Source organism: Acidovorax sp. GBBC 1281 (assembly GCF_028473645.1).
GTDB lineage: Bacteria > Pseudomonadota > Gammaproteobacteria > Burkholderiales > Burkholderiaceae_C > Paracidovorax.
In genome coordinates this window covers 1,119,716-1,175,808 of record NZ_CP097269.1, presented here as the reverse complement: position 1 = coordinate 1,175,808, position 56,093 = coordinate 1,119,716, and the positions used below count along the sequence as shown (strand labels likewise).

Annotated in this window: 53 protein-coding genes (2 of these 53 running past the window's edge); 26 read left to right on the top strand and 27 right to left on the bottom strand. The window is 68.6% G+C overall.

Annotated features, from left to right (window positions below; genetic code table 11):
- Positions 1-881, top strand: partial view of a sensor histidine kinase gene (locus M5C96_RS05315; protein WP_272567678.1) — the 3' portion only. Its footprint begins 1,678 nt before the window's first position; only the last 881 of its 2,559 coding nucleotides appear in the window; its start codon lies off the left edge, out of view; it ends in the stop codon at positions 879-881.
- A gap of 65 nt (positions 882-946) precedes the next feature.
- Here M5C96_RS05315 and M5C96_RS05310 read toward each other — a convergent pair whose 3' ends face one another.
- Entirely contained in the window at positions 947-1,885 is a 939-nt protein-coding gene (locus M5C96_RS05310) for an isopenicillin N synthase family dioxygenase (RefSeq protein WP_272569615.1), read from the bottom strand.
- Positions 1,886-2,563: 678 nt separating this feature from the next.
- On the opposite strand from M5C96_RS05310, the gene M5C96_RS05305 reads away from it, so the two are divergent.
- The 5 genes from M5C96_RS05305 (at position 2,564) to M5C96_RS05285 (ending at position 6,114) form a co-directional block, all read left to right on the top strand.
- Positions 2,564-3,592, top strand: coding sequence for an ABC transporter substrate-binding protein (locus M5C96_RS05305; protein WP_272567676.1), 1,029 nt, complete (start codon positions 2,564-2,566; stop codon positions 3,590-3,592).
- 16 nt (positions 3,593-3,608) lie between these two features.
- A complete protein-coding gene (locus tag M5C96_RS05300; protein ID WP_272567675.1) occupies positions 3,609-4,133 on the top strand; it encodes a nucleoside deaminase in 525 nt (174 codons plus the stop codon).
- Between the two features lie 88 nt (positions 4,134-4,221).
- Positions 4,222-5,052 carry an urease accessory protein UreD gene (locus M5C96_RS05295; RefSeq protein ID WP_272567674.1) on the top strand — a complete coding sequence of 277 codons (831 nt, stop codon included), beginning with the start codon at positions 4,222-4,224 and terminating at the stop codon, positions 5,050-5,052.
- Positions 5,053-5,227: 175 nt separating this feature from the next.
- Positions 5,228-5,731: a tlde1 domain-containing protein gene (locus M5C96_RS05290; protein ID WP_272567673.1), complete on the top strand. Its 504-nt coding sequence runs from the start codon at positions 5,228-5,230 to the stop codon at positions 5,729-5,731.
- On the top strand, positions 5,728-6,114 hold the full coding sequence (locus M5C96_RS05285) for a hypothetical protein (RefSeq protein WP_272567670.1): 387 nt from the start codon (positions 5,728-5,730) through the stop codon (positions 6,112-6,114). The genes M5C96_RS05290 and M5C96_RS05285 overlap by 4 nt, the downstream gene beginning before the upstream one ends.
- 34 nt (positions 6,115-6,148) lie before the next feature.
- Here M5C96_RS05285 and M5C96_RS05280 read toward each other — a convergent pair whose 3' ends face one another.
- Positions 6,149-6,979 carry an SDR family oxidoreductase gene (locus tag M5C96_RS05280; protein WP_272567669.1) on the bottom strand — a complete coding sequence of 277 codons (831 nt, stop codon included), beginning with the start codon at positions 6,977-6,979 and terminating at the stop codon, positions 6,149-6,151.
- A 168-nt stretch (positions 6,980-7,147) separates the two neighbouring features.
- Positions 7,148-8,023: a DMT family transporter gene (locus tag M5C96_RS05275; protein WP_272569612.1), complete on the bottom strand. Its 876-nt coding sequence runs from the start codon at positions 8,021-8,023 to the stop codon at positions 7,148-7,150.
- 441 nt (positions 8,024-8,464) lie between these two features.
- On the opposite strand from M5C96_RS05275, the gene M5C96_RS05270 reads away from it, so the two are divergent.
- Both M5C96_RS05270 and M5C96_RS05265 read left to right on the top strand, forming a co-directional pair.
- Complete coding sequence (locus tag M5C96_RS05270) at positions 8,465-9,358, top strand: DUF6402 family protein (RefSeq protein ID WP_272569610.1); 894 nt, start codon at positions 8,465-8,467, stop codon at positions 9,356-9,358.
- Between the two features lie 15 nt (positions 9,359-9,373).
- Entirely contained in the window at positions 9,374-9,760 is a 387-nt protein-coding gene (locus M5C96_RS05265; RefSeq protein ID WP_272567666.1) for a hypothetical protein, read from the top strand.
- Between the two features lie 93 nt (positions 9,761-9,853).
- On the opposite strand, the gene M5C96_RS05260 is transcribed toward M5C96_RS05265, so the two are convergent.
- The 6 genes from M5C96_RS05260 to M5C96_RS05235 all read right to left on the bottom strand — a co-directional run bounded on the left by M5C96_RS05260 (position 9,854) and on the right by M5C96_RS05235 (position 16,356).
- Complete coding sequence (locus M5C96_RS05260; RefSeq protein ID WP_272567665.1) at positions 9,854-11,365, bottom strand: tripartite tricarboxylate transporter permease; 1,512 nt, start codon at positions 11,363-11,365, stop codon at positions 9,854-9,856.
- Between the two features lie 18 nt (positions 11,366-11,383).
- Positions 11,384-11,872, bottom strand: coding sequence for a tripartite tricarboxylate transporter TctB family protein (locus M5C96_RS05255; protein ID WP_272567663.1), 489 nt, complete (start codon positions 11,870-11,872; stop codon positions 11,384-11,386).
- Positions 11,873-12,102: 230 nt separating this feature from the next.
- On the bottom strand, positions 12,103-13,896 hold the full coding sequence (locus tag M5C96_RS05250) for a GspE/PulE family protein (RefSeq protein ID WP_272567661.1): 1,794 nt from the start codon (positions 13,894-13,896) through the stop codon (positions 12,103-12,105).
- 93 nt (positions 13,897-13,989) lie between these two features.
- The gene (locus M5C96_RS05245) at positions 13,990-14,772 is read right to left on the bottom strand and encodes a spermidine synthase (protein WP_372588158.1); all 783 of its coding nucleotides are present in this window, start codon (positions 14,770-14,772) and stop codon (positions 13,990-13,992) included.
- Entirely contained in the window at positions 14,759-15,355 is a 597-nt protein-coding gene (locus M5C96_RS05240; protein ID WP_272567657.1) for a DNA-deoxyinosine glycosylase, read from the bottom strand. Before M5C96_RS05240 ends, M5C96_RS05245 begins: the two co-directional genes overlap by 14 nt.
- A gap of 164 nt (positions 15,356-15,519) precedes the next feature.
- Positions 15,520-16,356, bottom strand: a complete 837-nt coding sequence (locus M5C96_RS05235) for a TatD family hydrolase (protein WP_272567655.1) — start codon at positions 16,354-16,356, stop codon at positions 15,520-15,522.
- Positions 16,357-16,503: 147 nt separating this feature from the next.
- Between M5C96_RS05235 and M5C96_RS05230 the strand changes: the two genes are divergently transcribed.
- The 5 genes from M5C96_RS05230 to M5C96_RS05210 all read left to right on the top strand — a co-directional run bounded on the left by M5C96_RS05230 (position 16,504) and on the right by M5C96_RS05210 (position 21,798).
- Positions 16,504-17,487, top strand: a complete 984-nt coding sequence (locus tag M5C96_RS05230; protein WP_272567653.1) for a S1C family serine protease — start codon at positions 16,504-16,506, stop codon at positions 17,485-17,487.
- Between the two features lie 213 nt (positions 17,488-17,700).
- Positions 17,701-18,723, top strand: a complete 1,023-nt coding sequence (locus M5C96_RS05225; RefSeq protein ID WP_272567651.1) for an AAA family ATPase — start codon at positions 17,701-17,703, stop codon at positions 18,721-18,723.
- On the top strand, positions 18,704-19,759 hold the full coding sequence (locus M5C96_RS05220) for a DUF58 domain-containing protein (RefSeq protein WP_272567650.1): 1,056 nt from the start codon (positions 18,704-18,706) through the stop codon (positions 19,757-19,759). Before M5C96_RS05225 ends, M5C96_RS05220 begins: the two co-directional genes overlap by 20 nt.
- Positions 19,760-19,785: 26 nt before the next feature.
- On the top strand, positions 19,786-20,829 hold the full coding sequence (locus tag M5C96_RS05215; RefSeq protein ID WP_272567648.1) for a VWA domain-containing protein: 1,044 nt from the start codon (positions 19,786-19,788) through the stop codon (positions 20,827-20,829).
- Between the two features lie 222 nt (positions 20,830-21,051).
- Positions 21,052-21,798: a hypothetical protein gene (locus M5C96_RS05210; protein WP_272567647.1), complete on the top strand. Its 747-nt coding sequence runs from the start codon at positions 21,052-21,054 to the stop codon at positions 21,796-21,798.
- A gap of 172 nt (positions 21,799-21,970) precedes the next feature.
- On the opposite strand, the gene M5C96_RS05205 is transcribed toward M5C96_RS05210, so the two are convergent.
- Positions 21,971-22,762 carry a Nif3-like dinuclear metal center hexameric protein gene (locus M5C96_RS05205; RefSeq protein WP_272567645.1) on the bottom strand — a complete coding sequence of 264 codons (792 nt, stop codon included), beginning with the start codon at positions 22,760-22,762 and terminating at the stop codon, positions 21,971-21,973.
- A gap of 255 nt (positions 22,763-23,017) precedes the next feature.
- On the opposite strand from M5C96_RS05205, the gene M5C96_RS05200 reads away from it, so the two are divergent.
- Entirely contained in the window at positions 23,018-24,274 is a 1,257-nt protein-coding gene (locus M5C96_RS05200; RefSeq protein ID WP_272567643.1) for a cysteine dioxygenase, read from the top strand.
- Between the two features lie 259 nt (positions 24,275-24,533).
- Entirely contained in the window at positions 24,534-24,776 is a 243-nt protein-coding gene (locus M5C96_RS05195; protein WP_272567642.1) for a hypothetical protein, read from the top strand.
- Here the strand turns inward: M5C96_RS05195 and M5C96_RS05190 are convergent.
- Both M5C96_RS05190 and M5C96_RS05185 read right to left on the bottom strand, forming a co-directional pair.
- Complete coding sequence (locus M5C96_RS05190; protein ID WP_272567640.1) at positions 24,773-25,816, bottom strand: M28 family peptidase; 1,044 nt, start codon at positions 25,814-25,816, stop codon at positions 24,773-24,775. The two genes, M5C96_RS05195 and M5C96_RS05190, sit on opposite strands and share 4 nt — an antisense overlap.
- A 130-nt stretch (positions 25,817-25,946) precedes the next feature.
- Complete coding sequence (locus tag M5C96_RS05185; RefSeq protein ID WP_272567639.1) at positions 25,947-27,269, bottom strand: MFS transporter; 1,323 nt, start codon at positions 27,267-27,269, stop codon at positions 25,947-25,949.
- Between the two features lie 300 nt (positions 27,270-27,569).
- On the opposite strand from M5C96_RS05185, the gene M5C96_RS05180 reads away from it, so the two are divergent.
- Positions 27,570-28,727, top strand: a complete 1,158-nt coding sequence (locus M5C96_RS05180) for a S1C family serine protease (protein ID WP_272567637.1) — start codon at positions 27,570-27,572, stop codon at positions 28,725-28,727.
- 305 nt (positions 28,728-29,032) lie between these two features.
- Here M5C96_RS05180 and tatC read toward each other — a convergent pair whose 3' ends face one another.
- The 11 genes from tatC to M5C96_RS05125 form a co-directional block, all read right to left on the bottom strand.
- Positions 29,033-29,824, bottom strand: coding sequence for a twin-arginine translocase subunit TatC (gene tatC, locus M5C96_RS05175; protein WP_272567636.1), 792 nt, complete (start codon positions 29,822-29,824; stop codon positions 29,033-29,035).
- Between the two features lie 57 nt (positions 29,825-29,881).
- Positions 29,882-30,373 carry a Sec-independent protein translocase protein TatB gene (gene tatB, locus M5C96_RS05170; RefSeq protein WP_272567635.1) on the bottom strand — a complete coding sequence of 164 codons (492 nt, stop codon included), beginning with the start codon at positions 30,371-30,373 and terminating at the stop codon, positions 29,882-29,884.
- Positions 30,374-30,394: 21 nt separating this feature from the next.
- A complete protein-coding gene (tatA, locus tag M5C96_RS05165) occupies positions 30,395-30,643 on the bottom strand; it encodes a Sec-independent protein translocase subunit TatA (protein ID WP_272567634.1) in 249 nt (82 codons plus the stop codon).
- Between the two features lie 104 nt (positions 30,644-30,747).
- A complete protein-coding gene (locus M5C96_RS05160) occupies positions 30,748-31,107 on the bottom strand; it encodes a histidine triad nucleotide-binding protein (RefSeq protein ID WP_272567632.1) in 360 nt (119 codons plus the stop codon).
- A 53-nt stretch (positions 31,108-31,160) separates the two neighbouring features.
- Positions 31,161-32,195, bottom strand: coding sequence for a patatin-like phospholipase family protein (locus M5C96_RS05155; RefSeq protein ID WP_272567630.1), 1,035 nt, complete (start codon positions 32,193-32,195; stop codon positions 31,161-31,163).
- Positions 32,188-32,571 (bottom strand): DUF4870 family protein, encoded by a 384-nt coding sequence (locus M5C96_RS05150; RefSeq protein ID WP_272567628.1) that lies wholly within the window; start codon positions 32,569-32,571, stop codon positions 32,188-32,190. Before M5C96_RS05150 ends, M5C96_RS05155 begins: the two co-directional genes overlap by 8 nt.
- Complete coding sequence (locus M5C96_RS05145; protein ID WP_272567627.1) at positions 32,568-32,987, bottom strand: phosphoribosyl-ATP diphosphatase; 420 nt, start codon at positions 32,985-32,987, stop codon at positions 32,568-32,570. Before M5C96_RS05145 ends, M5C96_RS05150 begins: the two co-directional genes overlap by 4 nt.
- Before the next feature lie 11 nt (positions 32,988-32,998).
- Positions 32,999-33,388 (bottom strand): phosphoribosyl-AMP cyclohydrolase, encoded by a 390-nt coding sequence (gene hisI, locus M5C96_RS05140; protein WP_272567626.1) that lies wholly within the window; start codon positions 33,386-33,388, stop codon positions 32,999-33,001.
- 122 nt (positions 33,389-33,510) lie between these two features.
- Positions 33,511-34,113 carry a hypothetical protein gene (locus M5C96_RS05135; RefSeq protein WP_272567625.1) on the bottom strand — a complete coding sequence of 201 codons (603 nt, stop codon included), beginning with the start codon at positions 34,111-34,113 and terminating at the stop codon, positions 33,511-33,513.
- Positions 34,110-34,889: an imidazole glycerol phosphate synthase subunit HisF gene (hisF, locus tag M5C96_RS05130; protein ID WP_272551361.1), complete on the bottom strand. Its 780-nt coding sequence runs from the start codon at positions 34,887-34,889 to the stop codon at positions 34,110-34,112. Before hisF ends, M5C96_RS05135 begins: the two co-directional genes overlap by 4 nt.
- Positions 34,890-34,925: 36 nt before the next feature.
- Positions 34,926-35,807, bottom strand: coding sequence for a D-hexose-6-phosphate mutarotase (locus M5C96_RS05125; protein ID WP_272567624.1), 882 nt, complete (start codon positions 35,805-35,807; stop codon positions 34,926-34,928).
- Positions 35,808-35,958: 151 nt separating this feature from the next.
- On the opposite strand from M5C96_RS05125, the gene M5C96_RS05120 reads away from it, so the two are divergent.
- Positions 35,959-37,287, top strand: coding sequence for a dicarboxylate/amino acid:cation symporter (locus tag M5C96_RS05120; RefSeq protein ID WP_272567623.1), 1,329 nt, complete (start codon positions 35,959-35,961; stop codon positions 37,285-37,287).
- 11 nt (positions 37,288-37,298) lie between these two features.
- Here the strand turns inward: M5C96_RS05120 and galE are convergent, their stop codons facing one another.
- Positions 37,299-38,306: a UDP-glucose 4-epimerase GalE gene (galE, locus tag M5C96_RS05115; protein WP_272567622.1), complete on the bottom strand. Its 1,008-nt coding sequence runs from the start codon at positions 38,304-38,306 to the stop codon at positions 37,299-37,301.
- A gap of 362 nt (positions 38,307-38,668) precedes the next feature.
- Here galE and M5C96_RS05110 point away from each other — a divergent pair, with 362 nt between their 5' ends.
- The 9 genes from M5C96_RS05110 to M5C96_RS05070 all read left to right on the top strand — a co-directional run bounded on the left by M5C96_RS05110 (position 38,669) and on the right by M5C96_RS05070 (position 53,984).
- Positions 38,669-41,527, top strand: coding sequence for a bifunctional glycoside hydrolase 114/ polysaccharide deacetylase family protein (locus M5C96_RS05110; protein WP_442867360.1), 2,859 nt, complete (start codon positions 38,669-38,671; stop codon positions 41,525-41,527).
- A complete protein-coding gene (locus M5C96_RS05105; protein ID WP_272567620.1) occupies positions 41,463-45,512 on the top strand; it encodes a tetratricopeptide repeat protein in 4,050 nt (1,349 codons plus the stop codon). The genes M5C96_RS05110 and M5C96_RS05105 overlap by 65 nt, the downstream gene beginning before the upstream one ends.
- Positions 45,513-45,535: 23 nt before the next feature.
- On the top strand, positions 45,536-46,087 hold the full coding sequence (locus tag M5C96_RS05100; protein ID WP_272567619.1) for a penicillin-binding protein activator LpoB: 552 nt from the start codon (positions 45,536-45,538) through the stop codon (positions 46,085-46,087).
- Between the two features lie 4 nt (positions 46,088-46,091).
- On the top strand, positions 46,092-47,492 hold the full coding sequence (locus tag M5C96_RS05095; RefSeq protein ID WP_272567618.1) for a PelD GGDEF domain-containing protein: 1,401 nt from the start codon (positions 46,092-46,094) through the stop codon (positions 47,490-47,492).
- Positions 47,485-48,498, top strand: coding sequence for a hypothetical protein (locus tag M5C96_RS05090; protein WP_272567617.1), 1,014 nt, complete (start codon positions 47,485-47,487; stop codon positions 48,496-48,498). The genes M5C96_RS05095 and M5C96_RS05090 overlap by 8 nt, the downstream gene beginning before the upstream one ends.
- The gene (gene pelF, locus M5C96_RS05085; protein ID WP_272567614.1) at positions 48,495-50,027 is read left to right on the top strand and encodes a GT4 family glycosyltransferase PelF; all 1,533 of its coding nucleotides are present in this window, start codon (positions 48,495-48,497) and stop codon (positions 50,025-50,027) included. The genes M5C96_RS05090 and pelF overlap by 4 nt, the downstream gene beginning before the upstream one ends.
- A complete protein-coding gene (gene pelG, locus M5C96_RS05080) occupies positions 50,027-51,400 on the top strand; it encodes an exopolysaccharide Pel transporter PelG (RefSeq protein ID WP_272567613.1) in 1,374 nt (457 codons plus the stop codon). Before pelF ends, pelG begins: the two co-directional genes overlap by 1 nt.
- Positions 51,401-51,471: 71 nt before the next feature.
- The gene (locus tag M5C96_RS05075; protein WP_272567612.1) at positions 51,472-52,692 is read left to right on the top strand and encodes a spherulation-specific family 4 protein; all 1,221 of its coding nucleotides are present in this window, start codon (positions 51,472-51,474) and stop codon (positions 52,690-52,692) included.
- Positions 52,693-52,778: 86 nt separating this feature from the next.
- Positions 52,779-53,984, top strand: a complete 1,206-nt coding sequence (locus M5C96_RS05070) for a spherulation-specific family 4 protein (protein ID WP_272567611.1) — start codon at positions 52,779-52,781, stop codon at positions 53,982-53,984.
- 171 nt (positions 53,985-54,155) lie between these two features.
- On the opposite strand, the gene hisA is transcribed toward M5C96_RS05070, so the two are convergent.
- The 3 genes in view from hisA to hisB are tightly spaced (at most 57 nt apart) and all read right to left on the bottom strand, a layout consistent with a single transcriptional unit that may run on beyond the window.
- The gene (gene hisA / locus M5C96_RS05065) at positions 54,156-54,902 is read right to left on the bottom strand and encodes a 1-(5-phosphoribosyl)-5-[(5-phosphoribosylamino)methylideneamino]imidazole-4-carboxamide isomerase (protein WP_272567610.1); all 747 of its coding nucleotides are present in this window, start codon (positions 54,900-54,902) and stop codon (positions 54,156-54,158) included.
- Positions 54,903-54,959: 57 nt separating this feature from the next.
- Positions 54,960-55,628 carry an imidazole glycerol phosphate synthase subunit HisH gene (gene hisH, locus M5C96_RS05060; RefSeq protein WP_272567609.1) on the bottom strand — a complete coding sequence of 223 codons (669 nt, stop codon included), beginning with the start codon at positions 55,626-55,628 and terminating at the stop codon, positions 54,960-54,962.
- Between the two features lie 51 nt (positions 55,629-55,679).
- Positions 55,680-56,093: the 3' portion of an imidazoleglycerol-phosphate dehydratase HisB gene (gene hisB, locus M5C96_RS05055; protein WP_272567608.1), read on the bottom strand. The gene runs 225 nt beyond the window's last position; the window shows 414 of its 639 coding nt (coding positions 226-639); its start codon lies beyond the right edge, outside the window — the gene reads right to left on this strand; its stop codon occupies positions 55,680-55,682.

The following is a 56,093-nucleotide window of genomic DNA, read 5'->3' as shown; positions in this document are numbered from 1 at the left end:
TGCACGGCGACGGCACCCACCGCGACGCCCGCGTCTTCAAGGCAGCGCTGACCGACGAGATGGGCCACGCCACCGGCGTGCTGAGCATCCTGATGGACGTGACCGACTTCCGCATGGCCGAGCGCGCCATCCAGGAGGCGCGCACCGCGGCCGAGGAGGCCTCGCGCACCAAGTCCGAGTTCGTGGCCAACATGAGCCACGAGCTGCGCACGCCGCTGCAGTCGATCATCGGGTTCGCCGAGCTGGGCGCGCTGCGCAGCCCGGCCGATGCGCGGCTGGCCGGCATGTTCACCGACATCCACTCCTCAGGGCAGCGCATGCTCACGCTGGTCAACGACCTGCTGGACGTGGCCAAGATCGAAAGCACGGTGGGTACCTTCCACCTGGAGCGCACCGACCTGCGCGGGCTCATCCGCTCGGTCGCGCGGGAGTTCGACCCCCTGCTCGCCCGGCACCGGCTGTACCTGCATCTGGAGCTGCCGGATCTGCCGCTGGTCGCCAAGGCCGATCCGCTGCGGTTCCAGCAGGTCATGCGCAACGTGCTGGCGAACGCGGTCAAGTTCTCGCCCGGGGGCTCGACCATCGAGCTGCGCGGCTTCATGGACGGCCTGGGGCAGATCCACATCGAGATCGAAGACAGCGGCCCGGGCGTGCCCGAGGAAGAGCTCGAGCGCATCTTCGAGGCCTTCATGCAGTCGAGCAAGACGCGCGACGGCTCGGGCGGCACCGGCCTGGGCCTGGCCATCTGCCGCAAGATCGTCGAGGCCTTCGGCGGGCGCATCCATGCGAGCAACACGGCCCAGGGCAGCGTGTTTCACATCGTCCTGCCGGCACGCGGTGCGTCCGAAACCACACCGGCGCCGCTGACCTCCACGGTGTAGCGCCTGGCACCTGCGGCGTCCGGGCAGCGCACGCGGCCCGGCCCTTCGGCGCACGCCCGGCGCGCTCAGTACTTCGCGAAATTCGCCGTGATGCGCTGGCGCAGGTAGTCGCCCGCGGTGATCGGCGGGTACTTGCGGCCCGGGCCTTCCACCACGGCATCCTCGTTCGCCTGGCAGAAGAACGCCAGGCTGTAGCGCGCACCCTGGTATTCGTGCGGCAGCGGATTGCGCACGCGGTGGAAGTTGCTGGGCAACTGATCGTCGCTCCAGCGGGTCAGCATGTCGCCGATGTTGCAGGTGATGACGCCTTCGGCCGGCTCCACGCTGGTCCACTGGCGGCTCTCCATCTCCTTGCCGGGCAGCACCTGCAGCCCGCCCTGGCCCGGGCGCTGGAACAGCAGCGTGAGGCAGTCGAAATCCGTGTGCGCGCCCGCGCGCCACAGGCCCAGTTCGTCCTTGAGCGCCGGGTCCACGGCGAAGTAGTGGAGCATGCGCAGGGTGCTCTGGTAGGCCGCGCTCGACGGGTCGTGCGCGCGGGTGAAGAAGTCCGGATCGAACCCCAGCCGGTCCGCGAAGCACGACAGCAGTTGCATGCCCACGTGCCAGCACTGCGCCTCGAAGCGCAAGGTGGCTTCCTGGAACCCCGGCAGCTCGGCCTCGCTGGGCCACAGGCCCGCCATGCGCGGCCGGGTGACCTGGTAGGACTCCTTCTGGTCCGGCGTGCGCGTGGACGGGCGCACCTGCGCCTTGTGCTCCCAGCCGGCGTTGCGCGCCAGCGGCCACTGCGCCTTGGTCTCGCGCGGCAGGTCGAAGAACGCCTGGGCGCGCGCGAACGCGTTTCGGATGTCCTGCACCGGAATGCCGTGGCCGGTGACCTGGAAGAAGCCGATCTCGACCGAGGCGCTCCACAACTGCTCGGCGATCTCGGCCTTGCGGTGTTCGAAGTCGGACAGGTCGATGCGCCGGATTTCGCGGGCGCTGGTTTCCGCGCCCATGCCGCCCATGCGGGCTTCCTTTTCCAGTTCGCCACGCACATCAGCGGTGGCGTCTGCGGGGTCGGCAGGGGAGATGGCGGGATGATTGGCGGTGCTCTGCTGCATGGCGGGTTTCCTCGTCGGATGAACCAAGGCCCATGGCGGACACGGCCAGGCAGGCACGCGCCACGGGGCTCTTGAAGGGGACAAAGGCGGCGACCGGCGGCACGCATTCGCCAGGACGGCAACGGCGCGCCGGCGGCCACCACCGGCTTCAAGAGCAATGACCCGCCGATGGGGCCCGCACGGGGCAGGCCATCGGGCTGAACGCTTCTACTCTTGCGGGGCGTGCAAGCAAATCGCAGGCCAATCCGTGCGCAGCGGGTGGACCAACGCTACGGCACAGCGGCGGCACGGGCCGCCGCACCGCGCCTCACCGCAACGGGGACCGCCACGCACCAGCCGCGTGCCTGCCCTGCGAGAAATGCACCAGCGGCGACACCCAGCGGCCGCGCCACATACGCCCAACCGGAGCCGACTCCAACGGCGTCGTTCAGGCACGCTTCATGCATCGCAGCCTCCGAGTAGAAGCGTTCAGCCCGGCCCGTTCCCCCACGGCGCCGTTGCCCGGAAATTGCTCAGTTCGCACCGATGCACGGCGCAGATGCGCCGTGGCCGGCTGTCATCCCCGAACCTGGAGCCACCGCCATGCAACGCCGCCGATTCCTCGCCACCTCCGCCACCACCCTCCTGTCCGCCACCCTGGCCGCGCCCGCCGTGCACGCCCAGGGCAAGGCCACCACAGCGCTCAAGTTCACCCTCGACTTCCGCGTGACCAGCCAGACCGCGCCGTTCTTCCTGGCCGCCGCCAACGGCTACTACAAGGACGAAGGGCTGGACGTGGGCATCGACGTGGGCTCGGGCTCCGTGGCCTCGATCACGCGCGTGGCCAGCGGGGCCTACGACCTGGGGCTGGGCGACATCAGCGCGCTGGCCGAGTTCCACGCGCAGAACGCCGACGCGCCGGTGCAGGCCATCTACCAGTACTACAACCGCGCGCCCTTCGTCATCATCGGCCGCAAGGACCGCGGCGTGACCACCGACTTCCAGTCGCTCAAGGGTAAGCGCGTGGCCGCCGCCGCCGTGGAATCCACGCGCCGCAGCTGGCCCATGGTGGCGCGCCAGCTCAACACCAGCCCCGACCTGTTCCAGTGGGTGACCACCGACTTCAGCGCGCGCGACAACGTGATGGTGCGCGGCGACGTGGACGCGGCCACCTACTTCCACGACTCGGCCGTGTCCCTGTTCACCCGCATGCCGCCGCAGGACCTGGCGGTGATCGAGTACGGCAAGACCGGGCTCAACCTCTACGGCAACGCCATCCTGGCCGGCCGGCTGCTGCAGGAGCGGCCCGACGTGGCGCGGGCCTTCCTGCGCGCCACGAACCGGGCGCTGCGCGAGACGCTCTCCAACCCCGATGCGGCGATGGCCGCCATCAAGGCGCGCGAGCCCATCCTGAACATGGACATGGAACGCGCCCGCTGGGCCATCACGCGGCAATACCTCGCCACGGCCGAAACGCAGGCCATCGGCCTGGGCAGCGTGAACCCCGAGGTGCTCACGCGGCAGATCGACGAGATCGCCACCACCTTCGGCCTGGCCCGCAAGCCGGCGGCCGAGCGCGTGTTCAACCCGGCGTTCCTGCCCGCTGCGGCCGACCGCAAGGTGCCGGCCTGAAAGCGGAGACCGCCCGATGAACATGCCTGCTTCCCCCGCTTGCGAACTGCCCGAGGAAGTCCCCCTCGCCCCGCGCGACGGCCTGTACCTGCGCCGCGCCATCGCCCTCGCCGACCAGGCCCGCGCGCGCGGCAACCGACCGTTCGGCGCCGTCATCGTGGGTGCGGACGACCGCATCCTGGCCGAGGCCTGGAACGCCAACGGCGAAACGGGCGACTGCACCGCGCATGCCGAGACCTCGGCCGTGCGGCTGGCCAGCCCGCACCATCCGCGCGAAGCCTTCGCGCAGGCCACGCTGTATTCGTCCGGCGAGCCCTGCGTGATGTGCGCCGGCGCGATCTTCTGGGCCAACATCGGTCGCGTGGTGTACGGCATCGACGCCGTGCGGCTGCGCGCCTTTCGCGGCGAGCGGCTGGACCAGCGCGACGCTGAGCTGTCGTGCCGCGACGTGTTCGCGGCCTCGTCCCATGCCATCGAATGCATCGGCCCGGCGCTGATCGAGGAGTCCTCGGCCTCGCACCGGGGCGCATGGAAAGCCTGAAGCCCATCCCCTGCGTCCGGTCGGCATCGAATCGGCCCGATGCCGGCGGATATCATGCCGGTCTAGCTCACGATTTGATAGCAACCGCATGACCTGGCACGCCCACCTGCAACTGGACTACCGCCGAGAGGCCGAGCGCACGGTGGCGCGCTTCGAACACGGCGGCCCGCTGCGCATCCTGCAAAGCCTGTACCCCGAAGGCGATGCGGTGTGCCACAACGTGCTGGTGCATCCGCCCGGCGGTTTGGTGGGGGGCGACACGCTGGACATCCGCACCACCGTCGCGGCCGGCGCGCACGGCCTGGTCACCACCCCCGGCGCCACGCGCTTTTACCGATCCACCGGTGCCCCCGCCTTGCAGCGCACGCACGCCGTTCTGGCGCCCGGCGCGCGGCTCGAATGGCTGCCGCTCGAAGCCCTTTGCTACAACGCCTGCCAGGCCGAGAACCGGCTCACGCTGGAGGTGGCCCCGGGCGCCGAATGCCTGGGCTGGGACGTCACCGCGCTCGGGCTGCCCCACGCAGGGCAACCGTTCGAATCGGGCCGCTTCACCCAACACATCGAGGTGCCGGGCGTGTGGCTGGAGCGCGGCCACATCGACGCGGCGGACCGGCTGCTGCTCGACGGCCCGCTGGGCCTGGCGGGGCACCGCTGCATGGCGTCGGTCTTCTTCATCGCCGGCGAAGCCCTGACGCGGGAGCGGCGCGAAGGCGCGCTGGACGCCGCCCGCGCCGCCATCGACTCACACCCGCTGGCCGCCACGGCCGGCGCCACCAGCCCCCATCCGAACGTGGTGGTGGTGCGGGTGCTCGCGCCCGTGGTGGAACCCGCCATGGGCCTGCTGCAGGCCGTGTGGGCGGCTTGGCGTGCACAGTGCTGGGGCATGGCGGCGCAGCGGCCGCGCACCTGGTCGGTGTAGCGTGCCAGAGGCGCGCTTTCGGTGTGCGGAGTGCGATACGTCCGGACACCCTGCATTACAAAAACGCACGGGGCACGGCAGAACCCCCTCCTAGAATCGGCCGGCCGCGCTGAACCCGGGCGCCATGCCCGTTGCGCATGCTCCTTTTGCGCGGCGCCAACCCTTTCACCCCGCCATGTCCGATCCCTACGCCCTGGAGCGCAGCCGACCCCACGCCCCCGGATGCCTGCAATCGAAAATCGCACTGCAATTCGACGGAAAAGTCCTGCGCGGCACGGGCACGCAATCCGTCCTCGCGCTGCCCGCCGTGTCCGGCAAGCCCAAGAACGGCCACTTCGACTACTCCACCGAATGGCAGAAGACCCGCAACGCCGGGCCCATCCCCGAAGGGGACTACTGGATCCAGCCGTCCGAGATGTGGTCCAACAACTGGCTCAAGAACCTGTACCGCTCGCCGCGTGCGGCCTGGGGCAACTTCCGCCTGACCATCCACCCCTATCCGGACACCGAGACCTACGGGCGCGGCGGCTTCTTCATCCACGGCGGCTCGACGCCGGGCAGCGCCGGATGCATCGACCTGACCGTGCACATCGACAAGTTCGTCGAAAAGCTCAAGAGCGAACTGGGAGGCCTTCCCGAATGCTACATACCGCTCACCGTCCGCTACCCGCCCCAATGAAGGCCCGAAGCACCACCGCGCTCCTGGCCTTGGCTCTGGCACCGGGGCTGGCCCTGGCGGAAGTCAGCGACAAGACGCCGGCCCTCTGGCACATCTGGGCCGTGGCCCTGGGCGCCTCGGCCGTGTGCATGGCGAGCATGGCCTGGCGCCGGTGGCTGGGCGCGACGCTGGCCGTGGTGCCCGCGCTGTGGTTCGCCGGGCTGCTGCTGGAGATCCACTCCACCGACGTCGGGCCCTACCTGTATGCCGAACAGGGCTGGAGCTACTACCTGCAGGCGTACCTCGCGCTCGCCCTGTTCCTCGCCAGCCTGGTGCTCGGCATGCGCCTGGGCGAGCGGCGGCGGCGCAAAGCGGCCGCCGCCGGGGCCCGGCTGCGGACTTAAAGGGCCTGCCGCCCCAAAGGCGGCCCTCTTCGCGTCAGAACGTGCCCGGAAACGCCCCGCCGTCGGCCAGCACGTTCTGCCCCGTCAGGTAGCCCGCCTGCACGCTGCACAGGAACGCGCAGATCGCACCGAATTCCTGCGGCGTGCCGTAGCGGCCGGCCGGAATGGCCGCCTGGTGCGCGCGGCGCACATCGTCTTCGCTCTTGCCGGTCTTCTGGACGGTCGCCTGGATGTTGGCCGACAGGCGATCGGTGTCGAACTTGCCCGGCAGCAGGTTGTTGATCGTCACGCCCTTCGCCGCAATGGAGCTGCGCGAGGCGCCCGCCACGAAGCCCGTGAGGCCGCTGCGCGCGCCGTTGGACAGGCCCAGGATGTCGATGGGCGCCTTCACCGCGCTCGACGTGATGTTGACGATGCGCCCGAAGCCCCGTGCCGCCATGCCGTCCACCGTGGCCTTGATCAGCTCGATCGGCGTGAGCATGTTGGCATCCACCGCCTTGATCCAGGCATCGCGGTCCCAGTCGCGGAAGTCGCCCGGCGGCGGGCCGCCCGCGTTGGTGACCACGATGTCGAACGCCGCCCCGGGCCCGCCCTCCACCGAGAGCGCTGCGGCCCGGCCCTCGGGCGTGGTGATGTCCGCCGCCACGGCCAGCACGACCGGCTGCGGGTGCTTGTGCGCCAGCGTGGCCGACTCGTTGGCCGCCGCGGCCAGCAACTGCGCCGCAGCCTGATCCAGCGCCTCGGCGTTGCGGGCGTTGATCACCACGTTCACGCCCTCACGCACCAGCGCCTCGGCGCAGCCATACCCCAATCCCTTGCTGGCGCCGCACACCAACGCCCATTTACCGGCAATACCCAGGTCCATAGTCTCCTTTCACGGCCGGCGCGCCCGGCCCGTTGCGAATCACAAAAAGAGGCGCCGCACGCGCCCTGCTCCCGGTGCGCCAGCGATCGAAGGACCATGATACGAAGCGCCGCGCGCCAGCGCCGGGCAAGGGGAATGCCCGGCGCCAGGCACCGGCCCGGCAAGGAGTCAGCCCGCGGGCTTGCGCGCCGCCATGCGGGTGAAGACGAAGATGCCCGTGAGCACCAGCGCCGTGCCCGACGCCACCCACAGCGTGAACGGCTCGTCCAGCAGCCACACCCCCATCAGGATCGTGGACAGCGGCCCCACCATGCCGGCCTGCGCGGCCAGGCCCGCGCCCACTCGCTCGATGGCCATCATCACCAGCAGCACCGGCACCGCCGTGCACAGCGTGGCGTTCAACAGCGACAGCCACAGCACCTCGGGCGCCACCACCGCCGCGCCCAGCGGCCGCAGCACCGCGAACTGCAGCAGGCAGCACACGCAGGCCACCGTGGTCGCCAGGCCCACCAGGCGCAGCGAGCCGATGCGCTTGACCATCTCGCCGCTGTACACCAGGTAGACCGCATAGCTCACGGCCGACAGGAACACCAGCAGCACCCCCCAGGCCACGTACGCGCCCTGCAGGCCCGCCTCGTGCCCGAACACCAGCACCACACCGCAGTAACTGATCGCCATGCCCAGCATCTGCCCCCAGCGGATGCTGCGGCGATACAGCACCCAGCCCAGCACCACCACCAGGGTGGGGTTGAGGTACAGGATCAGCCGCTCCAGGCTGGCGCTGATGTACGCCAGCCCGGCGAAGTCGAGAAAGCTCGCCAGGTAGTAGCCCGTGAACCCCAGCCAGGCCACGCCCGCCCAGTCGCGGCGCGTGAGTGGCGCCTTGCCCCGGCTGGCCCACCACGCCATGGCCGCGAAGATCGGCAGCGCGAACAGCATGCGGTACATGATGAGCGTGACCGCGTCCACGCCGTGGCGATAGGCCAGCTTGACGATGATGGCCTTGCCGCTGAAGGCGATGGCACCGACCAGGGCCAGGGCCATGCCGGCGGCCACACCGGCATTCGGCGTGGGCAAAGGCCCCGAGGGCTGCACTGGAACGGAAGCGGACGCTTCGACGGCAGGGGCCGTGGAACGCGCGGTATCGGGGGGTGTGGACTGCTGCATGGATTCGGCGGGTTGGGCAGCCCGGTGCGTTGGCCGGGTGCGCATTCATTCAGTGTCGCATGCAGGTGGCCGCACAGCCATCGGCCCTGTGCGCGGCCCGCCCCGCGATCGGCGATACCGGCGAAATCGCAGTGCCTTGCGGCGGCATTGCGGGCGGTGCGGGATGGCTCCGCGAAGCACAACGATCATTTGCTGAACGGTTACGCCCTGCAACCAATCCATACAGCGACGGCCGGGGGATCAAGCCATTTCTTCGCCATAATTCGCCCCGTTCACGCAAGCCTCAGCGTGACTGAAAAACAAATTGAGTCAGGGTCAATGGTCGATCTTCTGAAGGCACCGCAGGAAGCCCTGCGGTCCGTGCTCGGGCGCAAGAATGCGCCGCAATATGCCACCCGCCTGTTCCAGTTGCGGGACATTCCATCGGTGATGCGCTCGCGCTTGGGGTGGCCGGTGGCGGCGGCGTTGATGGAGCGGTGGTTCAACGGGGCCGCATACCAGATGACAAAGGAAATGAAATTCAGTGAACCCCCCAGTCGTCTGAGCCAACTCCCCGCTCCGCATCTCGACGAGAGCACCGTCATGATGGAATGGGCATTAGGTTTCGCACGGGTGCAGGCAGCCATGGCCAGTTTGCGATCGAAATGGGCAAGCCCTGCAGGCATTGCCCAACTGAAAGATCGAGTGGATCGCCAAAGCAGAGGGCGCCAGGACCAGTGCTGGCGTTTAGGCAATCTCGCGCAGCCGGCCAAAACCCTGGAGGACACGTGTCAAGTCAACTACCTGTCGTTTGGTCGATGGAGTGATCCCATGGACGACTTCTATGGCGCGATGGGAGAAGCACAAATGAATGTGGCTGTATCGGGCACCGTTTTCCCCCAGGGACTGGGCAAAGCCAAAGTGGAAATCGAAGAGCTTGGCTTTTATTTGCGTGATGCCTATGACTTCAACGACGGCAGCAATTTCATCTCCCAGCCATTAGGCTGCTGGGGTTTCAGCGGCGTGGAGTGTGGTGTCAGCACGCGGCTGAACATACCCGTTGATGACGCCGTTGTGAATGAACCTCTCAGCACTGTGCAAGGGTACAAGTACATCGTGCAGAACAAGGATTTTCGCCAATGGCGACGGAAAAATCATCGAGGTGGAGACTTCATGGTGCTGTCGAATGTGCACAGGGTTCGACTGGCCTTCCCGCTGAAATTCCAGTGGTGAAGTGAGGTACGCGGAATGAAAAAATATCGGGCTCTTCTAAAACGGGCTGCTCTCGCGATTGCCTTGATCGTTGGGGGCTGGTACTTCGTTACTCCAACCTACGATCGAAGTCACTACAGCCCCCGCCGTGTGTACCGGTTGGACTACTACGAAGCTTCCTGGCTTCAACGTTTAACGCACATGGACATGCGTTATCCCCACGTGATTCGTCTTTATCGCGTCGAGCCGAGAACACTGTTGGGCACCAGCGATGTAGTGGACCTCTGGATCAACGGCCAGTTGTATTGGTACCTCAACCCGCCCATGAACAAGGTGCGTGTAGGGCGCGACGTGGTGTTCGAGAACATTCCGCCGGAGTGCGCTGACTGTCCACCGCTGACCGATGCCGAAATCATGCCCTGAGCCTCGCACCCTCCTCCCGACAGGCCCCCCAAAGAAAAACGGCACCCGAAGGTGCCGTTTTTCTCAATCGTGAAAGGGTACCCAGCCGGGACGTCAGTCCTCGACGAAGGCTTCCTCGCGCTTGTTCTTCACGGCTGGCAGCAGCACGATGATGAGCAGCAGCACGGCGGCAGCCAGCAGGCCGGCGGAGATGGGGCGCGTGACGAACACGCTCCAGTCGCCGCGCGACAGCAGCAGGGCGCGGCGCAGGTTTTCTTCCATCATCGGGCCCAGGATGAACCCGAGCAGCAGCGGCGCGGGTTCGGTGCCCAGCTTGTGGAACAGGTAGCCGATGAAGCCGAAGATACCGACCAGCCACACGTCGAACGTGTTGTTGTTCGTGCCGTACACGCCCACCGCGCAGAACAGCACGATGGAGGGGAACAGCCAGCGGTAAGGCACGGTCAGCAGCTTGATCCACAGGCCGATCAGCGGCAGGTTCAGGATGATCAGCATCGCGTTGCCGAGCCACATCGAGGCGATCAGGCCCCAGAAGAGTTCGGGGTTGCTCGTCATCACCTGGGGGCCAGGCTGGATGTTGTGGATCGTCATGGCACCCACCATCAGCGCCATCACGGCGTTGGGCGGAATGCCCAGCGTCAGCAGCGGGATGAAGGAGGTCTGCGCGCCGGCGTTGTTGGCCGACTCGGGGGCCGCCACACCGCGGATGTTGCCCTTGCCGAAAGGAACTTCGCCGGGTTGCAGCTTGGTCTTCTTTTCGATGGTGTAGGCCGCGAAGGCCGCCAGCAGCGCGCCGCCGCCGGGCAGGATGCCCAGGGCCGAGCCGAGGGCCGTGCCGCGCAGCACGGCGGGGATCATGCGCTTGAAGTCTTCCTTGGTCGGCAGGAGGCCGTGCACCTTGGCGGTGAACACCTCGCGGTCGTCTTCGGGCTTGGACAGGTTGGCGATGATTTCGCCGTAGCCGAACACGCCCATGGCGATCACGACGAAGTTGATGCCGTCGGTCAGTTCAGGGATATCGAAGCTGTAGCGGGCGACGCCCGAGTTCACGTCGGTGCCCACCAGGCCCAGCAGCAGGCCCAGCACGATCATGGCGACCGCCTTGAGCAGCGAGCCCGAGGCCAGCACCACGGCGCCGATCAGGCCCAGCACCATCAGCGAGAAGTATTCGGCGGGGCCGAACTTGAAGGCGACTTCGGTCAGCGGTGGCGCGAAGGCGGCCAGGATCAGCGTGCCCACGCAGCCGGCGAAGAACGAGCCCAGGCCGGCGGCCGCCAGCGCGGGACCCGCCCGGCCCTTGCGCGCCATCTGGTAGCCGTCGATCACGGTCACCACCGAGGACGATTCGCCCGGCAGGTTCACCAGGATGGCGGTGGTCGATCCGCCGTATTGCGCGCCGTAGTAGATGCCGGCCAGCATGATCAGCGCGGCCACCGGGGGCAGCGCATACGTGGCGGGCAGCAGCATGGCGATGGTGGCCACGGGCCCGATGCCCGGCAGCACGCCGATCAGCGTGCCCAGCAGGCAGCCGATGAAGCAGTAGATGAGGTTCTGAAACGTGAAGGCGACGCCGAAGCCGGTCGCCAGGTTGTCAAACAATTCCATGGTTTTCGATGCTCCTGCTCAACCCGAAATGAAACTGGGCCACACAGGGAACTGCAGCTTCAGCGCCCACACGAAAGCCACGTAGCTGCCCACCGCCAGGACCGTGGCGAGGATGAACACCTCCTTGGCACTGAAGGTGTCGCCGGCCAAGCTGGCGATGAACACCAGCGCGTAGATCGCGACGATCAGGCCCATGGCCGGCACGCCGAACGAGGGCAAGCCCGCCAGCAGCACGCCGAACGCGAAGTTCGAGGCCAGGATGAAGAACAGCTGCTTCCACGCCCACTTGCCGATCTTGTCGCCATCCACGCTCTCCACCACCGTGGCGTAGAACGTGATCGCCACGCCGAGGATGGCGAGGATGATGCCGAGAATCAGGGGGAAGTAGCCGGGGCCCATGCGGGCGCCGTTGCCGATGTTGTAGTTGGAGGCACCGACCGCGAAGGCCACGCCCACACCCATGAACATGAGGCCCGAAAAGAAATCTTTCTGGCTCTTGATTTTCACGAAAACGTCTCCTTACAAGAACTTGACGGGCGATTGTGCAGTCCGGTCCACTCGGGATCGATGTGGATTCCACCTATCCAGCGCCTAGGGAAAACCGCAGGGTGGCGCCTCGGAAAAAGCCGCGCCGGCGCGCTACTGCAGAGCGTCCGCAGGCGGTGGATGAAGGGCCCGGCACAGCTCGGACAACGCGCGCGCAGCCGGCCCCCGGGGGGCGCGCCCGGCGGCGCGGTCTACTCCATCGGCGGCGTGGCCGCGATCACTTCTTCCAGCGTGGTGATGCCTTCGGCCACGCGCAGCGCGCCGGCCAGGCGCAGCGGGCGCATGCCGTCCTGCACGGCCTGGCGGCGCAGCACGTCGATGGAGGGCGCCTGGTTGATGCGGTCCTTGAGCGCCTCGCTCACGGTGAGCAGCTCGTACAGGCCCATGCGGCCATGGAAGCCCGTCATGCGGCAGTCCACGCAGCCCACGGGCTTGTAGGGCTGGTAGCCGCCGTTGAGCTTCCACGGCTTGACCACGACGGCCAGCGCCTCGGCCGAGGCCGCCTCGTCCTTTTGCTTGCACTGCTTGCACAGCGTGCGCACCAGCCGCTGCGCCAGGATGCCCAGCAGCGTGGCGTTGATGAGGTAGGGCGGCACGCCCAGCTCCATGAGCCGCGTGACGGCGCTGGGCGCATCGTTGGTGTGCAGCGTGCTGAACACGAGGTGGCCGGTGAGCGCGGCCTGCACGGCCATGTCGGCGGTGGCGAGGTCGCGGATCTCGCCCACCATGATGATGTCCGGGTCCTGCCGCATCAGCGCGCGCAGGCCTTCGGCGAAGTTGAAATCGAGCTGCGGCTGCACCTGGGTCTGGTTGAAGCTGGGCTCGATCATTTCGATCGGGTCTTCCACCGTGCTCACGTTGACCTCCTCGGTCGCCACGCGCTTGAGCGTGGAGTACAGCGTGGTGGTCTTGCCCGAGCCCGTGGGCCCCGTCACCAGGATGATGCCGTGCGGGCGCTTGACCAGCGCCTCCCAGCGCGTGGCGTCGTGCTGCGCGAAGCCCAGCGCGTCCAGGTCCTTGACGGCGTTGTCGGGGTCGAAGATGCGCATCACCATCTTCTCGCCGAAGGCCGTGGGCAGCGTGGACAGGCGCATTTCCACCTCGTCGCCGCGCGGGTTGCGGGTCTTGATGCGGCCGTCCTGCGGGCGGCGCTTTTCCACCACGTCCATGCGCCCGAGCAGCTTCACGCGCGAGACCATCGCGTTGAGCACGCCCATGGGCATCTGGTAGACCGGGTGCAGCACGCCGTCGATGCGAAAGCGGATCACGCCCTGCTCGCGGCGCGGCTCCAGGTGGATGTCGCTCGCGCGCTGGTCGAAGGCGTACTGCCACAGCCAGTCCACCACCTTGACCACGCCCTGGTCGTTGGCATCGAGCTGCTTGTTGCTCTTGCCCAGTTCCACCAGTTGCTCGAAGCTGCTGCCCGCCGAGGCCCCGCCGGCCTTCTGCGCGGCGCGCACCGACTTGGCCAGCGCGAAGAACTCGGCGGTGAAGCGCTGGATGTCCTGCGGGTTGGCGACCACGCGGCGCACCGAGCGGCGCGCCTGGCGCTCCACCTCGGCCACCCAGTCGTCGATGAAGGGTTCGGCCGTGGCGATCACCACCTCCTTGGGCGTGACCTGCACGGGCAGCACCTTGTGGCGCTCGGCGTAGCTGGCGCTCATGGTGTCGGCCACGCGGCCCACATCCACCTTCAGCGGGTCGATGCGCAGGTAGGCCAGGCCGCTGCGCTGCGCCAGGTACTGCGTGAGCGCCTCGGCATCGAGCGGGCGGCCGTCGCTCGCGCGGGCCATCGCCACGTTGGCCAGGCGCACCAGCGGGTGCTGGCGGCTTTCGGCCTGCGAGCAGCGGGCGATGGTGCGCGCGGCCTCCTCGGCCGAGATCACGCCGTCGGCCCGCAGCCAGTCCACCAGCCGGCGCCACTCCAGCGGCCCGGTATAGGCAGGGGGCTTCGTCGGGGTGTCGGTGGGGGTGGCGGTGCTCATGGGCGGGCCTCGTTCAAAGGAGAGGAAGGGCGAGCGCAGCGGTACGGCGGCTACAGCAGCACGCACCACGGTGGAAGGCCGAAGCGGCCCGCGTCATGCGGCCACCGGCTTGAAAACGCGCGCCCACTTGGTGGCCGGCAGGTCCCAGCGGGCCTGCACGGCCTCGGCGCGCGCGAGCAGGTCGGCGCGCTTGGGCCGCGTGGGCGTGCGCTGCGCCAGCACCACGGTGTTGCCTTCGCGCGTGGGCTTGAAGGCCCACAGTGCGTCGGCGCCGAAGGCCTCGGCCATCTTGCCCAGGCTGCGCTCGTAGCTGGAGGCGCGGCCGAACAGGTTGACGGTCATGGCGCCGTCCTCGGACAGCAACGCGCGGCAGTCGGCATAGAAGGCGGCGCTGTCGAGCACGGGCGCGGCGGCGTCGTGGTCGTACAGGTCCACCTGCAGGGCATCGACCGTGCCCAGCCACATCGGGTCGCGGATCTCCGCGGCGGCATCGCCCAGGATCACACGCAGCTTGGGGCCGTCAGGCGGCAGCTTGAACCAGGCGCGGCACACGGCCAGCACCTGAGGGTTGAGCTCGATGGCGGTGGCGCACATGCGCAGCTTCTTGTGGCAGAACTTGGTGAGGGCGCCGGCCCCCAGGCCCAGTTGCATCGCATGGCGCTTGGTGACGCTGGCGGGCTCGACGAAGAGCAGCCAGGCCATCATGCGCTGCACGTATTCCAGTTCGAGCTCGAACGGCTCGGCCACACGCATGGAGCCCTGGATCCACGGCGTGCCCAGGTGCAGGTGGCGCACCTCGCCATCGTCGGAGACGCTCACTTCGGGCAGGGCTTCGCTGTCGTTTTTCTTGCGGGTCAAATCGTCACACCAATCCATAAGTGCCCAGGGCGGCGGCCCAGGCGTTCAGTTTCTTGTCGAAGCTCCACGAGGCGTTGGCCGGGCTGGTGGAAGGCAGCCGCAGGGACTGCACGCCGCCCTCCAGCAGCGCGGGCGGCAGCCCCAGGTGGGCGCGCACGGCCTTGGCGTGCCGGAAGCTCTCCCCGCCATTGTGGGCGATGGCGGCCAGGCGGGGGCACTGCGCCCGCAGCGCCCGGAAATCGTTCACCACGGCGTTGCGGATGTCGGTGTCCAGGCTGCCCTCGCGCTCGCAGGCGGCGTACACGTCCCACAGGCCCAGGCCCCGGTCCAGCAGCCAGGCGCAGCGCCCGGCGTAGTCGTCCCGCCCGGGCAGCACGGGCTGCGGCCACAGTGCCTGCAGGATGCGCCAGAAGTGGTTCTGCGGGTGCCCGTAATACTGCCCCGCGCGCAGCGAGGCCGCGCCGGGAAAGCTGCCGAGCACCAGCACCACGGTGCGCGGCGAGACGACCGGCGCCAGCCCGACAAGACGCGGGGCCGCCGCCGGCACCGGACCGGAAGGAGGGGGGAACCAGGGCTCAGGCGGATCGGAGGCGGAATCCATGGCGGCCATCATCGGGGGACATTGGGGAGAAAAAGAGGGGAACGGGGAATCGGCGGGCCCCGCGGTGTCGTGAGACCGGGCCGGGGCGCACGGCGAAGCTGCGGATTACTATCAATATCATAGCAACATGCCCTAGTACCAATTGCACTGGCGGCCAAAAAGGCTCAGATCGCCAGCAGCGCCCCCAGCCGCGGCAGCGCCGCACAGGCGTTGGCCCGCGTGGCCTGCGCCAGCTCCGCCACCGGCATGCCGCGCAGCCCAGCCACCACATCGGCGATGCGGGGCAGCTCGCCCGGCGCGTTGCGCGCGGGCGGTGCGCCGGCGGCCCGCTGGGCGGCGGTCACATAGAGCCAATGCGGGGGAATGTCGGGGGCATCGGTCTCCAGCACCAGCGATTCGAGCGGCAACTCCGCCGCCAGCCGGCGCAGCTGCAGCGCGCGCTCGAACGTGACCGCCCCGCCGAAGCCGAGCTTGAAGCCCATGGCGATGAACGCCTGGGCCTGCTGCAGGCTGCCGTTGAAGGCATGGGCGATGCCGCCGCGCACCGGCCGCTCGCGCAGGCCCTTGAGCACCTTGTCCGACGAACGCCGCACGTGCAGGATCACCGGCAGGTCGAAGCGCTGCGCCAGCTGCAGTTGCGCCCGGTAAAAGCGCTCCTGCCGCGGGCCGTCCAGCGTGGGCACGAAGTAATCGAGGCCGATTTCGCCGATGGCGACCAGACGCGGGTCGGCGTGGTGGGTCTGCAGCGCCCCGGCCAGCGTGTCCACGTCGCCATCGCCCGCGCGGCCGGTGAACAGCGGGTGGATGCCGAGCGCGTAGCTGTCGCCATGCTGGTGCGCCAGGCGGCGCACGGCGTCCAGGTTGCCCAGTTCCACCGCCGGCAGCACGCAGTGCATGACACCGGCGCGCGCAGCTTCGGTGCGGACCTGGGCCAGGTGCGCGGGCCCGGCATGCGCCTCGAACTCGTCCAGATGGCAGTGGGTGTCGATCCAGGTGTGCATGCGCGGATGATGCCCGAGGCAGCTGGCCCTGCGGGCGCCATGGCCCGCGCCGATACGCCCTGTCACATGCGCGGCGGGCTTTTCCGTGCTACCGTGAACGCTCCGCCGCCGCCCGCCCGTGGCGCGCCCGCTTCCAGAGGTGTCAGCATGCCCAGGCCACCCCGCTACAGCAGCTCCCGCTCCGACCGCCGCAACGCCCCCGAGGCGGCACCGCACCCGGCCGCACCGCGTGGCCAGGCCGGCGCCGCGCCACGCCCCGGCGCCGGGCGCACCGCCGAAGCCGCGCAGGCGCCCGAGACCTTTTCTGCCACGGCCGCCCCCACCGGCGATCGCCCCGTGCGCGTGGCCCCACGCCCGCACCAGCGCGCCCTGTGGGCCGCCATCGCCCTGCTGTCGGTGCTGCTGGCCGCCAGCGTCTGGATGGGCAAGCGCCCGTCCGCCCCGCCCCTCACGCAAAAGGACATCGACGCCGCCGTGCTGCGCACGCTGGAGACGCAGCCCCTGCCCGCGGCCACGGCGCGCGCGGTGCAGACCATCGCGCCCTCGGTGGTGCGCGTGGTGGGCTACGCCCGCACCAAGAAGGGCAAGGAGGTCGAGCGCGGCATCGGCACCGGCGTGGTGATCCTGGACAAGGGCGTCATCCTCACCAACCTGCACGTGGTGCAGGGCACCACGCGCGTGCAGATCACGTTCTCCGACGGCATGGAGGCCGGCGCCAGCGTCACCGGCGTGCAGCCCGAGAACGACCTGGCGGTGCTGCAGGCCCACAAGATTCCCGACGACCTGGTGGCCGCCCCGCTGCGCTCCACGCAGAACCTGCGCCCGGGCGACCCGGTGGTGGCGGTGGGCTTTCCGTTCGGCATCGGGCCCTCGGCCTCGGCCGGCGTGGTGTCGGGGCTGGAGCGCGAGTTCGACTCGCCCGAGGGCAAGCGCGAGCTGCAGCACCTGATCCAGTTCGACGCCGCGGCCAACCCCGGCAACTCCGGCGGGCCGCTGGTCACGCTCGACGGCGAGGTGGTCGGCATCGTCACCGCCATCCTCAACCCCACGCCCGCGCGCACCTTCATCGGCATCGGCTTCGCCGTGCCCATCGAGAACGCGGCGGCCGCCGTCGGCATGCCGCCGTTCTGAAGATGAACACCCCCTTGAGCGGCTGCGCCGCTTCCCCCGGCTATCGCAGCGCTGCGCACTGCGGACAGGGGGACGACGCCAGCGCGGCGGGGCGGCCCTTGGGCGGCGTCTGCTGGCGCGGCCTGCTCCGCGGCCTTCGGAAGGGACAGCGCCCGCCAGTGCATGGGCCTTTGCACTTGCCGCCTCCTCGATAACGCATCAAAAAGGACAGCCATGGAACACGCCACACCGCACACCGCCACGCTGATGGAGCAGATCCTCTACGAGGTCAAGCGCGTCGTGGTGGGGCAGGACCGCTTCCTGGAGCGCGTGATGGTGGCCATGCTGTCGCAGGGTCACCTGCTGGTCGAGGGCGTGCCCGGCCTGGCCAAGACGCTCACCGTCAAGACCCTGGCCAGCACCGTGCAGGGCCAGTTCAAGCGCATCCAGTTCACGCCCGACTTGGTGCCCGCCGACCTGGTGGGCACGCGCATGTACAACCAGCGCACGGGCGAGTTCAGCACCACACGCGGCCCGGTGTTCACCAACCTGCTGCTGGCCGACGAAATCAACCGCGCGCCCGCCAAGGTGCAGAGCGCGCTGCTGGAGGTGATGCAGGAGCGCCAGGTGACCATCGCGGGCGAGACGCACCGCGTGCCCGAGCCCTTTCTGGTGATGGCCACGCAGAACCCCATCGAGACCGAGGGCACCTACGCGCTGCCCGAGGCGCAGGTGGACCGCTTCATGATGAAGGTGCTCGTTGGCTACCCGAGCGAAGAGGAAGAGTTCGTGATCGCCCAGCGCGCCCTGGCGCCCGCCGTGCAGGTGGCCGCCGTGGCCACCACCGGCCAGCTCGCCGCGCTGCAGGCCGAGTGCCGCACGGTCTACGTGGACCCGTCGCTGCTGCAGTACGCCGTGCGCCTGGTGGCCGCCACGCGCGCGCCGGCCCAGTACGGCCTGCCCGGCCTGGCCCCGCGCATCGCCTGCGGCGCCAGCCCCCGCGCCACCATCCACCTGGCCGAGGGCGCGCGGGCCCTGGCCATGCTGCGCGGGCGCGCCTACGTGCTGCCCGAGGACATGGCCGACCTCGCGCCCGACGTGCTGCGCCACCGCATCACGCTGTCGTACGAGGCGCTGTCGGACGGGCTGGACGCCGACGCCCTGATCGGCCAGCTCATGGCCCATCTGCCCGCGCCGCCCCGGCCGCTGCACCACGACGCCCAGGACGGGGCCCGCCATGAGCCGCAGCGCGCCTGACGCCGCCCCGCCGGCCGCTAGCGCAGCGGCGGCGCTGCCCGGCCAGGCCGAGCGGCTGCTGCGCCAGCTCGAGTGGAAGGTGATCCGCCGGCTCGACGGCCTGCTGCAGGGCGACTACCGCACGCTGCTGCGCGGCGGCGGGCTGGACCTGGCCGACCTGCGCGAGTACCAGCCGCACGACGACGTGCGCCACATCGATTGGAACGTGACCGCGCGGCTCGCCGTGCCGCACGTGCGCGTGTTCTCCGAAGACCGCGAGATGGCCGCGTGGTTTTTGCTGGACCTGAGCCCGTCGCTGGACTTCGGCCCGCCGGGGCAGGCCAAGCGCGACCTCCTGGCCGGCTTCGTGGCCGTGCTGGCGCGCCTGCTCACGCGCCACGGCAACCGCGTGGGCGCCATGCTGTACGGCGCGGGTGCCGCGGCCTCGGCCTCCCCTGCGCCCGCCGGCGCGGGACGGGCTCCGGGCGTGGACGCCATCCTGCCGCCGCGCGCCAGCCGCGCCCATGTGCTGCACCTGCTGCACCGCCTGCTGCAGGTGCCCGGGCCCGCTGCGGCGCCGCCCGGCGCCACCGACCTGTCGCACCTGCTGGGCACGGCCCTGGGCACCGTGCGGCGGCGCTCGGCGGTGTTCGTGGTGTCGGACTTCATCACCGCGCCCGGCTGGGAAAAGCCCCTGGCCCAGCTCGCGCAGCGCCACGACGTCGTCGCCGTGCGCCTGCTCGACCCGCTGGAGCTGGAACTGCCCGACGTGGGCCTGGTTACCCTGCGCGACCCCGAGACCGGCGACCAGCTGCAGGTGGACACGCGCGACAAGGCCTTTCGCCACCGCTTCGCCCGCCTGGCCGCACAACGCGAGGCCGCCCTGCGCGAATCGCTCGCGCGGGCCGGGGCCGACACGCTGGAGCTGGCCACCGGCGACGACCTGCTGGACGCCCTGGTGCGCTTCATGGAGTTGCGCGGCCGCCAGCCGGCCAAGCCCGCCTACCGCGCCCCGGCCTCCCCCACCGTCGCGGGCGCTGCCGCCCGGGCCGCGTAGACAAAAAAAGTAGGAGCCACCGCACCATGGTCTTTCTCTGGCCCACGTTCCTCTGGCTGCTGATCGCGCTGCCGGTGCTGGTGCTGTTCTACGTGTGGCTGCTGCGCCGGCGCCGGGCCACCGCCCTGCACTACCCCAGCCTCGCGCTGGTGCGCGAGGCCCTGGGCGCGCGCACGACCTGGCGGCGCCATGTGCCGCCCGCCCTGTTCCTGCTGGGGCTGGCCGCGCTGCTGCTGGCCGCGGCGCGCCCGCTGGCCGTCATCACCCTGCCCTCGCAGCAGCAGACCATCATGCTGGCCATGGACGTCTCGGGCAGCATGCGCGCCGCCGACGTGCTGCCCGACCGCATCACCGCCGCGCAGAACGCCGCCAAGGCCTTCATCGCCGACCTGCCGCGCCACGTGCGCGTGGGCGTGGTGGCGTTCGCCGGCAGCGCCCAGCTGGCGCAGCTGCCCACGCAGAACCACGAGGACCTGGTGAAAGCCATCGACAGCTTCCAGCTGCAGCGCGGCACGGCGACGGGCAACGGCATCCTGCTGTCGCTGGCCACGTTGTTCCCCGACTCGGGCATCGACATCGCCGCCCTGGGCGGGCGGCAGGCCATGCGCTCGCAACCCATCGACGAGGTGGGCCGGGCGCAGGGCAGGAAGCCGTTCACGCCCTTGGCGCCGGGCTCCTACACCTCGGCCGCCATCATCATGCTGACCGACGGCCAGCGCACCACGGGCGTGGACCCGCTCGAGGCCGCCCAGTGGGCCGCCGACCGCGGCGTGCGCGTGTATACCGTGGGCGTGGGCACGGTGGCCGGCGAGACGATCGGCTTCGAAGGCTGGTCCATGCGCGTGCGCCTGGACGAGGACACGCTCAAGGCCGTGGCCCTGCGCACCAACGCCGAATACTTCCACGCCGCCACGGCGGCCGACCTGCAGAAGGTGTACGAGACGCTCAGCTCGCGCCTCACGGTGGAGAAGAAGGAAACCGAGGTGTCCGCCCTGTTCGCGCTGGCCGGCGCGGTGTTCATGCTGCTGGCGGCGGCGCTGTCGGTGTGGTGGTACGGGCGGGTCATGTAGAAGGCGTCTGCTTTTGAGGGCAGGCCTGCCCGTTGAACGCACCGGTGTACCGATTAAAAGCATCGAGCTTCCACTTCGCGCTGACAAACGAATCTTCGCGTTTTTCCTCGGTGCAAATCACGCCTCTCGCAAAATGGACTGTTGCAGTCAACGATCAGGAGGTGCGTCATGGGCTTGTGCTTTTCGACATCGGGCAGTGGATCCAACCAGCATGGACCCAACATGGATTCGAGGACCCAGCATTTGCCTGCCGCGACTGATCGCAGTGCCCAGGCGCGCACAACGGGCCAAGGCGGCAGCCATTTGAGTGGATTGAGTCCCTATCGACAGGGCACCTCCAACGCAGAAACTTCCGCTTTTCAAAGGCAACGCACGGCGGTACTGTCTTCCGCGCAGCGCCTGAGCCCATCCGAAGCAAAAGCTGCAGTGACCGATGTCCTGAATTTCGTGCGGGACACTTACTACCGACCGAACCTGAAGTCCGGCAATAAGGTCAATGGAAACGGCGGGCCGGAAGAACAGGCCCGGCAGGAACAAGCCACGCTGGAGGTCGAACGCATGCGTGCCAAGCCTGATCCACTTCAGGCTGCCAAGCAAGGGAACGCCCATCAGTGCCAGGAATTGGCGCTTCTGGCAGTGCATCACCTTGAAGAACGTGGATTGGCTGCGCAGATTCTTGAACTCGGCGGCGATGACCAAAGTGTTGCCCATGACGTTGCCGTCATCGGTCGCGCATCGAACCCCTTGCCTGCAGACATGAGGACATGGCCTGCAGACGTGTACGTGTGCGATCCATGGAGCAACATCGCATGCAGCGCGAGGGACTACCCCGCAGAGTTCACCCGCAAGATGAAGAAGTGGGAGGATGACGGCAAGTTCGTTGGCTATGCACCCGCAGGCTTTGTCTTACCGACCGATCCGCGCTGGATGAACGACGTGCTGCACGGAGAAAAGGTGGTGGGCCAATGAGCTGTCTCGTACGAACTCCGGGGAAAGCGGCTTTGGCTGAGAAGCGCCTGCAAAGCCTGCGAAGCCGGTAGGCAGACCGATCTCATGAATGGAGTCGGCGACCATACCTTCCGCAGCCCTCCAGCACAATCAGTACTAGGGCATTCCGCTATCAATTAAATAGCAAATACCTTCACGCCGGGTTGTCGATCTCGATGAACCGGTGGGCAATGCCCAACTGCGCGGCCACCCGTTCGGCCACGGCGGGGGCGCCGTAGCGCTCGGTGGCATGGTGCCCCGCCGCGATGAAGGCCACGCCCGTCTCGCGCGCCAGGTGGGCCTGCGGCTCGGAGATCTCGCCGGTGACGAAGGCGTCGGCCCCGGCGGCGATCGCCCCCTCGAAATAGCCCTGCGCCCCGCCCGTGCACCAGGCCAGCCGCCGGATCGGGCGCGGCTCGGGCGCCACCAGCGTCACGGCGCGACCGAGCACGCTCTCCGCATGGCGGGCCAGGGCGTGCGCATCGGCGAACTGCGCGGGACCGGCGAAGCCCAGGTCCTGCTCGCCGAAGCGCGCATCGGCGGCTACGCCGAGCATGCGGCCCAGCTGCGCGTTGTTGCCCAGTTCAGCGTGCGCATCCAGCGGCAGGTGGTAGGCGAACAGGTTGATGTCGTGGGCCAGAAGGCGCTGCAGCCGCTGCTTCATCCAGCCCGTCACGCGGCCGTCCTGCCCGCGCCAGAACAGGCCGTGGTGCACGAAGATCGCATCGGCGCCGTCCTCGATGGCTGCATCGATCAGCGCCCGGCTGGCCGTGACGCCACTCACGATGCGCGCGATGCGCGCCTTGCCTTCGACCTGCAGGCCGTTGGGGCCGTAGTCCTTGAACCGCTCGGGCTGCAGCAGGGTGTCGAACGCGCGCTGCAGTTCGTGCCGGGAAACCCCGGGGGTGGAGTCGTGCGTGAAAGAAGGTACAAAAGAGGCCGTCATGCGGACCATTGTGGCAGGGCGAGCGCCAGGCCGGCGCGGTGCCGGACCGCAGACCGAAGAACTAAACACCGACGCACAGACCGCCAACCAGGCGGCGCCACGACAGGGAGGAAAACACCACCAGCACCGACACTTTCCGGGCCCCCGGAAGCCGTGCGCACGCATGCATCCATGCACGCGCGCCGCCGCCCCGCACGCCCGCACCGCCCCCATTCCGCCGCCCCACCCATCCCTACCATTCCGCCACGCCAAGCCATGCCCTCCGCACAGCCCGCCTCCACTGTCTCGCCGATCAAGCTCCACCTCGTCTCCCAGGACGCCTCCCAGGCCGATTTCCGGATCACCGGCCAGGGCACCGCCTCCGTGCGCCTGCCCGCCGATTCGGGCACCCGCTCGCTCACCATCGCCCTGCGGCCGGCAAAGCCCGGCAAGCACCCGGCCGGCGCCTGCGGCCTGACGGTGGATGCGGCCTGCGCCGTGCTCTGGGCCGAGAAGAACGGCGAGCGCTACGAGTTGGCCCGCAGCACCGTCCCGAAGGCCCTGCTGCAACCCTCGACGAACCAGTCGTACTGGCTCAGCCTGGACAGCAACAACCGGCGCCTGCGCTACGGCAAGGGCGAGATGCTGCTGCACCTGATGCAGCTGGAATACGCCTTCCCGGAAACCTCCGACCCGGTCGGCCTCGGCCTGCTCGCGCCCACGCTGCGGCACGTCGAGGTGCGCGGCGCGGGCGAGCACCCCCATCTGCTGCTGCGGCCCATCCCGGTCAACCTGGACCCGGCCCCGCGCGTCATCCGCCCGGACGAGATCACCCTGGACCTCATCGCGGAGAACACGGTCAGCGTGGCGCAGAACCTGCCCAAGGAATGCCAGCTGCTCTACGCCAATGTGGCGGGGCCGAACATCCGCCTGGAAACGCCGGACTTCCCGGAATTCGCCCAAGCCATCCAGTATTCGATCGTCACGCCGGGCAGGATGTGCTTCGAGCGGCTCAAGAAGAAGGCGGGCGGCGAAGGCGGCTTCAGCTACCTGCGCATCACGCTGGATGGCAACCTGGGCGACTCGCCGGGACAGCCCTACGTGCTGGAGGTCTGGCCGGCGGGCAGCCATTCGCCCATCCACGACCACGGGCAGGCCAACGCGATCATCAAGGTGCTGCACGGCCAGATCCTGATCGAGTGGTTCGGCACCCTCAGCCCGCAGGACGAAACCTCCTGGGGGCACATGCTCGCCCATGCGGGCGACGTCACCTTCCTCACGCCGCAGTACTACCAGATCCACCGGCTGAGCAATCCGTCGCCCCGGCCGGGCGGCGACTTCTGCGCCACCATCCAGTGCTACCGCTACGCCAACAAGGACCGCCAGCACTACGAGTACTTCGACTACATCGACGACAAGGAGCAGCGCATCGAACACTTCAAGCCCGACTCCGACTGGACCTACCGCGAATTCAAGCAGCTGATCCAGAAGGAATGGGCCGACGCGATGCACAGCCCGTCGCCCTCGGTCTGAGCGCGCGGCGCGGCCGCCGGCGCCATGGTGGAGAGGGGCCTGCATGACCGGCCCGAGTCATGGGAAGGATGCCGCAGGGGGCGCAGAGTCACCAAGGGGCCGCTCGAAGTGACCCGGCGCTCCCGAAGGCCCATCCCTTCAGCACGCCTGCCCCTGGCCCGTGGGACAAAATGCCCAGCGCGACGGCCCAACAGGCGCCCCACCCGTTCGCTACGATCAAGGGCCGTTGCGCCACGCAACCAGCAAGAGATACCCCAAGATGGATTGGTTCCCGATAGTCTTCATCGCATTCAAAGTGATCGTGCTCGGCACGGGCATGTTTCTGGCCATCAAGTGGCACCACGATCAGGGGAAGAAGCATCGAGACAAAACCGGCGGACCCCATGCGCCCGCCGAACACATCCCCTTGGGAAATGCGGAAGGCGCGCCCCTGCAAAGCGTAGAGCCCGTGGCTTCCAAGGCACACGAGCGCGAAGCAGGCCGGTCGCGGCCTGCGTCCTAATCGTCTGCGGCCAAGCCTCGTACAACGGGGAGCAGGCCCGAGACCACGCGCGCCAAACTGTCGAAATCGACCTGGTCCGGCGTGTCCTGGTCGGTGTGATAGTAGGGGTACCGGTACGGAGCCGTGTCCGTCACCATCAATGCTGGCATGCCCTCGTTCAGGTAGGCGGCATGGTCGGAAAAATCGACGCCTGGCACGAAACGAGGTGCAGCGATCCCCTCGGACGGAAAAGCGGCGTGCGCCCGAAACGACTGGACGACCCGACGAACAAGCCGCCAGTCGGCAGTGGTTGCGACGAAGCCGATGAAGTCACCTCGACTGGGAAAAAACAGGTTGAGCGGCCAGGGATACCTTTGAGAACCTGACTCTTCAGAAAAGTACCCCATCGTTTCCAGCGACAACATGGCCTTGACCTTGATGCCCTGCGATACCAATCCTTTCGCGTGAACGACGCTCCCCATCTGTGGAGTACGAAAGAACGGGGGCTCTTCATTGGTGTACAGGACCAACACGATGTCTGACTTTGCGGTTTCAGCACCGCCTCTCAATCTTTTGGCCAGTTCCAACAGCGCTGCGGCGCCGGTCCCGTTGTCATTGGCCCCAGGGCTGCCTTGGGCCGAATCGTAGTGTGCACCAACGACCAGGGCGCTACGGCCCGGCGACCGCTTGCTGGGAATGGTGACTTCCAAATTGCGCATGGCCTTGCCAGCGACGGTGAATTCTTCGCGCCGCACCACGAAGCCGGAAGCCACCAGCTCGGATTCGAGGTATGCGCAGGCTGCCTCCAACGCTTCGTGATGCCGGTGGTTGTGCTCCGTGGACGCGATGGCCGTCACGTGTTGGCGCAGCCGGATGGAAAGCTCCCGCTCTTGAGCGCTCAAAGCGGGAAGCGGTCCCCGATGCGAGTTTCCCGGCATGGTTGTGATGGCTGCAACACCAGCCAGCAGGCCGAACAAGACCAAAAGCAAGGCGCCGCAAATTCGCAGCAGGCTTTGAAAAACTTTTTTCAATGCAAATTCCTGGGCGACAAGCGATTCCATTGAAATGGGCCTGGGCGTGTCAGGTCATGGCCGAAAACCGCATCCCGGAAATCTTGGCGCCAGCCTCCTTCTGCCCGATGTCCCCTGGGCAGCGGCTGGCCCCGTTCAAAAAACAGCGCCTTCGTTCCAATCACCCCCGCGTCGCAGGCTGCCAGCCGCGCGAAGCCAGCGGCACGAAGCCCAGCGCGAACCCCAGGACGCCCATGGCCGCCACGTAGTGGGCATTGGCCAGCACGTCATGCTGCTGCCACAGCGTGATGAGGATGGGCGTGATGCCGCCGAACACCGCGTAGGCCATGTTGTACGAGAAGGACAACCCGGTGAAGCGCACCTCGGGCGGGAAGGCCCGCACGCCCACGATCGGCAGCAGCGCGATCGAGCCGACGAACAAACCGATCAGGCCATAGTGGAAGACCAGGGAGGCCGGCGTGCCGGGCAGGCCGGTGTAGAACAGGTAGGTGGTGACCACCAGCCCGCCCCATCCGACCAGCATGACCGGGCGGGTGCCGAAGCGGTCGGTGGCCCAGCCGACGATCACGCAGCCGATGGTGAGCGTGAGCGTAGCGACCGCGTTGGCCTCCAGCGCCAGCGTGGCGGGAATGTGGAACACCTTCTGCAGGTAGGTCGGCGTGATGAGCACCACGACCACGATGGCGGTGGACAGCACCCAGGTCATCAACGCCACCAGCAGCATCGCGCCGCGGTGCTCGCGCAGCACGGTCTTCACGGGCAGTTCGCGCGCCACGGCGCGGCGGGCCGCCAGTTCCTGGAACACGGGCGTCTCGTGCAGGAAGCGCCGCAGATACACCGACACCAGGCCGAACACGCCGCCCAGGATGAACGGAATGCGCCAGGCGAATTCCTGCACCTCGGCGGGCGCGTAGCTGCGGTTGATGCCGATCGCCACCAGCGAGCCGAGGAGGATGCCGCCCGTGATGCCGGCCGTGAGCGTGCCCACGCCCAGGCCGTAGCGGTTGGCGGGCACGTGCTCAGCCACGAACACCCAGGCCCCGGGCATCTCGCCGCCGATGGCCGCGCCCTGCAGCACGCGCATGGCCAGCAGCAGCAGCGGCGCCGCCACGCCGATGCTGGCGTAGGTGGGCAGCAGGCCGATGACCAGCGTGGGCACGGCCATCAGGAAGATCGACAGCGTGAACATGCGCTTGCGGCCCAGCTTGTCGCCGAAGTGGGCAATGATGATGCCGCCCACGGGGCGCGCCAGGTAGCCTGCGGCGAAGATGCCGAAGGTCTGCAGCTGGCGCAGCCAGTCGGGCATGTCGGCCGGGAAGAACAGCCCGCCCAGCACGGCGGCGAAGAAGACGTAGATGACGAAGTCGTAGAACTCGAGCGTGCCGCCCAGGGCGGACAGGCCCAGCGTCTGGTAGTCGTGGCGGGTGAGCGGGCGGCGGGGCGCAGCGGCCAGGGCGCCAGCGGCGGGGGAAGGAGAAGTCATGGGCAGGTTCCGGAGAGATCGATGGCGGGACTGCGCGGCACCGCGGGCGCGGTGCGCGGCCGACGTTCAGCAGGCATTCCGGATGGGGCGTGTTGCAGGCGGCGGGGCCGGTGGGCCGGGCCGCGCGGGGAGAACGGGACGGGGGGTGCGGTGGCAGTCGCTGCGGCATTTTAAGGGTTTGCCCTGAGCGGCGCCCCCATGGGGCTGACCCCGGGCTGACGGGCCGGGGGCCTTGTTCGCCCAAGGTCCGGCCCAAACTGGCGACAATCGCCCTTCCCCCGGTTTTCTTCCCTGCCCACCATGAAGCGCTTTTGGCTGCTGTTTTCCCAGACCGTGACGGTGCTCGTCGCGGCCTACTTCGTCGTCGCCACCCTCCAGCCGGACTGGCTGCGGCGCGGCGCGACCCGTAGCGGCGCGGGGGTGGCGCTCATCGAAGCCCCCAGCACCCCGGCCGCACCCCCCGCCCCCGGCAGCTTCGCCGCCGCGGCGCGCAAGGCCGCGCCGGCGGTGGTCAGCATCAACACCAGCAAGGCCGCCGTGCGCCACCCGCGCAGCAACGACCCGTGGTTCCAGTTCTTCTTCGGCGACCAGGGCACGCAGCAGGCGCAGACCGGACTGGGCAGCGGCGTGATCATCAGCCCGGACGGCTACATCCTGACCAACAACCACGTGGTCGAGGGCGCGGACGAGATCGAGGTCACCCTGACCGACAGCCGCCGCACGCGCGCCACCGTGATCGGCACCGACCCGGACACCGACCTGGCCATCCTGAAGGTGCAGCTGGACAAGCTGCCCGTGATCGTGCTGGGCAACTCCGACCAGCTCGCCGTGGGCGACCACGTGCTGGCCATCGGCAACCCGTTCGGCGTGGGGCAGACGGTCACCAGCGGCATCGTGAGCGCGCTGGGCCGCAGCCAGTTGGGCATCAACACGTTCGAGAACTTCATCCAGACCGACGCGGCCATCAACCCCGGCAATTCGGGCGGCGCGCTGGTGGACGTGAACGGCAACCTGATGGGCATCAACACCGCCATCTACTCGCGCTCGGGTGGCAGCATGGGCATCGGCTTCGCCATTCCCGTGTCCACCGCCAAGCTGGTGCTGGACGGCATCGTGAAGGACGGGCAGGTCACGCGCGGCTGGATCGGCGTGGAGCCGAACGAGCTGTCGCCCGAACTGGCGCAGACCTTCGGCGTGAAGGCCTCCGAGGGCGTGATCATCACCGGCGTGCTGCAGGACGGCCCCGCCGCCCGCGCCGGCATGCGACCGGGCGACGTGATCGTGCAGGTGCAGGACAAGCCGACCGCCAGCGTCTCCGCCTTGCTGACCGCCGTGGCCTCGCTCAAGCCCGGCACGCCCGCCACGTTCCAGCTGCAGCGCGGCGATTCGCAGGTGGAGCTGGAGGTGGTGCCCGGAACCCGGCCCCGGCCGCAGCGGGCACCTCAGCCACAGCGTTGAAGAGGCGTTGTCCCGGGGGCTCCGCCGCGGGACACGATTGAAACGGATGGGTGATGGATGGGCCTTGCGGGCGGCCCATGGGTAGCGCCGTGGTCTTGAAGGCTCGCCGGCGCGACGTGAACATCCGGCGCGGATCAGGCCATCGAACAGGCCGTGGAGCGCACTGCAGGCAACCCCTGGCGCGGCATCAGCGCCGGCATGAAGAATCGATCACCCGATCACGCCCTGCCATCGGCGATGCGACCGGACGGCAGCGCGCAAGGGCAAGGCACGCCGCGCAGGCGTTGCCCAGCCCAAGTCCAATGTCAGGTGGGTTCCTGCGCCTGTTCGTCCTCGGGCGCCTTGGTGTGGCGGATGAAGAGTTGCGCCGCCCAGATGCCCAGCTCGTAGAGCAGGCACATCGGCACGGCCAGGGCCAGCTGGGACACCACGTCGGGCGGGGTGACCACGGCGGCGATGATGAAGGCCAGCACAATGAAATAGCCGCGAAAGCCCTTGAGCTTTTCCACGCTGACTAGCCCCATGCGCGCCAGCACGATCACGACGATCGGCACCTCGAACGACAGGCCGAACGCGAGGAACATGGTGAGCACGAAGCTCAGGTACGCTTCGATGTCAGGCGCGGCGGTGATGCTCTTGGGCGCGAAGCCCTGGATGAAGGCGAACACCTGCCCGAACACGAAGAAGTAGCAGAACGCCACGCCCACCAGGAACAGCAGCGTGCTGGAGACCACCAGAGGCAGCACCAGCTTCTTCTCATGCGAATACAGGCCCGGCGCCACGAAGGCCCACACCTGCCACAGCACCACGGGCAGTGCCAGCAGGAAGGCCGACATCAGCAAAATCTTGAGCGGCACCATGAACGGCGAGATCACCGAGGTGGCGATCAGCGTGGCGCCCTTGGGCAGGTGCGCCACCAGGGGCGCGGCCAGCAGGTCGTAGAGCGCGCCCGGGCCGGGGTACAGGAACAGGATGCCCGCGGCGATGCCGATGGCGATCAGCGCCTTGACCAGGCGGTCGCGCAGCTCCATGAGGTGCTGCACGAACGGCTGTTCGGTGCCGGCCAGCTCGTCTTCTTTAGTGGGGGTTTCGGACATGGTGCAGGAGGGGCGGGCATTGCACCCGCGCGGGTGGCTGCGCGGGGTGCGCAGCCATCAATGGAATTTCTGGGGCCGAAAGCGGGCCACGCGCGCCGCACCCGACTGGGCCTTGGTGCGCACGCCGCTGCGGGCTTTGTACCACTGCGGCGTGGCGCCCCGCTTGAGGCGCCAGTTCTTGCCGGGGTGCTTGTACGCGGGCACCACGCTGGCGTCGCCGGCCGCATCGTACGACACACCGGTGTCGGTGCCCGTGCCGGACGCGGTGCCGGAAAAGTCGTTGTTCCAGTCTTTCTCGAAGTCGCTGGCGCTGGTGTGGATGCTCTGGTGCACGTCGCGTGCGGCACCTTCCATCGTTTCCTTCATCTTGCGCAGCTCGTCCAGTTCCATGGAACGGTTGACCTCGGACTTCACGTCGGCCACGTAGCGCTGCGCCTTGCCCAGCAGCGTGCCGACGGTGCGCGCCACGCGCGGCAGCTTCTCGGGGCCGATGACGATCAGCGCCACGGCGCCGATCAGCGCCATTTTGGACAGGCCAATATCAATCATGGAAGCAGGGGCGGCAGGGCTTTAGCCCTTGTGCTTGGCTTCGACGTCGATGGTGGTGCCCTTGGGGTCGGCAGCGGTGTGGTTGACGACTTGGCCCGCAGGGGGCGTGGACGGCGGCACATCGCTCGCGGAGCCGTCCTTCATGCCGTCCTTGAACCCCTTGACGGCGCCGCCCAGGTCGGAGCCCATGTTCTTGAGCTTCTTCGTGCCGAACACCATCACCACGATCAGCAGCACGATCAGCCAGTGCCAGATGGAAAACGAACCCATGTCAATCTCCTAACGAATACGGACCATTCTAGACCCGCCGCATGACGGGGAAGTTCATATCCCTGCGGCGCCCAGGCTCCACGGCCTTTCCTGCGTCCGCCGGTTCAGCCCTTGAGCCAGGGTCGGGGGCCGCCCATCACGTGAACGTGCAGGTGGTGCACTTCCTGACCGCCCTCGGTGCCCGTGTTCACCACGATGCGGAAACCGCCTTCGGGATAGGGATTGCAGCCCTGTTCCAGCGCCAAGCGCGGGGCCAGCGCCATCATGCGGCCCAGCACGCCGGCATGGGCCTCGGTCACGCCGGCCATGGAGTGCACATGCTCCTTGGGCACCATCAAAAAATGCACGGGCGCCCAGGGGTGGATGTCGTGAAAGGCGAAGATGTCTTCGTCCTCATACACCTTCCTGGAGGGAATCTGGCCCGCGATGATCTTGCAGAAAAGGCAGTTCGGATCGTGCTGCATGGAGGGAGGGTGGAGTGGAACTGGAAAAACGGGGCTTGGCTGGAGGCGCCGGGTCAGGCATTGTCGGCCATGTTCACCGTGGGACGCACGCCGACATCGGCCTGGTGGGCCTGGATCCAGCCCTGCCCCGCGGTGCGGCCCAGCTCGAACAACTGGCGGATGAACGGCAGGTCCGCGCGCGTCTTGCTGGAGGCGCCAAAGCCCGCCAGCAGCGAGCCGCCGTCGATGCGGTGCATGCGCACGCTCTTGTAGCGCCGCGCATCCAGCTTGCCCTCGGCCAGCAGGCGCCGCACGAACTCGATGGCGCGCATCTCGCCCAGCAGGCTGGCGTTGAAGGTGACCTCGTTCATGCGCTCCATGATCTCGGAGGCGGTGTCGGGCACCTCGGCATGCTCGATGGGGTTGATCTGCACCAGCAGGACGTCGCTGCACTCGGTGTTGTAGATCAGCGGGTACAAGGCCGGGTTGCCGGAGTAGCCGCCGTCCCAGTAGTGCTGGTCGCCGATCTGCACGGCCTTGAACAGGAGGGGCAGGCAGGCCGAGGCCATGACGGCATCGGCGCTCAGGGCCTTGCCGGAGAAGATCTCGCCGCGCCCGGTGCGCACGTTGGTGGCGCACACGAAGACGCGCGGGTGGCGCGCGGCGCTCAGCACGTCGAAGTCCACCTCGCGCTCCAGCAGGCGGCGCAGCGGGTTGATGTCCAGCGGGTTCGTCTGGTAGGGCGAGAGCCACTGCGTCATCATGCCCATGAAGGGGCTGGAGGCCAGCGGCACGCCCCACAGCAGGCTGCCCATGGCGCCCACGCCCTCCCACAGCCGCCGCAGCGTGGCGCGCGCCGCCTCGCAGCCGGCGCGGTGCGCCGCGTCGGCGCTGGCATGCCGGTGGGCCTTGGCGGCCTGCGCGAAGCCGTGGGCCAGGGCCACCGCGTTCATGGCGCCGGCGCTCGTGCCGCTGATGCCGTCCAGCGTGAAACGCCCGTCTTCCAGCAGCGCATCGAGCACGCCCCAGGTCAGCGCCCCGTGCGAGCCGCCGCCCTGCAGGGCGAGGTTGAGCCGCCGCGGCGCTGCGGGGGCCGCTGCTTCAGGCATCGATCGCCTGGCCCTTGTTCATCGCCACCATGCCGCGCACGATGCGGTACAGGAACCAGATGGAGATCAGGCCCCAGGCGATCCAGCCCGGCGCGATGAACAGCAGCCACAGCGGCGCGGTCACCACGTAGAGCACGCCGGCCCAGAGGACGGTGCGGATGCGGTACGAGAAATGGCTGGCCTGCCAGGTGCCTTCGGCATCGCTTTTCTTGACCAGGTCGATGACCAGGGCGATGACCAGCAGCAGCGCCCCCGGCTGCGCGCCGGGGATGACGGCGCCCACGGCGACGATCAGGTGCAGGAAATAGCTGATCCAACCCACGGTCTTGAGCGATTCGGCCCGCTCGTTCGGCTCCACGTCGATGATGTCGCTCACGCGTTGGCTCCTTCGTCGTTGGCGCGGGCCAGGGCCTTGCGCAGGGATTTTTCCTCGATGCCGCTGGTGCCCTCGCGGCGCTCCAGCTCGGCCACCACGTCGGCCGGGGTCAGGCCGTAGTGCGCGAGGGCGATCATGGAATGAAACCACAGGTCGGCCACTTCGTACACCAGCTTGGATGGGTGGGCGCCATGGTCCACGTCCTTGGCGGCCATGACGACCTCGGTGGCTTCCTCGCCGATCTTCTTGAGGAAGGCGTCCGGCCCCTTGTGCAGCAGCCGCGCCACGTAGCTCTTGTCGGCATCGCCGCCGTGGGCGGGCTTGCGGCTTTCGATCACGGCGGCCAGCCGCGCGAGCGCGTCTTCGGACGGGCGGGCCTGCGGAGCAGCCGGGACGTCGGTGAGGGGAATGGTCATGGGCATTGCCGTTATTTGTAGATGGACTCGGGGTCTTTCAAGACCGGATCGACCGCCTGCCAGGCGCCGTCCTTGAGCACGCTGAAAAAACAGCTGTGGCGGCCGGTGTGGCAGGCGATGCCCGGCTCGTGGCCGAGCTGCGTCACCTTGAGCAGCACCACGTCGTTGTCGCAGTCCAGGCGGATCTCGTGCACCGTCTGCACGTGGCCCGACTCCTCGCCCTTGAACCACAGCTTGCCGCGCGAGCGGCTGAAATACACCGCGCGCCCCAGTTCGGCCGTCTTGGCCAGGGCCTCGCGGTCCATCCACGCGAACATGAGCACATCGCCCGTGGCCGCCTCCTGCGCGATGGCGGGCACCAGGCACTGCGCATCCCATTTCACTTCGTCGAGCCAGTTCATGGAGTCATTCTCGGTCATTTGCTGCACTGCGGGAAAGGCATGATTTGCTATTATTTTAATAGCATAACGCCCTAGTATCGATTGTTCCGAAGGCCATTTTCATGCAAAAAAGCATGCGGGCCTCACTGCACCGACAGGAACACCCATTTGCGGTCCCAGTTCGTGCGGCCCAGGTACTTGATGGCGAAGGCGTAGCGGCCGGGCGGCAGCGTGTCCTGCGTGAGCGTCTCCTGCTGCACCACGGCCGGGCGGCCGCCGATGCGCACGTCGGGGCTGGCGACGTGCTCGGTCTCGCTCTCCAGGTTCTGCCCGTCGAGGGCGTACACCGTCACGTCGGCCTCCTCGCGGGGCTCGCCGACATGGGCACGCCCGAACGCGTTGGCGAACGTTTCCACATCGAGCGCCGCGGCCCTGCCCAGGGGGCGGCGCACGGTCCAGTACACGTCGCGCACGCCGCCGTCGAGGGCGCGCAGCTGCGCCCGCAGGCGTTCGAACTCCTCGCGCGTGGCGATCACCTCCACCGGCTGGCCGCCGATGGTGGCGTCGAAGCAGCGGCCGATGCGGTCGGCGCAAGGCGCGCGGTCGAAGTAGCCCGAGGCATAGGACGGCGCCGGCGTGCTGCCCGCAGAGCGCGAACCCTGCGCGCAGCCTGCCAGCACGGCGGCGAAAAGGACCGTGCAGATCCCCGCCGCGAGGCGGGCGCGGCCCCGGGTGCGGCCCGTCACAGCCGCACCGGAATGCCCCGCTCGGCCATGCGCGCCTTCGCCTGGCCGACGGTGTATTCGCCGTAGTGGAAGATGCTGGCGGCCAGCACGGCATCGGCCCCGCCCTGCTGCACGCCGTCGGCCAGGTGGTCGAGGTTGCCCACCCCGCCCGAGGCGATCACCGGCACGCTGACCGCGTCGCTCACCGCGCGGGTGAGCTGCAGGTCGAAGCCGGACTTGGTGCCGTCGCGGTCCATGCTGGTGAGCAGGATCTCGCCCGCGCCGCGCCGCGCCATCTCGGTGGCCCATTGCAAAACGTCCAGCCCGGTGTTCTTGCGCCCGCCGTGGCTGTACACGTCCCAGCCCTCGCCCCGCGCCTGCAGGTCCTCGCCCTGGCGGCGCTTGGCATCGATGGCCACGACGATGCACTGCGCGCCGTACTTGGCCGAGGCGGCGCTGATGACATCCGGGTTGGCGATGGCGGCGGAGTTGAAGCTCGTTTTGTCGGCGCCCGCGTTCAGCAGGCGGCGCACGTCTTCCACCGTGCGCACGCCCCCGCCCACGGTGAGCGGAATGAAGACCTGGCTGGCCACGGCCTCGATGATGTGCAGGATGAGGTCGCGCCCGTCGCTGGTGGCGGTGATGTCCAGGAAGGTCAGCTCGTCGGCGCCCTGGCCGTTGTAGCGTGCGGCGATCTCGACGGGGTCGCCCGCGTCGCGCAGTTCGAGGAAGTTGACGCCCTTGACCACGCGACCGCCGGTCACGTCGAGGCAGGGAATGATGCGTTTGGCAAGCATGGGAGGTCCGAAGAAAGAAACGGGTGAAGGGGCGGCTCAGCCGGCCCCCAGGCGCTGCCAGCCCGACCAGCCGGCGCCGGGCGCCAGGTGCATGGGATGGTCGATGCAGGCGGCTTCCACGCACACCATGTGCCGGTAGCCGTCGGGGGGCAGGTCGGCCAGCTTCGCGCACAGCGCGGCGCCGGGGTTCCAGACCACTGTGTTGCCCCAGGACGGGCTTTGCGCGAGGGTCAGCGCGTGGTCGCCCGCGTGCAGCCGCAGTGGCGCGGGCGCGGCCGAGAAGATGCAGTCGTATTCGCCGTCGAACGCCACGGGGCCCTGCTGCACCGAATGCACGTCGGCCACCGAATCCCAGCGGGCGCAGCCGTCGAGCCCCTCCACGCGGGTGGCGGCGATGTCGCTCACGCGGTAGTAGCCGTGCAGCGCGGCGGTGAAATCCCAGGGGGTGGTGCCGGTGTTGCGCACCGACAGGTCGAGCAAGAGGTGTTCGGCGGAGAGCACCACCGTGAGGCGCGCCGCGAAGCCGTGGGGCCACCAGGCCCGCGTCTCGGGCGTGTCGTCCAGCGCGAACACGGCGCGGGCCACGGGGCCATCGCTGCCGCTGTCGCCATCGGCCTCGCTGCGCTCCACCCGCCAGGGCAAGGTGCGCGCAAAGCCATGCTTGGCCAGCGGGCCGCGCTGGTTGAACTGGGGAAAGCACACGGGAACGCCCCCACGGATCGGCGCGTGCCCGTCCAGGACGGCGCGCGGGCTCAGGAAGAACCGCTCGGCGCCATCGCGGCCGGTCCAGGACAGTACCTGGGCGCCCTGCAGCGCGACGGTGGCGGTCTCGCCCGTCGGCAGCGCCAGCTGCAGCGCGGGCAGGCCATGGAAGGTCACGGAGCGCGCGGAGGGCGGCACGGGCGGAGTGGCGGTCATCCGGCGATTGTAGGAGCCCGCCACGCGCCGGGCAGGGGCGCGGGGCCGGTGGCAGGGCGGCGTCCCGCACGCAGCACAATCGCGGGTTTTCCCCAAATCGGTGCATCGCCGGCTCCCCATTTCGGGGCCCGCCGGCCGCGCCCTGTCACCCATGCAGCCCAAGAAAAGAAAGCTCCCGCCCGCGGTCGGCATCCTCGTCGCGATGGCGCTCGGCATCGTGATCGGCCACCTGATCCACGCCAACGTGCTCCAGCCGGAGGAAGCCGCGCGCATCGCGGGCTACATCTCCATCGCGTCGGACGTGTTCCTGCGACTCATCAAGATGCTGATCGCGCCGCTGGTGTTCTCCACCCTGGTGGTGGGCATCGCCCACATGGGCGATGCGTCGTCGGTGGGCCGGGTGTTCGCCAAGGCCATGGGGTGGTTCCTCACGGCATCGCTGGTGTCGCTGCTGCTGGGCCTGGTGCTGGCCAACGTGCTGCAGCCGGGCGCGAGCATGGGACTGGCGCTGCCGGATGCGGGGCAGTCCGCGCACCTGGCGACGTCCAAGTTCACGCTCAAGGACTTCGTGAACCATCTGGTCCCGCGCTCGTTCGTGGAGGCCATGGCCAACAACGAGATCCTGCAGATCGTGGTGTTCTCGATGTTCTTCGGCATCGCCCTGGCAGGCCTGGGCGAGAAAGCCCGCACGCTGGTGCGCGGCATCGAGGAGCTGTCGCACGTGATGCTCAAGATCACCGGCTACGTGATGAAGTTCGCCCCCGTGGCCGTGCTGGCGGCCATGGCCGCCACCGTGGCGGTGAACGGCCTGGGCATCCTGCTGAAGTTCGCCGTGTTCATGGGCGACTTCTACCTGGCGCTGGTGATCCTGTGGGCCGTGCTGATCCTGGCCGGCTACCTGGCCCTGGGCCGGCGCATCATCGTGCTGCTGCGCAACATCCGCGAGGCGTTCCTGCTGTCGTTCGCCACGGCCAGCTCGGAAGCGGCCTACCCCAAGCTGCTGGACGCGCTGGACCGGTTCGGCGTGAAGCGCCGCATCTCCAGCTTCGTGATGCCGATGGGCTACTCGTTCAACCTCGACGGCTCGATGATCTACTGCACGTTCGCCACGCTCTTCATCGCGCAGGCCTACGGCATCCACCTGCCGTTGGAGACGCAGGTGACCATGCTGCTGATCCTGATGCTGACCTCCAAGGGCATGGCGGGCGTGCCGCGCGCCTCGCTGGTGGTGATCGCCGCCACGCTCAACCACTTCAACATTCCCGAGGCCGGCCTGCTGCTGATCCTCGGGGTGGACACGTTCCTCGACATGGGCCGCTCGGCAACCAACGCGGTGGGCAATTCGATCGCCGCCGCGGTGGTGGCCAAGTGGGAAGGCGCACTGCTGTCCGAGGAAGAGGCGGCCGTGCACGCCGCCACGCTGGACACCGAGCCCGATGCGCCGCGCGGCGACGGCGTCCCGGCCCAAGCGCCGGCCTGAGACGCGGCGCGTCAGAGCGTGCGCGCCGCCCCGTCCTGCCAGCGCCAGGCGTCGGCGCACATGCGGTCCAGGCCGTGGTGGGCCTTCCAGCCGAGCAGTTGCTCGGCCAGCGCCGGGTCGGCCCAGCACTGGGCCACATCGCCCGGCCGGCGCGCCACCACGCGGTAGGGCACCAGGCGGCCGCTCGCGCGCTCGAAGCCGCGCACCATCTCCAGCACCGACACGGGCCGGCCCGTCCCCAGGTTCACGGTGAGCAGGCCGGGGTGCTCGCGCAGGTAGCGCAGCGCCGCCACGTGGCCGTCGGCCAGGTCGCACACGTGGATGTAGTCGCGCACGCCCGTGCCGTCGGGGGTGGGGTAGTCGTCGCCGTAGACGCTCAGGCTCTCGCGCATGCCGACGGCGACCTGGGCCACGTAGGGCAGCAGGTTGTTGGGCACGTCCTGCGGGTCTTCGCCGATCAGGCCGCTCTCATGGGCGCCCACGGGGTTGAAGTAGCGCAGCCGCGCGATGCGCCACTGGCCGGGCTCGGCCGCATCCACGTCGGCCAGCACCTGCTCCATCATGAGCTTGGTCCAGCCGTAGGGATTGGTGGCCGACAGGGGGAAATCCTCGCGGATCGGCACCGAGGCCGGTTCGCCGTACACCGTGGCCGACGAGGAGAACACCAGCGACCGCACCCCCGCCTTCTGCATGGCCCGCAGCAGCACCACGGTGCCGGCCACGTTGTTGTCGTAGTACGCGAGCGGCTGGCGCACCGACTCGCCCACCGCCTTGAGCGCCGCGAAATGCACCACGGCCTCGATGGGGTGCTCGGCAAAGATGCGCGCCAGCAGGGCTTCGTCGCGCACGTCGCCCTCGATGCACTCGGGCGTCGCACCCGTGATGCGGGCCAGGCGGTCCAGCACCGAGCGGCGGCTGTTGCCGAAGTTGTCCAGGATGAGGTAGGGAATGCCGGCGGCTGCCAGCGCGACGCAAGTGTGGGAGCCGATGAAGCCGGCCCCGCCTGTGACGAGGATCACGAAATTTCTCCTTTTTTGAAACCGGATGCCCGAGCCCCGCGTACCGTTCCGGGCGCCGCGCGAAAGAAGTCGGCGGGAAAACACAAAACCCTGCCAGCCGTCAAGATGGGGAAATGGAGCCGTACTGGTATTTAACCCGGTGCGGAACTTCGGTGTGGAATATGCACATATGAAACCTATTGTTTCGATTGTTTTTCTTAATGCAGGGGTGTATCCGTCTCCCTTTTCCGCGCCAATGTGTCTATAAGTAGCAACATTCAATCGGAAGAGTCACCGCTTCCACGATGCCAGGCCCAATGATCCGAACGAGATCCCCTGCATCCGAACCGCTTCATCTTGTGCGTCCCCACCCTCGACCCATCGTGCCAACCACGCTTCGACTGTTGTTTTTAAGCCTATTCCTGGTGCTGCCGGCCTGGGCGTGGGCCGCTGCGCCGGCGGTGGCACTGCACTACGGTCCGGCCGCTCCGCTGTCGGAGCTGAAGGTGTTCGACATCGTGGTGGTCGAACCCGGCCATGGCCAGGACCCCGTGTCCTACCGCCAAAGCGGCAGCGAGCTGTATGCCTACGTCTCGGTGGCGGAGGTGCAGTCGTCCCGCCCCTACTACGGCGACATCCCCGCGGCATGGAAGCTGGCCCGCAACGGCGCCTGGAATTCCGAGGTGATCGACCAGACGCCAGCCGACTGGCCTGAGTTCTTCGCCTCCCGCGTGGTCGGCCCGCTGTGGCAAAGCGGCTACCGCGGCTTTTTCCTGGACACCCTCGACTCGTACCGGCTCACCAACCAGTTCGACGAGGCGGCGCAACAGGCCGGCATCGTCCGGGTGATCGAACTGCTGCACCAGCGCTTTCCGGGCATCAAGCTCATCCTGAACCGCGGCTTCGAGGTCGTGCCCCGGGTCAAGGACAAGATCCAGATGGTGGCGGCCGAGTCGCTCTACCAGGGCTGGAACGCCGGTGCCCAGCGCTACGAACCCGTCAAGGCGGAAGACCGCGAATGGCTGCTGGGCCAGTTGCGCACGATTCGCGAACGCGACGGCCTGCCGGTGCTGGCGATCGACTACGTGCCGCCCGCGGACCGCGAGCTGACGCGCGCCACGGCGCAAAAGATCAAGGACCTGGGCTTCATCCCCTGGGTGACGGACAGCCAGGTGCACACCGTCGGCATCGGCAGCATCGAGGTGGTGCCGCGGCGGGTGCTGGTGGTCTATTACGGCGGCGAAAGCCCGGCGCTGAACTACGCCGCAGCCCACCGCTTCCTGCAGATGCCGCTCAACCACATGGGCTACGTGGTGGACTATGCGGACGTGCGCAACGAACTGCCTGCCGGCGTGTATCAGGATCGCTATGCGGGCATCGTGACGTGGTTCTCCGGCTTCCTGCCCGAGACCCGCACCAAGGCGATGAACCAGTGGCTGCAGGCCCGGCTGGCCGAGCGCACGCCCCTGGCGGTGTTCGGCAACTTCGGCTTCGCGCTGGACCGCCAGCTCAACGACAAATTGGGCATCCAGGGCAATGCCTCGCCACCGCGCGGCACGCAAAAGCCCGTGGTCCAGGACCCGATGATGGGCTTCGAGATGGCAGTGGAGCCGGCGGCCCGGGCGCAGTTCGAGCCCGTCATGCGCAACGGCGTGCCGGTGCAGGCGGGCCGCTCCCTGGTGGAGTTCAAGGACCAGCGCGGCCAGTCCTTCGTCGGCGGCGCGATCATGCCCTGGGGCGGCTTCGTGATGGACCCCTTCGTCGTGGTGGAGGTGCCGGGCACCGACTACGCGCGCTGGGTGGTGGACCCCTTCGCCTTCCTCACGCAGGCGCTGCGCCTGCCACCTATTCCGGTGCCGGACGTGACCACCGAGAACGGCCGCCGACTGATGTTCTCGCACGTGGACGGCGACGGCTTCCCCTCCCTGGCCGAACTGCCGGGCAGCCCCAACGCCGGGCTGGTGCTGCTCAAGGAAGTGTTCGAGAAATACCGCAACGTGCCGCAGACCATGTCCGTGATCGAGGCCGAGATCGCGCCGCACGGCCTGCACCCGGAGATGAGCAAGGAACTGGAGGACATCGCGCGGCGCATGTTCCGCCTGCCCCACGTGGAGATCGCCAGCCACACCTACTCGCACCCGTTCCTGTGGGACCGCAGCGTGCGCCACGGCCTGTTCAGCGAGAACTCGGAAGCCGCCATGAGCCTGGACGTGCCCGGCTACACCATGGACCTGAAACGCGAGATCGTGGGCTCGACCGAATACATCAACACCCGGCTGGCGCCGCCGGACAAGAAGGTCAAGATCCTGCTGTGGTCGGGCGACACTGCGCCCGGCGCCGAGGCGCTGGAGATCACCGAACGCGCGGGCCTGCTCAACATGAACGGCGGCGACACGTCCATCACGCGCACCAACCCCTCGCTCACCGCGGTAGGGGCGCACGGCATCCAGAAGAACGGCTACCTGCAGGTGTACGCGCCCATCACCAACGAGAACATCTACACCAACCTGTGGCGCGGCCCCTACTACGGCTACGAGCAGGTGTTGCAGAGCTTCGAGATGACGGAAACGCCCCGCCGCATCAAGCCCGTGGACATCTACTACCACGTGTACTCCACCACCAAGCGCGCCGGCCTCAACGTGCTGCGCAAGGTGTACGACTGGGCGGTGGCCCAGCCGCTGCACCCGGTGTTCGCCTCGGAGTTCATCCGCAAGGTGCGCGACTTCCACACCTACGCGCTGGCGCGCGACGGCGCGGGCTGGCGCGTGCGCGGCGACGGCGAGCTGCGCACGCTGCGCCTGCCCCCGGCCCTCGGCACGCCGATGGTGCAGGCCAGCCAGGGCGTGGCGGGCTACCGCGCCGGTGCCGAGGGCACCTACGTGCACCTGACCGGCGGCGCGGCCTGGGTGCAGACCCGTGGCGCGGCGGCCGAAACCGGCGCCGCGGCGCCTGCGGCCACGGCCAGCACGCCCGCCGCGGTGGCCCAGGACCCTTACCTGTTCGATGCCAACGGCCGGCTCGGCGACTGGAACGTGCGCGACCAGGGCGCGCGCACCGAGTTCACGCTGAAGGCTTACGCCCCGCTCGCGTTCAGCGTGGCGGCGGCCGGCAACTGCCAGGTGCGCGCCAACCAGAAACTGCTCACCCCCACGCGGGCGGCCACTCCGGCCGGCCCGGATGTCCAACAATTCCGGATCGCCGATGCTGCTGCGCAAATCCAGCTCCAGTGCCCAGCCCGCTGAGCGCCCCGTCCTGGCGCCTTCGTGGCTGATCGCCCTGCTGGCCAGCATGGTCGGCGGGGGGCTGTGGCTGCTGTACCCCCGCCAGGATCTGGAGCGCCGGCTGTCCGAGACCACCGACATCGCGCTGTCGGTGGCCTACCTGACCAATCTGCTGCGCAGCGATCCCGACAACCCCCGCCTGCGCCTGCTGCTGGCGCAGCGCCAGATCGCCGTGGGCGAAATGGCGGACGCGCGGGCCACGCTGCAGCCCGCGCTGGATTCCAGCGACCCGGAACTGCACCGCGACGCGCTGTGGAGCCTGTGGGACCTGTCGTACGCCGAATACCAGCGCACGCCCGAGAAGGAAACCGAGCGCCGCAAAGCCCAGCGCGAGGGCCTCAAGCGCCAGCTCCAGGCCCTGGCCAAGGAAAAGTGGCCCGCCGACCGCCAATTGCTGCTGGCCCGCCGCGCGGCCGAAATGGAAGACCGCGCCACCGGCGTCGCCATGAGCCGCCAGCTGGCGCAAGAGGCCAAAGACCCGCGCGAGGCAGCGCGCCTGTACGAGCGGGCCGCCAAGGAAGCGCTGGGCACGGGTGACTACGCGGGCAGCGCCGAGCTGTACATGCTGGCGCGCCAGGTCACGCCCGACCCGGAACAGGCCAAGGCCTACTACTTGGCCGCCGTGCGCACGCTGCAGTCGGGCAACCAGCCCGTGGCCGCCCTGGCCCTGGCTGAGCGCGAGATCGGCCCCCTGGCCGACGACCCGCAGACGCTGCTCATGATCACCAACCTGGCCCGAGCCGCCGGCAAGCCGGCGGTGGCGGACCGCTATGTGCGGCGCCTGCTGCGCATCTCGCTCAGCCCGCCCTGGCCGGCACCGCCCAGCGCATTGGCCCAGGGCGACGATGCCGAAGCCATGCGGCCCGTGGGCGCCCTGCTGCGCCCCTTGACGAGCCCCGCTACAGCGGCCGCGCCGCTGCACCGGTACGACGATGGCGCCCACCTGATGGTGCCGCCGTGGCTGCGCCTGCAAGCACCCGACACCGTGCCCGCCGGACCCTGGCGCCTGCAGCGCATGGCACAGGCGGCAGAAGCCACGCCCGCAGCAACCGCCGCCGCACCGGCCACCCCTGCCGCGCGGCCCGCGCCGCGCAACGTGCCGCCGCCCGGCCTGCCTTTCGACGACAAGATCTACACGCTGGGCTACGAGGTGTTTCTCGAAAACCGCAAGCTGGACGACGCCTGGGCGCTGGCCAATGCCGCCGTGCAGCAGCAGCCGCAGAACCTGGCGTGGCGCGAGCGGCTGGCCCAGGTGTCCGAATGGACGCAGCGCCCCGCCCCAGCGCTGGAAAACTGGCTTTTCATCGCCCGGCAGACGCAGAAGGAAGCCGCCTGGCAGGCCGTGCTGCGCCTGGCGCCGGGGCAGTTCGACGACGGTGCCCTGGTGCTCGCCCTGCGCCACCAGCTGCGCAGCCGGCCCGACGACTTCAACCTGGTGCGCGCGCTGGTGGATGCCTATGAGCGCATCGGCGAACCGCAGCCCGCCATCGACTACCTGAAGGACCACGCCAAGAGCCCGCAGGCGGTGGAACTGCTGGCCAACCTCGCCGAACGCGCAGGCCAGCCCACCCTCGCGCTCGACAACTGGCGCCGCCTGCTGGCCGACAAGGCCCAGGTGACGCCCGCCCGCGCCATGCGCGCGGCCATCCTTGCCCTCACCCACGGCCGGCCCGACGAAGGCCTGAAGTGGCTGGAGACGGCCCAGCAGCAGCAATTGCCCGCGCAGGACATGGAGACCGACTTCTGGCGGCTCACGGGCCAACTGGCCGAAAGCCGCGAGCGCAACGACCTGGCCGTACAGGCCTACCGGCGCCTAGTGGAAACCAAGGGCACGGATGTGTCGGACTTCGACGCCCTGGTGCGCCTGCTCATCACCGACCAGCCGCTGGAGGCCGCGCGCGTGTCCGTGCTGGCCTGGCAGCGTTTCGACGAGCCACGCTACCTGGTCGAGGCCCTGGCGCTGTACTCGGGTCGCAGCCGGTGGGAGGCGTTCGGCCCCCTGCTCGCCCAGTTGGACGCGAGCCCCACGGCGACCCGGCGCTCGCTGGCGCGCTTTTGGCAGATTCCCGAGTTCCTGCGGCTGGCCGGCACCTACTACCAGAACACCGGCAACCTGCCCGAGGCGCGCCGGCACTTCGAAGCCGGCCTGCGGCTGAGCCCCGATTCGTCGGAGATGCGCCAGGCGCTGATGTGGCTATTCATCGACAGCAACGATGCCGTCTCGCTGCGCACCCTGCTGGCCACGCAGGAGCGCAGCTGGGCACGCGACAGCGATGTGCACGATGCGCTGGCGGCAGCCTACCAGGCCCTGTCGCTGCCGCAGGTGGCGCTGGACCGCTACCTCACGCCACACCTGCGGGAGCACCAGGACGACTTCCTGTGGCTCATGAACTACGCCGACGCGCTGGACCAGAACCAGCAGTCCGACCGCTCGTGGCGGCTGCGCCGCGAACTGCTGTCGCGCGAATGGAAATCGGTGCGCAAGGGCGACGGCGGCGTGCGCCTCACGCCCGCGCAGGCACGCCAGCGTTGGCTCACCGAAGAAGGCCTGGACCAGACCCGGCGCATCGCCCGCACCCGGCTGTTCCTCACGCAGCGGCCCGGTGACCCCTCGGTCGACGTGCTGCGCGAACTGCTGCGCCTGGACCGCGACGCCCAGGGCGGCATGTCCAACGCGGCGGCCGAGACGGCCATCGGCTGGCTGCAGGACGCCGGCGAATACACGGCCGAGCGCGGCTTCCTGTGGCACCAGTACGCCCGCAGCCGCGGCGTGCGCAGCAACCGCCCGCTGTGGGCCGAGATCACGGTCGCGCTGGCCGAAGACGACAAGGCCGCCACCGGCCAGCTGCTACAGGAGTTCGACGAACGCCTGCCCCGCTACGACCGCGTGAACGCGGCGCGCGCCGTGAACGACATCCGCCTCGCGCAGACCGCCGCCTTCGACGCCCAGCAGGACCAGCACGACGACCAGCCCCTGCACCTGCAACTCACCGAAAGCCTGCTGGCCTTCAGCGACCACGCGGGCACGAAGCTGCAGTTCCAGCAGCTGGGCGGCATGGACGAGAGCGAGGCCGACGCGGTGTTCCACATCGCCATCAGCCCGCGGCTGGCCATGGACGTGAACTTCATCAGCATCCGCCGGCATGCCACCAATGTCCTCGTGGTGCGCAACCCGCCCGACGAGCGTGCGCTGGACGTGCAGGTGCGCTGGCGCCATCCCGACGGCGAGACGATGTTCCGCGCCGGCCGCCGCGAGAGCTTTCTGGCCTACACGCCGCTGCAGGTCGAGCACGAGCAGCGCATCGACAACCGGCTGACCCTGCGCATGGAACTCGGCATGCAGCTGCCCAGCCAGGAAAGCCTGGCGCTGCGCATCGCCGGCATGAAGGACCGCGCCGGCGCCAGCCTGCGCTACCAGGCCACGCGGCAGGACCAGTTCACCATCGGCTATGCCGACGAGCGCTACACGCTGCAGACCGGCGCCTCGCTGGGCAGCGGCCGCCACACGTCGATCAACTACACGCACACCTACCGGCAGGAGACGCCGCTGCTGGAGTTCGGCGCGTTCTGGTCGCACCACGATTTTTCGCGGCGCGACCTGAACACGCTCGCACCGCGGGACCTGGAAGTGCGCCGCTACGTGCCCGTGAACGCCGGCCCGCTGGGGCAGGACTTCTTCCTGCCCGAGAGCTTCAGCTTCTATGGCCTGCAGGTGTCCACCAACATGCGCTACGAGCAGGAATACACGCGCGCCCTGCTGCCATTCGCCACGGCCAGCCGCACCTGGCACAGCGTGCTCGGCCCGGGCTACGAGCTGCGCCTGGGCATGGCCGGCAGCGTGCTCGGCTCCGACCACCTGGGCCTGAGCTGGGGCGTGGGCAAGTCGGGCCTGCAGCTGCAGGGCCTCACGCGCAGCCTGCTGTTCACCTACCGTCTCCATTTCTGATGTCGTCTCCAAAGGAATCCACCATGCAACACCACCGCACCCTGCTGCAACGCCTGCAAGTTTTCGCCGCCGGCGGCGCCCTGCTGCTGCTGGCCGCCTGCTCCACCATCGACCGGGGCGAGCCCCCCGCGCTGGAGCGCAATGCCACGTGGGTGGTGCTGCCGTTCGCCAACCACACCGAGACTCCGTTGGCCGGCAACCGCGCCGAAGCCATCGCGCAGGCCCTGCTGCACGCGCGCGGCGTGGGCCGCATCCAGCGCTATCCCACCACCACGCAGCAGGAAGCGCTGTTCGATGCGGGCGACGCCAAGCGCCAGCAGGAAGTGCTGGCCTGGGCACGCGAGCAACAGGCGAAGTACGCCCTCACGGGGGCGGTGGACGAATGGCGCTACAAGGTCGGCGTGGACGGCGAGCCCGCTGCGGGCGTGACGCTGCAGATCATCGACGTGGCCTCCGGCGACACGATCTGGAGCGGCACCGGCGGCAAGAGCGGCTGGAGCCGCGAAGCCCTCTCCGGCGTGGCGCAGAAGCTGATCCGCGACCTGCTGGATTCCGGCCTGTCCCGAGCCCGCTGAAGCCATGGCATCAGAGACCCCCTCGTCGGTGGAACAGCGGCGGCGCACCGTCGGGGCGGCAGCGCCCGAGCCGCCGGCCAAGCCGAGCGTGCGGCACCTGCCCTCCAACCTGCTGGGCAAGCTGGCCGACACCGATACCCGTCCGGCCATCATGCTGGGCGAGACGCTGCTATTGCCGATCATCGCGCTCGCGCTGGGCATGCTGCTGGAGCCTTTCGACCCGCTGTGGAGCGAGGCCGCGTTCCCGTGGTCCTGGCTGGCCCCGGTGATCGTGGCCCTGCGCTACGGCCCGCTGGCCGGGCTGGGCGGCGCCTGCGTGCTGCTGGCCGGCTGGCTGGCGCTCAACTTCGGGCACTACGACACCTTTCCGCAGATCTTCTTTCTCGGCGGCCTGATCCTCGTGATGCTGGTGGGCGAGTTCTCCAGCCTCTGGCAGGCGCGCACCCGCCGGGCCGAGAACGTGCAGCTGTACCTGGACCAGCGCCTGGAGCACCTGGTGCGCCAGTACTACCTGCTGCGCCTGTCGCACGACCGCCTGGAGCAGGAGCTGATCGGCCGGCCGATGTCCATGCGCGATGCACTGTCCACGCTGCAGGCGCTGGGCGGCTCCGAAGAGGACGCGGCCCAGGGCGCGCAGACCCTGCTGCGGCTACTGGCCCAGTACTGCCAGCTCGAATCCGCGGCGCTGTACGCCGCCACGGAAGACAGCATCGAAGCCCGGGCCGTGGCCCGCATCGGCAGCGGCGCCGAGCTGGACGCGCGCGACCCGCTCGTGCAACAGGCACTGGAAACCCGCAAGCTCTGCCACGTAAGCCAGATGCTGGCGGACCAGCAGCAGACCCGCTACCTCGCCGCCGCGCCGCTGCTGGACTTAGGGGGCGAGATCTACGGGCTGCTGGTGATCGAGGACATGCCGTTCTTCTCGCTGCAGGCCGAGAACCTGCAGACCATCAACCTGCTGCTGGGCTACTACACCGACGGCCTGGCCATGCAGACGGTGGCCGCGCCGATCCTGAAGGAGCTGCCGCAGTGCCCCGCCGACTTCGCCTTCGAAGCGCAGCGCCTGGCCCACATCCGCGACACGGCAAAGGTGCCCAGCGTGATCGTGGCGCTGGAGTTCCTGCCGCGCGCCATGGAGGCCGGCCTGCCGGGCCAGATCGAGCGGCTGAAACGCGAGCTGGACGAAAGCTGGCTCATCACCGGCAATGATCGCCAGGTGCTCGCCATGCTGATGCCGCTGGGCGACAACGCCACCGCCGAGGGCTACATCAACCGCCTGGAGGTCTGGTCGGGCCAAAAGAGCGGCAAGCCGCTGGCCGAGGCCGGCGTGTTTCCGCACATCATCCCGCTGAACGGCGAGCCCCTGGCCGTGCTCAAGCGGCTGAACGGGATGGCCCATGCTTAACCTCAAGTTCGCCATCTCCGCGCTGCTGCTGGAGATCGGCGCATGGAGCGGGCCCGCGCTGCTGCAGGGCCACACGGATGCGGCCCTGTCGAGCTACCTGCTGGTGCACGCCCTGGCCTGCGTAATGCTGTCCTTCTTTCTGCTGCCCCTGCTGTCGGGCGAGCAGGCCCGGCCACGGGCACCGGTGCTGGGCCTGATGGCGGTGTTCAGCTATGCCGTGCCCATCGTCGGATTCATCGGGGTGATCGCCGCCGTGGTGGTGCTGCGCATCTACCGCAGCCCCTCGTCGCAGGGCGACTTCGAATCGCTGCGGCTGCCGGAGTTCGATCGCCACCAGCGCATGCAGGGGAGCTTTCGCCAGTCCGGTTTGCGGTCCTTCTTGGGCAACAGCCAGGCCCCGATGCAGACGCGCATGCGCGCCATGGTGGCGCTGCAGCATGTGTCCGGCCGCATTGCCTCGCCCCTTTTGCGAACGGTGCTGAGCGATCCGAGCGAGGATTTGCGCCTGCTCGCCTACGGCATGCTGGACACCCTGGAAAAGCGCATCAACCGCACCATCGACAGCGAACTGGATGCGCTGCGCTTGGCCAAGGAGACCGAAGGCGACGTGCCGGGGCCGCTCACCGTCGAATCGGCCTTCCGGCTGTCCGACCTGTATTGGGAGCTGGTCTACCAGGAGCTGGTGCAGGGCGACCTGCGCGACCACGCCGTGAAGGAATCGCTGCAGTACTGCGACCAGGTGCTGGCGCAGCAGCCGGACCATCCGCAACTGAACCTGCGCCGCGGCCGCCTGCTGCACCTGCTGGGCCGCGTGGAAGAGGCCGAAGCCGCCTACGCGCTCGCCCGGAACTTGGGATTGCCCGCCACGCGCGTACTGCCCTACCAGGCCGAACTGTGCTTCGAGCGGCGCGACTTCGCGCAGACGCGCGAACTGGTGCAGCAGCTCAACCAGTGGCGCGCGCTGCCCCGGCTGCGCCCCGTCCTCGACTACTGGAGCGCGCCATGACAGGGCCCAAAGCCAGCGAGGCGGACGTGGCCCTGCTGCTGGAGGGCACCTTCCCCTATGTGAGCGGGGGCGTGTCGAGCTGGATCAACCAGATCATCCGCGCCTACCCGGAGTACCGCTTTGTCATCGTCTTCCTGGGCAGCCGCCGCGAGGACTATTCCGCGTTCAAGTACGAGCTGCCGCCGAACGTCGTGCACTTCGAGGAGCACTACCTCTACGACCACCTGGGCGTGCGCACCCTGCCCGCGCGGCGCAAGGGCAGCCGCGCGGCCCTGGACATGGTGCACACCCTGGTCGAGTCGTTCCGCACGGGCGACCGCAGCCCGGAGACGATGGCCGCGTTCCGCGAGATCACCCAGCAGATGCAGCCGGGCGGGCGCCTGCCGCTGGAGGATTTCCTCTACAGCGAGCGGGCCTGGGAAATCATCTGCAAGAGCTACCGCGACCATTGCACCGACCCGTCGTTCGTGGACTACTTCTGGACGGTGCGCATCATGTATCAGCCGCTGTGGACGCTGGCCCGCGTGGCGCAGCAGCTCATTCCGGTGCGCGTGGTGCATTGCGCCTCCACGGGGTACGCCGGCTTCCTCGGCGGGCTGATCGAGCAGGCGCGCGGTGTGCCGCTGATCCTGTCGGAGCACGGCATCTACACCAAGGAACGCAAGATCGACCTGTTCAAGAGCGAGTGGATCCGCGACAACCGCAACATCTTCCAGCGCGATCCGACCGAGCTGTCGTACTTCCGCCAGATGTGGATCCAGTTCTTCGAATGGCTGGGCTACTACTGCTACGCGGCCGCCGACCCGATCATCGCGCTCTACGAAACCAACCGGCTGCGCCAGGTGACCGATGGCGCCGAGGCATCGCGCACCTTCAACATCCCGAACGGCATCAACCTGGGCCGCTTCGCGCCGCTGCGCGACAAGCGCCCCGCCCAGGTGCCGCCGATTCTGTGCCTCATCGGCCGGGTGGTGCCCATCAAGGACATCAAAACCTTCATCCGCGCCATGCGCCGCGTGGTCAACCAGTTGCCGCAGGCCGAGGGCTGGATCGCCGGCCCGACCGAGGAGGACCCGGCCTATGCCCAGGAATGCACGAACCTCGTGCGCAGCCTGGGACTGGAGCAGAACATCCGCTTCCTGGGCTTTCAGCGCGTGGAAGACCTCATGCCGCGCATCGGGCTGGTGATCCTGTCGTCGATCAGCGAGGCGCTGCCTCTGGTGATCCTGGAGGGCTACGCCGCGGGCGTGCCCACCGTGTCCACCGACGTGGGGTCGTGCCGCCAGCTCATCGAAGGGCTGGACGATGAAGACAAGGCGCTGGGCGCCTCGGGCAAGGTGGTGCCGATCGCCGACCCGCAGCGCCTGGCCGACGCCTCGCTGTCGCTGCTCAACGACCCCGCCGCCTGGGAGAGCGCCAGCCGGGCGGCCATCGCGCGCGTGGAGCGCTACTACACCGACACCATGATGTTCGACCGCTACCGCCGCGTGTACGAGACCGCGTTCCAGAAGACGGAGGGCCCCCGCTGATGGCTGGCATCGGATTCGAACTGCGCCGCATGCTGCGCAAGAACACGCTGGTGAGCCTGGTGCAGGCCTACGCCTATGCGGGCGTGATCGGCTCGGGCCCGTGGGTCTTCTCCATCGTGGGCATCCTGCTCATCGGTATCTTCAGCGCCAGCGTGGTGGTGCCGGGCTTTCTGGTCACGCAGTTCCAGACCTCGGTCACCTACATGGTGGCGGGCAGCCTGATCCTCACGGGGCTGGTGCAGCTGGCCTTCACGCGCTTCGTGTCCGACCGGCTCTTCGAAAAGCGCAAGGACCTCATCCTGCCCAACCTGCACGGGCTGCTGCTGGTGGTCACGCTCGTGGCCGGTGCCCTGGGCACGATCGCGCTGTTCCTGCTGCTGCCCAACCTGGGGCTGGTGTACCGCATGCTGATGCTGGCGGGCTTCACCCTGATGTGCGACGTGTGGGTGCTGACGGTGCTGCTGTCGGGCATGAAGCGCTACAAGGAGATCGTGGTGCTGTTCGGGCTGGCCTACGCGGTGATCGTGATCGGCTCGCTCTTCATGCGCCCCTGGGGCATGGAGGGGCTGCTGACGGGCTTCGTGCTGGGCAACTACCTGCTGCTGGCCGGCATGTGGATCCTGGTGGTGCAGGAATTCAACCCCAAGGGGCGGCTGATCGCGTTCGACTTCGCGGAGCGCAAGCTGCTGTATCCGTCGCTCGTGGCTATCGGGTTCCTCTACAACTTCGGGATCTGGATCGACAAGTTCATGTTCTGGTACTTCCCGCCGACGTCCCAGAACATCATCGGCGGGCTGCGCGCATCGCTCATCTACGACCTGCCGGTGTTCCTGGCCTACCTGTCCATCATTCCGGGCATGGCGGTGTTCCTGGTGCGCATCGAGACCGACTTCGTCGAGTACTACGACAAGTTCTACGACGCGGTGCGCAGCGGCGGCTCGCTCGAGTACATCGAGGCCATGCGCGACGAGATGGTCTATTCGATCCAGCAAGGGCTGGGCGAGATCGGCAAGATCCAGACGCTGGCCATCCTGGTCACCTTCGTGGCTGGCCCGGCGCTGCTGGACGTGCTGGGCATCTCGCGGCTGTACCTGCCGCTGCTGCACGTGCAGGTGATCGGCGCGGGCCTGCAGGTGGGGCTGATGGCCATCCTGAACGTGTTCTTCTACCTGGACCAGCGCCGCATCGTGCTGCTGCTGTGCGTGCAGTTCGTGCTGCTGAACATCGCGCTCACCGGCTTCACGCTGTATGCCGGCGCGGCCCTGTATGGCTACGGTTTCGCGCTGTCCACGCTGCTCACGCTGTGCACCGGCATGTACCTGCTGTCGCGCCAACTCAACCGGCTGGAGTACGAAACCTTCATGCTGCAGTAGCCCGGCCCGCGTTCGGTGGACAATGGCAAAAAACTGAAATCCACCCGGGCCACAGAAAAAAGGGAGGCGCCATGCCGAACGCGATCCATCGTGCCTTGCCGAGCCGCGCTGCGCTGCGGCTGTCGTTCTGGTCGGTCTCCGGATTGCTCGCCGCAGGGCTGGCCGGCTGCGGGGGCGGCAGCAGTGAACCCACAGAAACCTCGGCGCAAAAAGCCGAAGCCGCCACGGCAGGTGCGCAGGCCGCCTTCGCCGCCCCGCTCGACCAGGATGTATTCGACGCCGGAGCCAGCGTGCCGGTCTCCCTCACGGTGCAGGCGGGGGTCGCCAGCGCCATTACTGACGGCGTGTCCGTCGATTTTTCCGCCACCTCGGGCAGCTTTGCGCCGCCGGTGGCCGCGCTGCGCGGCGGTGAGGCCGGCACCACCTTCACCCCCGCCGGGCTGGGGCGCCAGACCCTGACCGCTTCAGTGGCCTCGAGCGGCGGCGCCGTGACCGCCTCGCGCATCCTTTACGTGCGCCCGGCCGCCGCCCCCATGGAAGTGCTGGTCCCCGCGTATTTCTACCCCTCGGCGGGCTCGCCCTGGGACGCCATGACCGCTGGCGCCAGCGCGTACCCCTCCGTCAGCATCACGGCCATTCTCAACCCCAGCAACGGCGTCTTCACCCGCGCCAACCCCGAGTTCACGGCTGCCGCCACGGCCTTCGTGCAGGCGGGCGGCAAGCTGCTGGGCTACGTGTACACCGGTTACGGATCGCGCTCGATCAGCAAGGTCAAGGGCAACATCGACAAATACCTCAGCCTCTACGGTACCGGGCTGGTGAGCGGCTTTTTCATCGACGAGATGTCGTCCGCGCCCGGCCGGATCAACTACTACCGGCAGCTCTTCGACTACATCAAGAGCAAAGGCGCCAGCTTGCGCGTGGTGGGCAACCCGGGCACCGTGCCCAACGCCGCGTATGCCGCCGTGGCCGATACCTTGGTGACTTTCGAGAACCGCAACGCGGCCTTTGCCGACTACGATCCCCGCGCCAGCGGCGGCTGGCTGTACCAGATGGCCAACACGCGCCAGAACGCCCTGGTGCACGACGCGGCCGACTGCGCGGCCATGCAGGGCGCGGTGCGTGCGGCGGCCACGGCCCGCGTGAACAGCGGCGTGATCTACGTCACCGACGACACCTTCAACCCCGACACGCAGGAAGGCAACCCCTGGGACACCCTTCCGGCCTACTGGACCCGACTGCTGGGCACCGTGGATTCCGTCAACCGGGGCGCCACGCTGCCCACCTGCTGACCCGCAGATCCGCACCCGGCACGCCGATTGCACCAGTCCCCATCCAACCCCTCGCCATCCCCTTTCCCGCCCGCCAAGGACATCCCATGCCCCGCATTCCCGCCCGCGTCACCCTCATTGCCCGCATCACCCGCTGGTGCGGCCTGTCACTCGCCGCCTTGCTGGCCGCCTGCGGCGGCGGCGGTGGAGGGGGTTCCACCGACCCGACGACGCCGGTGCCCCCCACCCCGACCAGCATCGCCATCACCCTCAGCGCTCCGCAGGCGGAGGCCGTCTTCAACGCGAATGCTGCCCTGGCCATCAGCGCGCGCGTCACGGTGAACGGCGCCGACGCGGCCGATGGCACGGCGGTGAACTTCTCCCCCCTGCCCGGCGCGTTCTCGGCCACCAGCGCCACCCGCGCGGGCGTGGCGACCGCCACCCTGTCCGGCGCCGCGGCAGGCCGGCAGGAGATCAGTGCCACCACCAGCGTGTCCGGCCAGTCGGTCACCGCCACCCGCGTGGTGTACCTGCGCCCGGCCCCTGCGGCGCTGGAAGTGCTGGTGCCCGCCTACTTCCACCCCTCGTCGGGCCAGGGCTGGGCCCTGCTGGCCAGCGGCGCGGCGGCCAATCCGGCGGTGTCCGTCACCGCCATCCTGAACCCCAACAACGGGGTGTTCACCACGGCGGAGGCCAGCTATGTGAGCGCCGTCAACGCGTTCGTTTCGGCCGGCGGCAAGGTAGTGGGCTATGTCTATACCGGCTACGGTACGGGCTCGCGGTCGCTGGCCAGCATCAAGGCCAACATCGACAGCTACATCGCGCTCTTCGGGCGCGGGGCGATCAGCGGCATCTTCCTGGACGAAATGGCCTCCGAGACCACGCGGCTCGATTTCTACCGCGAGATCTACAGCTACATCAAGGCCAAGGACGCCAGCCTGCGCGTGATCGGCAACCCCGGCATGGTGCCTGCCCCCGGCTACGCCGCGGTGGCCGATGTGCTCGTCACCTTCGAAGGGCGCAACAGCACCTACGCCAGCTACGACCCGCGCACCGCGCCCTGGCTGTACACCCTGGCCAACAGCCGCCAAAGCTCGCTGGTGCACAACACCGCCACCTGCGCCGACATGCAGCAGGCCGTGCAGACCGCCGCCTCGGCCCGGTACAACGCCGGTCCCATCTACATGACGAACCTCGAATACGACCCGGTGGCGGACGTCGGCAACCCCTGGGACGCCCTGCCTTCGTACTGGACGAACCTGCTGCAGACGGTGGCTGCGGTGAACCAGGGACGGGCCGTCACGGGCTGCTGAGCCCGAAGCGCGCTTGGTGCCGGGCGTTGCCTGGCGCTCGGTGGCAATCGCGTTGGATGGAAAGCCGCCGGACCGATGGTCCGGATGGCACGGCACCGGGGCTTGCAAGGACCGGAGCCTGAATCCCGCCTCAGTCGCCGCAAGGCATCCTGAGGCGGCCGGACCGAGGCGTCAGGCAGCGCCGTTCAATTCGTCCGCACGGGCCTGCGCCGCGGCGAAATCCAGGTCGCCGGAATAGATCGCTCGGCCGCAGATCACGCCTTCGACGCCTTCGCCTTCCACCGCGCACAGCTGCTCGATGTCGGCCATGTTGGCCAAGCCGCCCGAGGCGATGACCGGAATGGTGAGCGATTGCGCCAGCTTGACCGTGGCGTCGATGTTGATGCCCGAGAGCATGCCGTCGCGGCCGATGTCGGTGTAGATGATCGACTCCACGCCCCAGTCCTCGAACTTCTTGGCCAAATCGACCACTTCGTGGCCCGTGAGCTTGCTCCAGCCGTCGGTGGCGACCTTGCCGTCCTTGGCATCCAGGCCCACGATGATGTGGCCACCGAAGGCGCTGCAGGCGTCTTTCAGGAACCCGGGGTTCTTCACGGCGGCGGTGCCGATGATCACGTAGCGCAGGCCGCCGTCGATGTACTTCTCGATCGTGTCCAGATCGCGGATGCCGCCGCCGAGCTGCACGGGGATGTCGTCGCCGACTTCCTTCAGGATGGACTTGATGGCCGTGTAGTTCTTGGGCGTGCCGGCGAAGGCGCCGTTCAGGTCCACCAGGTGCAGGCGTCGCGCCCCGGCTTCCACCCACTTGCGGGCCATGGCGCCCGGGTCTTCTCCGAAGGTGGTGGATTGGTCCATGTCACCTTGCTTGAGGCGCACGCAGTGTCCGTCCTTGAGGTCGATGGCGGGGATGAGCAGCATGATGGAAAGGCTAAGGATGTGCCAGGTCGGGCCGCAGGCCCGGCAAGGGGTTGAAGATCAGGGATTCCAGTGAAGGAAGTTGCGATAGAGCGCCAGGCCGTGCTCCGCGCTCTTTTCCGGATGGAATTGCGTGGCAAAAATATTATCGCGCGCAATCGCCGCTGCAAAGGGGCCGCCGTAATCGGCCTCGCCCGCGCAGTGCGCCGCATCCCGCGGGCGCGCATAGAAGCTGTGCACGAAATAGAAGTAGCTCTGGTCCGGCACGCCGGCCCACACCGGGTGCACCGCGCCGCCGTGGCGCACCTGGCCCACGCGGTTCCAGCCCATCTGGGGCACCTTGTAGCGGCTGCCGTCCGGCTGCTGGCGGCCGACCAAGTCGAACTTGAGCACTTCGCCGTGGATGAGCGACAGACCGGGCGTGTCGCCCTCGGCGCTGCGGTCCAGCAGCATCTGCATGCCCACGCACACGCCGAACATCGGCTTGGACGCAGCGGCCTCCAGCACCGACGCCTGCAGACCCGATTCGCGCAGTTCGCTCATGCAGTCAGGCATGGCGCCCTGCCCCGGCAGCACCACGCGCTGCGCGGCGCGCACGTCCTCGGGACGCGAGGTGACCACGACGCTCCAGCCGGTGCCCTCGGCGGCGGCCTGGACGGCCTGCGAGACGGAGCGCAGGTTGCCCATGCCGTAGTCCACGACGGCCACGGTTTTTGCTTCACTTTTCATAGCTGCTTGCGCATGTTGGATGAGCGCTGAAGGCCCATGGAGCCAAAAACCTCAGAGGGACCCTTTGGTGGAGGGAATGACACCGGCCGCACGGGGGTCGCGCTCCAGCGCGGCGCGCAGCGCGCGGGCGAAGGCCTTGAACACCGTCTCGCACTGGTGGTGGGCATTGATGCCCTTGATGTTGTCGATGTGCAGCGTGACGCCCGCGTGGTTCACGAAGCCCTGGAAAAATTCATACGTGAGCTGCGTGTCGAAGCCGCCGATGCTGCCCGCCGTGAACGGGATGTGCAGGTGCAGCCCCGGACGGCCCGAGAAGTCGACCACCACACGCGACAGCGCCTCGTCCAGCGGCACATAGGCATGGCCGTACCGGCGGATGCCCTTCTTGTCGCCCACGGCCCGCGCGAACGCCTGGCCGAGCGTGATGCCCACGTCTTCCACCGTGTGGTGGCCGTCGATGTGCAG

Bases quoted from the DNA above. Each gene is read 5' to 3' on its own strand.
- M5C96_RS05125 (WP_272567624.1), bottom strand. From the start codon at position 35,807: ATGACCGCCACTCCGCCCGTGCCGCCCTCCGCGCGCTCCGTGACCTTC.
- M5C96_RS05215 (WP_272567648.1), top strand. From the start codon at position 19,786: ATGGTCTTTCTCTGGCCCACGTTCCTCTGGCTGCTGATCGCGCTGCCG.
- M5C96_RS05195 (WP_272567642.1), top strand. From the start codon at position 24,534: ATGGATTGGTTCCCGATAGTCTTCATCGCATTCAAAGTGATCGTGCTC.
- M5C96_RS05285 (WP_272567670.1), top strand. From the start codon at position 5,728: ATGAAGGCCCGAAGCACCACCGCGCTCCTGGCCTTGGCTCTGGCACCG.
- M5C96_RS05210 (WP_272567647.1), top strand. From the start codon at position 21,052: ATGGATTCGAGGACCCAGCATTTGCCTGCCGCGACTGATCGCAGTGCC.
- M5C96_RS05260 (WP_272567665.1), bottom strand. From the start codon at position 11,365: ATGGAATTGTTTGACAACCTGGCGACCGGCTTCGGCGTCGCCTTCACG.
- M5C96_RS05160 (WP_272567632.1), bottom strand. From the start codon at position 31,107: ATGCAGCACGATCCGAACTGCCTTTTCTGCAAGATCATCGCGGGCCAG.
- M5C96_RS05100 (WP_272567619.1), top strand. From the start codon at position 45,536: ATGCAACACCACCGCACCCTGCTGCAACGCCTGCAAGTTTTCGCCGCC.
- M5C96_RS05310 (WP_272569615.1), bottom strand. From the start codon at position 1,885: ATGGGCGGCATGGGCGCGGAAACCAGCGCCCGCGAAATCCGGCGCATC.
- hisH (WP_272567609.1), bottom strand. From the start codon at position 55,628: ATGAAAAGTGAAGCAAAAACCGTGGCCGTCGTGGACTACGGCATGGGC.
- M5C96_RS05205 (WP_272567645.1), bottom strand. From the start codon at position 22,762: ATGACGGCCTCTTTTGTACCTTCTTTCACGCACGACTCCACCCCCGGG.
- M5C96_RS05220 (WP_272567650.1), top strand. From the start codon at position 18,704: ATGAGCCGCAGCGCGCCTGACGCCGCCCCGCCGGCCGCTAGCGCAGCG.
- M5C96_RS05275 (WP_272569612.1), bottom strand. From the start codon at position 8,023: ATGGCCCTGGCCCTGGTCGGTGCCATCGCCTTCAGCGGCAAGGCCATC.
- M5C96_RS05200 (WP_272567643.1), top strand. From the start codon at position 23,018: ATGCCCTCCGCACAGCCCGCCTCCACTGTCTCGCCGATCAAGCTCCAC.
- hisF (WP_272551361.1), bottom strand. From the start codon at position 34,889: ATGCTTGCCAAACGCATCATTCCCTGCCTCGACGTGACCGGCGGTCGC.
- M5C96_RS05240 (WP_272567657.1), bottom strand. From the start codon at position 15,355: ATGGATTCCGCCTCCGATCCGCCTGAGCCCTGGTTCCCCCCTCCTTCC.
- M5C96_RS05145 (WP_272567627.1), bottom strand. From the start codon at position 32,987: ATGACCATTCCCCTCACCGACGTCCCGGCTGCTCCGCAGGCCCGCCCG.
- M5C96_RS05105 (WP_272567620.1), top strand. From the start codon at position 41,463: ATGTCCAACAATTCCGGATCGCCGATGCTGCTGCGCAAATCCAGCTCC.
- M5C96_RS05230 (WP_272567653.1), top strand. From the start codon at position 16,504: ATGCCCAGGCCACCCCGCTACAGCAGCTCCCGCTCCGACCGCCGCAAC.
- M5C96_RS05190 (WP_272567640.1), bottom strand. From the start codon at position 25,816: ATGGAATCGCTTGTCGCCCAGGAATTTGCATTGAAAAAAGTTTTTCAA.
- M5C96_RS05155 (WP_272567630.1), bottom strand. From the start codon at position 32,195: ATGCCTGAAGCAGCGGCCCCCGCAGCGCCGCGGCGGCTCAACCTCGCC.
- M5C96_RS05225 (WP_272567651.1), top strand. From the start codon at position 17,701: ATGGAACACGCCACACCGCACACCGCCACGCTGATGGAGCAGATCCTC.
- M5C96_RS05265 (WP_272567666.1), top strand. From the start codon at position 9,374: ATGAAAAAATATCGGGCTCTTCTAAAACGGGCTGCTCTCGCGATTGCC.
- M5C96_RS05245 (WP_372588158.1), bottom strand. From the start codon at position 14,772: ATGGATTGGTGTGACGATTTGACCCGCAAGAAAAACGACAGCGAAGCC.
- M5C96_RS05180 (WP_272567637.1), top strand. From the start codon at position 27,570: ATGAAGCGCTTTTGGCTGCTGTTTTCCCAGACCGTGACGGTGCTCGTC.
- M5C96_RS05280 (WP_272567669.1), bottom strand. From the start codon at position 6,979: ATGGACCTGGGTATTGCCGGTAAATGGGCGTTGGTGTGCGGCGCCAGC.
- M5C96_RS05290 (WP_272567673.1), top strand. From the start codon at position 5,228: ATGTCCGATCCCTACGCCCTGGAGCGCAGCCGACCCCACGCCCCCGGA.
- M5C96_RS05235 (WP_272567655.1), bottom strand. From the start codon at position 16,356: ATGCACACCTGGATCGACACCCACTGCCATCTGGACGAGTTCGAGGCG.
- tatC (WP_272567636.1), bottom strand. From the start codon at position 29,824: ATGTCCGAAACCCCCACTAAAGAAGACGAGCTGGCCGGCACCGAACAG.
- M5C96_RS05250 (WP_272567661.1), bottom strand. From the start codon at position 13,896: ATGAGCACCGCCACCCCCACCGACACCCCGACGAAGCCCCCTGCCTAT.
- M5C96_RS05120 (WP_272567623.1), top strand. From the start codon at position 35,959: ATGCAGCCCAAGAAAAGAAAGCTCCCGCCCGCGGTCGGCATCCTCGTC.
- hisA (WP_272567610.1), bottom strand. From the start codon at position 54,902: ATGCTGCTCATCCCCGCCATCGACCTCAAGGACGGACACTGCGTGCGC.
- M5C96_RS05295 (WP_272567674.1), top strand. From the start codon at position 4,222: ATGACCTGGCACGCCCACCTGCAACTGGACTACCGCCGAGAGGCCGAG.
- tatA (WP_272567634.1), bottom strand. From the start codon at position 30,643: ATGGGTTCGTTTTCCATCTGGCACTGGCTGATCGTGCTGCTGATCGTG.
- M5C96_RS05070 (WP_272567611.1), top strand. From the start codon at position 52,779: ATGCCCCGCATTCCCGCCCGCGTCACCCTCATTGCCCGCATCACCCGC.
- M5C96_RS05075 (WP_272567612.1), top strand. From the start codon at position 51,472: ATGCCGAACGCGATCCATCGTGCCTTGCCGAGCCGCGCTGCGCTGCGG.
- M5C96_RS05300 (WP_272567675.1), top strand. From the start codon at position 3,609: ATGAACATGCCTGCTTCCCCCGCTTGCGAACTGCCCGAGGAAGTCCCC.
- M5C96_RS05095 (WP_272567618.1), top strand. From the start codon at position 46,092: ATGGCATCAGAGACCCCCTCGTCGGTGGAACAGCGGCGGCGCACCGTC.
- M5C96_RS05270 (WP_272569610.1), top strand. From the start codon at position 8,465: ATGGTCGATCTTCTGAAGGCACCGCAGGAAGCCCTGCGGTCCGTGCTC.
- pelF (WP_272567614.1), top strand. From the start codon at position 48,495: ATGACAGGGCCCAAAGCCAGCGAGGCGGACGTGGCCCTGCTGCTGGAG.
- pelG (WP_272567613.1), top strand. From the start codon at position 50,027: ATGGCTGGCATCGGATTCGAACTGCGCCGCATGCTGCGCAAGAACACG.
- tatB (WP_272567635.1), bottom strand. From the start codon at position 30,373: ATGATTGATATTGGCCTGTCCAAAATGGCGCTGATCGGCGCCGTGGCG.
- M5C96_RS05305 (WP_272567676.1), top strand. From the start codon at position 2,564: ATGCAACGCCGCCGATTCCTCGCCACCTCCGCCACCACCCTCCTGTCC.
- M5C96_RS05185 (WP_272567639.1), bottom strand. From the start codon at position 27,269: ATGACTTCTCCTTCCCCCGCCGCTGGCGCCCTGGCCGCTGCGCCCCGC.
- M5C96_RS05090 (WP_272567617.1), top strand. From the start codon at position 47,485: ATGCTTAACCTCAAGTTCGCCATCTCCGCGCTGCTGCTGGAGATCGGC.
- hisI (WP_272567626.1), bottom strand. From the start codon at position 33,388: ATGAACTGGCTCGACGAAGTGAAATGGGATGCGCAGTGCCTGGTGCCC.